Source organism: Glutamicibacter sp. BSL13 (genome assembly GCF_052928425.1).
Genome location: NZ_JAVGCZ010000024.1, coordinates 1 through 41,559, shown reverse-complemented (window position 1 = coordinate 41,559; position 41,559 = coordinate 1). Strand labels below are relative to the sequence as shown.

The window sequence follows — 41,559 nt, the reverse complement described above, 5'->3', positions numbered from 1 at the left end:
GACCAAACCGGCGGCTGGCTGGGTGCCTGCCGGGCGCTCGTGGGCCAGCCGGAATCCCGGGCGGCGGCCTACCAGCTGATCAACGCCGCCCTGCTGCGCTGGCTGCGCCACCACCCGTACGCGGTCGGTCTGCGCCAGGCCGCGTTCCTTCCCGAAATCGAGGAATCGGTGCTGGAGGTCTTTTTCACCAATATTGCCCAGGGTGACGTCGGCCTGGAGGACCTGGTGGACAGCGGGCTGGTGCAGGGCGAGGGCCAGGGCGGCTGGATGATGCCCTCCCTGATTCGCCGGGCCCTGATGGAGCAGCAGCGGCTGATGTCCCCCGCCGCGGCAACGAGCCTGGAGCGGGCCGGGCTGGAGGCGGTGGCGGTGGCCCAGTCCGTGCAGAAGGCCGCCGAAACCGCCCTGCGCAACCGGCGCTGGGGCGCCCTGTCCGCCCTGTTGATGGACCGCTGGGTGGATTTGTTCGTCAGCAACCCCGCAGCGCTGCGCTCCATGCTGTCCAAGATGCCCGGGGTGCTCACCGACCAGGCCCACTACCTGTGGGTGGGGGCGCGGATCGTAGCGGCGGTGGGCACCGATCGGATGGTGCTGCCCTTCCCCACCGTGGCTCCGGACCCCGAACGCGACCAGAGCGCCCAGCGCCTGCAGATGCAAACCGCCCGACTCTACCAGCGGCCCACCGCCAGGGCGTTGTCCGTTGGCACCCTGCAGATCACCTACCTGCGTCTGACCGGCATGTACCAGCATTCGGCCGAGGCCGCACTGCGGCTGCGCAGCGCGATCCGGGCCGCCTTCAACGCCCGGCGCACCAGCCGCAAACTCATTTCCATCAGCGAACTGCATGCCGGCATTTCCCTGCAGCTCCAGGGCCTGGACGTGGAGGCCAAGTGGGCCTACCAGGCCGCGTTGAACGCCGGCCTGGAATCCGGCAAGGCCTTCCACATCTGTGACGCCAGCGGACGGCTGGCCCTGCTGTGTGCGATGCAGGGCGATTTCGCGGCCGCCGGGCACTGGGCGTCCTTGCACGCGGAGCAGCTGCAGCAGGTGGGTTGGGGCAAACCGATGGTGGCCCGCGGTGTCATCCTGGCTCGGGCCTGGCAGGCCATGCTGGAAGTGGATCTTCCGGAGCTTCGGTCCCAGTTGCGCCAGCTGCCCGATGAGCCGGACAGCGACGAGTTTTGGGCGGTGCACGCGCTGCTGCTAAGTTTCCACCTGGTGTTCACCCAGCAATCTGGCGGCGCAGCAAGCCTGCTGGAGCGGTTGAACGCCGAACGGGTCCACGCCCGCGCCCTGCTGAGCCGGGAACTGTTGGCGGTGGCGTCCCAGCTGGTTGCCCTGGCCCGCTCCTCCGGCTGCGGCGCCGGTTCGCCCCGTGCGAAGGCGGCCGCCGAATTCCGGGCGCTGGGCTGCCTGCGTGCCAACCGGCCCGATGAGGCGCTGGCACTTTTGGAGCTGGCGGCGGACAAGCCCCCGTCCCAGCAGTGGCCTCAGCTGGCCGGCCTGCTGGAACTGGCGGCCCGCAACCCGGAAGAACCGGGTGCCGAGGACCTGGAACGGGTCAGGCAGCTGAGCGCCGAGGGTGCTGCGCTGCCGTTGGCGCTGCTGGCCACCGCCCCGGGGTGGGGCGCAATCCCCCGGCTGTTGTCCCTGGACGAGGCCCAAGCACGCCGGCTGGAGCTCATTGGCCGCACCCTGCCCGCGCTCCAGCCCCGCCCGGTGCTGACCGAACGCGAACTGGAGCTGCTGCAGCTGCTACGCACGGGGTTGTCCCGGCGGCAGATGGCCGAGGTGACGTTCCGTTCCCCCAACACCATCAAGACCCAGTTGCGCGGCCTGTACAAAAAGCTGGGGGCCACCGATGCCGCCGCAGCCTTGGACCGGGCGCGCAAGGCCGGGCTGTAGCCGGGATCACGGGGCGTCCCCTCGCCGACAAGTTATCCACAGAACTGTGGACAACGTGGGCTTTTTTGACTCCGGCCGTTGTTAAACCCACGGCGATCGATGCCCGTGATCCCGGGCTTCCCGGGCCCGCCTGGTTCGCTGATTTCTGCGGGATCTCGCGCTTTTGCGCCAAGCGCACCAAAGTTCTGCACATCTCCTCCCGGCGTTGCGCACAGAGTTATACCCATTTTCCACAGGAGCTGTGGATAATGACATGTTTTTCACAGGGCAGACCGTCTGCCGCTAGGATTCCCTTGGCGTCGCCACGCCTTTCCCGCCTTCGGACCCGATCGGAGACCCCATGTCAACGCTGGCCGAGCTCACCCCGCTGCAACGCCAATCGGTGTGGCGAACCCTGCGCTCCCCACGCCTGCTGAAGACCGAGCTGCTGGCCGGGCTGGTGGTCTCCCTGGCGCTGATTCCGGAGGTAATCGCCTTCTCGATCATTGCCGGGGTGGATCCGCGCATCGGGATCTTTGCCTCATTCACCATGTCCGTGGTCATTGCGTTCACCGGTGGACGCCCGGCCATGATTTCGGCGGCCGCCGGAGCCGTCGCCCTGGTGGTCGCACCGCTGGTGCGCAGCCATGGGGTGGAGTATCTGTTTGCCACGGTGATCCTGGCCGGGGTGATCCAGGTGCTGTTGGCCGTGGCAGGGGTGGCGAAACTGATGCGTTTCATTCCCCGTCAGGTGATGGTCGGCTTCGTCAACGCGCTGGCCATACTGATCTTCCTCTCCCAGATGCCGGAACTGCAGGCCGTCCCGTGGGCCGTCTACCCGCTGGTGGCCTTGGGACTGGCGGTGGTCTACTTCTTGCCCAAGCTCACTTCCGCCATCCCGGCCCCGCTGGTGGCAATCGTGCTGCTGACCGCGATCACCGTCCTCGCCAGGATCACCGTGCCCACGGTGGGTGACAAGGGCGAGCTGCCCGAGTCACTTCCGTTTTTCCTCATCCCGGACGTGCCGCTGAATCTGCAGACGCTCAAGATCATCTTCCCCTACGCGCTGGCGGTGGCGTTTGTGGGGCTACTTGAATCCCTGCTGACCGCAAAGCTGGTGGATGACATCACCGACACCCCCTCGGACAAGACCCGCGAGTCCTGGGGGCAGGGCGTCGCGAACATCGTGACCGGGTTCTTCGGCGGGATCTGCGGCTGCGCGATGATCGGGCAGACCATGATCGGGGTGAAGGCCTCTGGGGGCCGCACCCGGATCTCGACCATGTTCGCCGGGGTGTTCATGCTGCTGCTCACCGTCCTGTTCGGGGACGTGGTGGCCCAGATCCCGATGGCGGCACTGGTGGCGGTGATGATCTTCGTGTCCCTGACCACGTTCAACTGGCACAGCATCCGTCCGGCCACGCTCAAGGCCATGCCCAAGAGCGAGACCGCGGTGATGCTGGTGACCGTGGCGTTCACGGTGGCGACCAACAACCTGGCCATTGGCGTGGGGCTGGGAGTGCTCACCGCGATGGTGCTTTTCGCCAACCGGGTCGCCCACTTCGTCACCGTCAAGCGCAGCGTTACCGGGGACACCGAGGGACAGGTGGCGATCTACACGGTGGACGGCGAACTGTTCTTCGCCTCCTCCAATGACCTGTACACCCAGTTCAACTACGCTCAGGATCCCGGACGCATCATCATCGACATGTCAGGATCCCACCTGTGGGACGCCTCGACCATCGCGGCCCTGGACTCGGTGACGGACAAGTATGAAAGCTACGGAAAGCAGGTTCAGGTGCACGGCCTCAACGAGGCCAGCCGAGCCATGCGCGAGCGGCTGCGCGGCAAGCTGCGGGACTAGGAGCAAACCGCATTGGCTACGCTCTACTACCGATCGCGCTATCGTTAACTATCCATCCTCCGGTCCGAGACCTGAGGCTCCCGCGGGGAGAAAACTCGGCTCCCGCCTTGATCCCGAACAGAAGACCTTGCGGAACCACGCTGCAAACATGCTGCGCGGCATGGGGTTTGATGATCACAAGTGGTCGAAGATCACTCCCGTGCCATCTGGGGAGGCCGCCAACTGTCCACACCGTCGATAGGATTAAGTAATGTCCATCGCACAATCCGCACTCGTCGCGCGCCGGCTACTGAGTGAGAGTCCGGCGTGGTCAATGCTGCGCGCCGACAACGCGGCGGTGGCCTTTGCTGTGTTGAACACCAGGTTCTCCAGACAGCGTCGGCAAATCCCGGCAGCAGAATTCATCGAAGCCGTCGATGCCGACCTGGATGAACTGCGTGATCGCGGAATCGAACTTCCACAGACTGCACTGGCTTACTGCCGTTCCTGGTTGGCAGAAGGCTTCCTGGTGCGCCGCCCAGGTGAAACGCGGGAAGAACTCTATGAACTGAGTGAAGGGGCCCTTACTGCCCTGCGTTTTATCGAGAACTTGGCCGCTCCGCGTACTTCGGTGACGGAGTCACGCCTTGCAACCATTGTGCAGCGAGTGCGGACGTTGAGAGTGGAGACCGATCCGGATGTCTCACGCAGAATCGCTGCCCTGCAAGCCGAACGGGACCGAATTGATGCCAGGATCGCCGCACTCACCAATGGGCAGGAAACCGAGCTTGACGAACAGCGCTCGTTGGATGCTGCCGTTGACATCCTCTCGCTGGCCAGCCAGCTGCCCGAGGACTTCGCCCGGGTGCGCGCCGAGCTGGAATCAATCAACCGCTCACTGCGCGCCCAGCTGATCGAGGAGCCTGCATCACGCGGCAGTGTCCTAGATGAGATCTTCCGCGGAGTCGACCTGCTGGCTGCTTCTGACGCAGGCCGGTCCTTCGCGGCCTTTCACTCGTTACTGCTGGATCCGGAGCGGACGGTATCGGTGGACGACGATATTGATGAATTGCTCGCCCGTCCCTTTGCCTCCAAGCTCAGCGAAACCCAGCGTGTTGGGCTGCGGGATCTATTGCCGGGGATGCAGGACTCGGGTGCCGAAATCAGCGCGGTAATGACCGCCTTGGGACGCAGCCTGCGCCGGTTCGTCCAATCCGAGGAACTGGCCGAGGATCGTGCCGTACACCAGCAGCTGCGCAGCGCCATGGCGCAGGCGATGTCGGTCTCGGACGTGATCAAGCCATTCACCAAGCTGGACCTTCAGCTGCCGTTGACAGGCCTACCTGTTGCCTCTCCCAGCGCCATGAGGCTGCACAATCCTGCTGACTCACAAACTGCTGAACCACTGCAGATTCACGAGTCAGGCCTGGCAGACCTGCATGCGTTGCGTGAAACTGTGCGCGCCTCCGAGATCGACTTTGCCGAATTAACCGGCAACATCAACGATGTGCTGGCGACTCGAGGAGCAGCAACCATTGGTGAGGTGCTTGCTCACCATCCCGCGACCCAGGGCATCGCCAGTGTCATCGGCCTGCTGGTATTGGCCGAGGCCCACGCCCATCCCGCAGGGGCAGACCCCGAAGCCGTGCAATGGATCAGCGCTGAAGTCACCCGGCACGCCACTGTTCCCCGTTTTCTGTTCCAGGAGAGCATCAAATGAGCCAAGCAACCACCCCCACCTTGACGCCCGGTTTCGAGGACAGCCGAAACCGCGACGCTCGCCTGTGGAGTGAAGATACCGGCGAACTGGCGGCAGCCTCGCGCAAAGTATTGGTCCAGCTGGTCAAGGGGCCCTACGTATCGGCCGAACGCCACGCCGAAGCCTGGAAAGTGCTGCTAACTGACACCGCCGCGATTCGTTCCCGGTTAGCGGACCTGTTCTTAGATCTGATTTTGGACGAGACCCAGGGGGTAGCTTTCGTCCGTAACGCCCCGACGGAGAACAACGACGTCCCACAAGTGGTGCGCACCATGGCACTGACCTTCATGGATACTGCCATGTTGCTGTTCTTGCGTCGTGAACTATTGCGCGGTTCGGGCGCGCAACGCGTGTTTGTTGGACGGGATGAGGTCTTTGAACATCTGACCAGCTACCGCCCCTCCGATTCCACCGACGAGGCTGGTTTCCAAAAACGGATCAACGCCGCATGGACGAAAATGGTCAAACACAATCTTCTGCTACCGGTTGGCTTGGACGAACGGTTCGAAGTCTCCCCAATCTTGCGCCTGGTCTTTTCCCCAGAGCAGATACGAACAGTGGAGAACGAGTACATGCGCCTGGCCGGCAATCAGGTGTCCCTGGCGACTGCCGATGGTTACCCCGAAAACAGTGACGGCGAGGAGGAGCGGTGAGCAGCAACATGCACCCTGGACAGTGGCGCCTGGAACGCATCGAAGTAGTGAATTGGGGAACTTTTTCCGGGCTGCACACCGTGGATGTGCCACGCAAGGGTTTCCTGCTCACCGGTGAATCCGGTTCCGGGAAATCCTCACTTGTCGATGCGGTTAGCGCGGTGCTCACCCCACGGGGTAAGACGCGGTTCAACGCCGCCGCCGCTGACAGCAGCGTGCGCAGCTCAGACCGTTCGGTACTCACCTACGTGCGCGGCGCCTGGCGACGTAGTGCCGATGCAGACACCGGGGAAATCACAAGCCAATACCTGCGGCCCAAGGCTACGTGGTCCGGTATCCTGCTGCGCTACGGCAACGGCGAAGGGCGCATCCAAAGCCTGGTGAAGCTGTTCCACATCAAGGCCGGGGAGAATAGCTCTGCCGAGGTCAAAGACGTTTCGATTCTTTCTCCCGACGAGCTCGGCCTCGCCGAATTGGAGCCCTATGCTTCCAATGGATTGAAGACGCGCGAACTGAAAGCCGCGCTACCCAAGGCCAGCGTGGATAATGAGCACTCGCGGTTTGCTCGGCGCATCGCACGCAGTCTGGGGCTGTCGGGCGAGCGCGCCGCACTGTTGCTGCATAAGACCCAGTCTGCCAAGAATCTGGGGTCTCTCGATGAGCTATTCCGCAAGTTCATGCTGGACGAGCCGGAGACGTTCGCCCGGGCCGATGCAGCGGTAGACCAGTTCACCGAGCTGAATGCGGCGCACGAGACGGTGCTGCGGGCCCGGCGACAGGTGGAACACTTGGCCCCGCTGCGCGACCAGAACCGTGATTTCGAGGACACCTCCACCCAAGCCGAACGGGTAGGCTCCCTGCTAGAGCACTTGGAGGGCTTCACTCACCATCGGCGGAGGGAACTGATGGTTTCCGCCATCGCAGAAACCCAAGCATCCCATGACACCCGGCGCCGGGAATTGCAAGTGGCCACCGAAGCTTTGGAGGCCTGCGCCGCACAGACCCAGGGCCGCCGGGCCATGGTAGAGAAGCGCGGCGGACAGCAACTTGCCCTGCTTGAGGAACGCATGGAAACGGCGGAAGCCAATGGGCAACGCGTTCTGGCTGAGCGCGCCGAAGTCGAGCGCAAGCTGGGCAGTGTTCAGTTAGCCCTACCCGCCGATGCCGAACAATACGCGGAGCTGGCCCGCGAATGCGAACGGATGCTGGCTGACGGAGGCAGGGAAACTCAGCAACTCGAGCAGGAACTCACCCAGATCAGTTCCCAACGCATCACGGCCGACGCAGCACTGGCCGACATTGACCGGGACCTGGATGCGTTGCGCAAGAACCGCTCCAACCTGCCGCGTGAGCTACTCGAAGCCCGGCGGTTGATCTGCCAGGACACAGGACTGGCATCCGCCACCCTGCGTTTTGCCGGTGAGCTGATGCAGGTCCGTTCGGATTTTACGGACTGGTCCGGCGCCGTTGAACGGGTGCTGCGTCCGCTGGCCCTGGTGATGCTGGTACCGGCGGTGCACGCGGCTGTCGTGGCCCGAGCAGTGAATGCCCGCCACCTGGGTGCTTCGCTGCGCTATGAGACGATTGGCCGCAATATTCCTGCGCCCAAGCGCACCACTGCGGCCAATTCCCTGGTCCATCGCGTCGAAGTCGCTGATTCCCCGATGCGGGGCTGGCTCCTGTCACGTTTGGCCGACCGCTTCGACTACAGTTGCGTGTCTGATGTGGACAGTCTTCAGGAGGTTCCCCGCGGCGTGACCCTCGCGGGGCAGGTTAAGCGTGGACCGAATTCCTTCGAGAAGAACGACCGCCACCGTGTCGATGACCGCCGACACTGGGTGCTCGGCTTTGACATAGACTCAAAACTCGAGCAACTCCAAGTGGACCGCCGACAGGCCGTTCGCTTTCAACAAGAGTCCGCTAAATTGGAACAGCGAGCCCGGGAAGCGGTGAACCTGCGACTAGCGCGCAGCTATGTTGCCGAGGATGTTGTTCGCTGCACCTGGGACTCCATCGATGTCGTCCGGGCGCAGCGACAAATCGCCGATATAGAATCCGCACGCGCCACGCTGCTAGCCAATGACGGCGATTTGCGTGCTGCCCAGCTTGAACTGAAAAAGGCGCAGGAGCAGGAGGCTGCGGCCCACGCAACCTACGCCGCCGCACAACGTGCAGAAATGAGGGCTCAAACCCATCATGAGGCACTGCTGGCAAGCCTGGCGCGGCTTGACGGGCAACCCGCCCCAGCGGTCCCCTCCGAGATTGCAGCGCAGTTGGCCAGCGAATTCGACAAGGTGAGAACACAGCGTACTACCACGCACGAATCGATCGAGGCTGATGCCCGACGTGCACAGTCCACCCTGTCTATGCGGAAAGAGGAACTTCGTTCCCGGATGGTCGACCTTCACCAGCGGATGGGGAAGATCATCTCCGCCTTCAAACTCTCTTGGCCAGAATCGGCGCAGGACCTAGGTGACTCAGTAGAGGACCGCACCGGGTATCTGCAGGTGCTTTCTGGGCTGGAGGCCGATCGCCTGCCGGAATTCGAAGACCGTTTCTTTGAAATGCTGCGCACCCAAACCCAGCAGAATATTGCCCAGCTGCGCGAGCTGATCCAGCGCGCGACCCGCGAAATTCGCCGCCGGATTGAACCGATCAACTCCTCGCTGCTGCGCAGCTGCTATTCATCCGGGCGTTACCTGCAAATCAGGGTGGAGGACGCCCGCCCTGCCATGGCCGCTGACTTCCTCCGTGATCTAAATACGGTCACCACTGGCGCTTTGGCCCCGGAAGAAGATCGGGCCCATGCCGAGGAACGATTCATGGTGCTGGCCCGCCTCATGACCCAGCTAGGTTCATCGGAAGCCGCACACCGTTCCTGGAGACTGCAGGTGCTGGACGTGCGAAACCACGTACGTTTTACCGCGATTGAAGTCGATTCCGAGCGCAATGTCGTGGACGTCTACGACTCGGGTGCCGGACGTTCAGGTGGACAAAAGCAGAAACTAGTGGTGTTCTGCCTAGCCGCTGCGTTGCGCTACCAACTAGCGGGGGAAGCCACGCTGCCCTCCTATGCTTCGATTGTCATGGATGAGGCCTTCGACAAGGCGGACACGAATTTCACCAAGACCGCCATGGACATCTTCACTGAATTCGGTTTCCACATGATCCTGGCGACACCGATGAAGCTGCTGCGTACCTTGGAGGACTACGTCGGCGGCGTCGCATTGGTCAGTTGCGAGGAATCAAGGTCCTCACACATTGCCCAGGTGCCGTTCGAGCCTACGTCCCAAGAGATGGACGAACTGCGCGTTGCCGAAAGCTCTCACGACAACCAGGCCAAAGATCGCCCGGCCACAGAGGTCCTCTTCTAGACCGTGGAGGTTAAACGGTGATTAGCGTAGCGAACGCCAAGGAACGCCTGGGCAAGGTCTATGCCCGTAAGAGCGCAGCATGGGCGATTCACCCCTTCGATTCAAGTACACCGGTCACTCTTGGGCTCAAGTCCCCTACCGACCGCCAAGCGGTAGCGCAGATGTCAGCCGTGGCGGACTGGCTGGTCGAATGGTCCCAGATTGAAGTGCAGGGCGTAGAAATAGTGTGGGAAAGCCGGCGCTGGCCCAACTCCGGAACGCAGCAAGTACCGGTGAAGCTGACGGCCGGCACCCCTGCGGCAGTGGCAGCGTTTGTGGGTCGCGGCACGCACTGGCGCCTACGCCATAAGCGGGCGCAAAAGCTACTGGAGTTGGGTCAGCGAACCAAAGCCGACCCCCCTGAGCTGCGCGATGCCGTGGTCAAGGTTCTGGCTAAGGTCGATTCCTTGTCTGGTTCCGACTTCGAGCGCATTTTCGACGTGCTCGACTGGCTCAACAATCATCCGGCGTCCGGGCTCTACCCGCGGCAGCTTCCGGTGGCAGGCATCGATTCAAAATGGCTGGAACGCCACGCCACCATCGTTCGTCCCCTTCACCTCGCCCTGGGCGGCGCTGCCGGAATGGGGCTGGCGACCCCACCAAAAATGTATCGTGTGAAGTTTCTGGACGCCGCACTTGCCCCTGGTGGTCTCGGGGATTTGGCAGCTCCCCTCACCTCACTCGCCCAGCTGCAGCTGGCCCCCTTGTGCGTGTTAATCGTCGAGAATCTTCAGACGTTGCTCTCCCTGCCGCCGCTGCGCGGGGTGGTTGCCCTGCACGGCGGCGGCTATGACGTGCAGTGGTGTGCGCAGCTGCCTTGGGTGCGTACCACCGACGTCCTGTATTGGGGCGATCTGGACGCCGATGGGTTAAGCATCCTTAGCGCCTTGCGAGGTGTCCTGCCAGGGACGCGCTCGGTCATGATGGAACGGAATACGCTGGAGCAGTTCAGCGACTTCGCGGTGCCTGATCCCAATGGCCAGCCCAAGAGCAAGCCGGGGTGGTTGGAGCCAGCCGAAGCCGAGGCTTATGAGCAGCTACGCAAGTTAGGTGGGATGCGCCTGGAGCAGGAGCGCATCCTGTGGGCCTATGCATTGGCCGAACTATTGCGCTCGTTGCCCTCCGACACCCCTTTGTAGTGACGTTTAGGCCGAAAGCCGCCTCCGAAGTGTGACGTCGACTTCCTTCGCGTCAAATTCATTGGGATCGAGCGTTTCACCTGGTTCCAACGCCAACATGTGGCAAACGTGTTCATAGTCGGGGTGTGAAGGATTGTTCATGACGTCCAACGCGTGGTACCAACCCGGAAGGCCACCAATGTCATCGACCGGTGCACGCATGCGCCCTGCCGTGCACTGAACCGCCTGGCCCTCGGAGGAGTCCAGGATTTTTTCCAGTACGATTTCGTGACGCCAACAATCACCGAAGTCGTACTCGTAGAAGAACCGATCTTTGGGCTGGCACAGCAGCTGTCCTACACTATACTCATACTCGTCGTGTGCCCGTTCAAGTCCCATCGCGGGGTCGGAGAACTGCGTCCGGCCCAACCGTTTCGAAGGTTCTTCCGGCATTTCGAAGGCGTGCAAGTGCGAACCTTCCCACCCGAAGACGAGCTGCAGCGCGATGTGCAGATCGGCCAAGGAGGCCGAGGATGGCAGCAAGAGGCGGCGCCAGATCGGCGGTTGCGCGTACTGAAGGTCGACACGCAGCTGAAGCACCTTATCCCCTGGGATGCCATCACCCAGTTCGAGTTTGTCTGGACGTGCTGTATGAGAGGCGCCTTCGCCGGATTGTCTCGAGCCACCGCTAGGAGACAAGAAGCTCCCAAAGATTTCCCGCAGCTCGGCATCTCCCATGCCAGGAAGAATGCGAGTTCCCCTATTGGCCTTTTTCTGCGTGGAAGGCTTCTTACGTCGTCTACTCTTCGGCATTTACGCTCCTCCGCTATGTCGCCCTGCCAAAAACAAATTGATGAGAAGTGGCTACCGGTTTAAGTCGTGCACGATCACCATAATTGGAATACGTGCCCAATGGATGAAACCGGGACCTACAGGTCTAGAGTACCGGCCGCGTCTTGGCGCAGCTGGTTCTTGCGGATCTTGCCGGTGACGGTGGTGGGGAACTCCTTCAGCACCATCAGGTGCTCGGGCACCTTGTAGTGGGCGAGCTTCCCGCGGGCGAACTCGCGTACGTCGGCCAGATCCAGCGGGGCGCGGCCGGCCTTCATCCGCACGCAGGCGCACACCACCTCCCCGTATTTTTCATCGGGCACCCCAATCACCGAGACGTCCTCGATGTCCGGGTGGCGGAAGTAGAAGTCCTCGATTTCCCGCGGGTAGATGTTCTCCCCGCCGCGAATGATCATGTCCTTGATGCGCCCAACGATGGTGCAGTAGCCGTCCTCGCGCATCACCGCCAGGTCCCCGGTGTGCATCCAGCCGTCCTCGTCGATGGCCTCACGGGTCTTTTCCTCATCGTTCCAGTACCCGAGCATGACCGAGTAGCCGCGGGTGCAGTACTCCCCGGGCTCACCGCGCTGCACGGTCTGCCCGGTGGCCGGGTCGATGATCTTGATTTCCAGGTGCGGGTGCACGCGGCCGATGGTGGCGGTGCGCCGCTCCACATCGTCATCGTCGCGCGTTTGGCAGGAGACCGGGCTGGTTTCGGTCATCCCATAGGCGATGGAGATCCCCTCCATGTGCATGTCCTGGATGCTGCGGCGCATGACCTCCACCGGGCAGACCGAACCGGCCATGATCCCGGTGCGCAGGGTGCCCAGGTCGTAGTCGCCAAAGCTGGGGTGGTTCTGCATGGCGATGAACATGGTGGGCACCCCGTAGACTCCGGTGCACCGCTCCTGCGCGATGGCGCGCAGGGTGGCTTCGGGTTCGAAGCTGGGGGCGGGGATGACCATGGTGGTGCCATGCGTGGTGCACCCCAGGTTGCCCATCACCATTCCGAAGCAGTGGTAGAAGGGAACCGGGATGCATAGCCGGTCCTCGGGGCCGAGGCGGATCATCTCGGTGACGAAGTACCCGTTGTTCAGGATGTTGCGGTGGCTGAGGGTCGCGCCCTTGGGGTAGCCGGTGGTGCCCGAGGTGTACTGGATGTTGATCGGCTCCTCCGGGGTGGTGCCGGCCAGATGGCGGTCCACCTCGGCCTGCGGGATCTGTCCACCCGCCTCCAGCAGTTGCGCCCAGTCATCGGTATCCAGGTAGATCACCCGCTCCAGGTCGGGCGTGTCCACCATGGATCGCTCGATCATCTCCCGGTAGTTGCTGCTCTTGAACTCGGAGACCGCCACGAGCATGCGCATCCCGCTGTGGTTCACCGCGTAGGCGTACTCGTGGGTGCGGTAAGCGGGATTCACGTTGACCAGGATGACCCCGAGCTTGGCGGTGGCGTACTGCACCAGTGTCCATTCGGCGCAATTCGGCGCCCAGATGCCCAGGCGGTCCCCCTTGTTGATGCCGGCGGCCAGCAGTCCGCGGGCCAGCAGGTTTACATCCCGGTCCAGTTCCGACCAGGTCCAGCGCCGGCCCGAAGCCACCTCCACCAGCGCCTCGCGCTGGGAGTAGCGGGCCACCGTGTCCTGCAGTGATCCGCCGATGGTGTCCTGCAGCAGCGCTGGCTCTGTCTCACCCTTCGCATAGGATTTCATGCCCCGACTCCCCCGACTCGAAGCTCCTGCACCATGGCGGTGGAATTCGCTGTTTGCGGCGTGCGCGCCCGTGCCTGCTGGTTCATGTTTTCTCCATGCTTCTCAGGTGGCGTGATGACTGGGTTCCGCGCCGAGAGCACCGGGGTTCGGATTATCCCGGACGTGTCGCGGGTCACAATCTTTACAATAGCCGCACACCCGGTTCAAGCCAACTAACCGAGTTTCCTCGTCGGGTCGGGCATCAGCCGGGACGCTTGGCCTCGTACATGGACCGGTCCGCCCGCAGCACGAGGGTTCCCAGGTTGTCCTCCGGCCCGGCCTGCGCCACCCCGAAGGACCAAGATGCCCGGGAGGTCTCCTGCATCCGACGCATCAGCCCCTGCGCCTGTGGTGCGGTGGTGTCCGGGAAGAGCAGCACGAATTCATCGCCGCCAAGCCGGAAGATCAGATCCGTTCTGCGCGCCGCATCCTGCCAGTGCCGGACCAGCTCCTGCAGGATCCTGTCCCCCGCCCCGTGGCCCTGGGTGTCATTGATGGTCTTGAATCCACCCAGGTCGACCACCGCCACGCTCAAGGGCTCTCCGCGCTTGCGCGGACGCAGCATCACCTGCTCCCCATAAACGGTCAGTGCCCGCCGATTGAGTGCCCCGGTGAGCTCATCAACCTCGGTCTGCTCGCGGAACCGGTCCCGCACAAACGAGCCCACGCCGGTGCCCAGAACGGTGAAGAACATCAGGGCAGCGCTGTTCAAGATCCCCTGGCTGTGTTCGGTGCCAGCAGCCGGGCCGATGAGCACACCGTGGGAATGGTGAATAGCAGCGCCGGGTAGATCGTGCACCGCGCCAGCCAGGGCGGGAAAATCCACGAAAGGTAGAGCGCCAGCAGCGGGAACTGCTGCAGGCGGAAGACCACTTGTTCGTGGTTTCGGGTGAACGCCACAAAGTAGATGAACGCGGCGACCTCGGCCAGCGCACCCACGTACATGATCCAGGACGCCAGCTTGTCCCCGGCGCGGTAAATCGCGCCCAGGATGGCGGCGCAGCCCAGACAATACAGGATGTTGAAACCCTGCAGCACCGGGCTGCGCACCGGAAGAAAAAGCGCAATGAGATAAAAGACCAGCATGAACAGGGCCACCAGCGCGGTGACCATGACGTGCATCTGGGTCAAGGTGCGAAACGGCGCGGGCACAACGTTCTGCCACCACGCCATGGGGGTGTGCTCCCGCCGGTCAGCCGGCATGCGCCCCGCCCCGGGGGCAGAAACTGGGAAAACGCCGCAGAGCGACCCACGTCGTGGTTTCGCCTTCTGGGGCACTGTAAAATCTGCTTCGGGCCCCGGCCCCGCGCCCTGCAGCCACCGTCATCACTTCCCGCCGACCAACCCTTCGCCTATCGTCATTCCGCGCTCAAAGGTATCCCTTGAAATTCGTTTTCCAACCGCTCATCGACGTAGGCTCCTCTTCCCTGCTGGGTTTCGAAGCCCTGACCCGCTTCGCCGACGCGCTTGGCCCCGCACAGCACTTCCAGGCCGCCCGGGATGAGGGTCGGCTGGTCGAGTTGGAGCTGCGCGCCATCCAGGGCATCCTGGAGGCCAGCGCCCTGCTGCCCACCGGCGTGCTGGTGACCCTGAACGCCTCGGGGTTGACGATCGAATCCTTCGCCGGCTCCAGTCTACGGCTCGACCCCCGGCTGGTGTGGGGTCTGGAACTCAATGAGCAAAGCGATCCGGCAGTATGCGCCCGGGCCCGGCAGCTGGCCGACGCCATGGGCTGCCTACTGCTCATTGATGACGCTGGGGTCGCCCACGCCACCCGTGAGCGGATTGTGCAGCTGCACCCGGACATCGTGAAGCTGGACCGCACCATGATCACCGGCTATGAGCAGGACCCGCGGATCCGAACGCTGGTTGATTCGCTGTTGCAGGCTGCCAATTCGATCGGGGCCAAGACGCTGGCCGAGGGCGTGGAAACCATCGGGCAGCTGCAGCTGGTGGAGCGACTGGGGTTCGACTATGCCCAGGGGTTCCACTTCAGCCCCGGGCGGCCGGGCGAGGAGATCGGGGCAATGCTGCAGGATCTGGACCGGCGCCTCGGGATTGGTATTCCGGCCCCCTGACCGGCGTTCGCACTCTTGGAGCGCGAGAACCGGATCACCGACAGTATCCTTAGCAGTCCCAGCACCGGGTAGATCGCCGCGAGGCTGCCCACGAACGCGGCCGGCACCGAACGCCAGCGCGAATGCAAGGTGCTTTCGGGCAGCAACAGTCCCCGCGTCCCGGGGACGGCGAGCGCGGCAATAGTACTGCATTCCCATTACTGCCCGGCCGGCGCTCCACGTGCGTGCCGGTGGCCACGTTCTTCTGGGAGGCCCAACCCACCAGCACGACACCCGGGGGCCAGCAAACGGATTATCGGTAGTGCGGCCAGGGGAAAAATTTGGCAAATCCCCACCGCCAAAAACGGTGACAACCGGGGGTTGAGTCCGTATTGTTTTCAGTACGCTTTTTCGCGCCGCCCCAGTAGCCGAAGGTCGGAAATGTCCGAGCCATCCCCACCCACCAGTACCCCACCACCGGATCCCCAGGTGCTCCGGGAACCGGAACGCGCGATGCGTTCCTTTGGGCACCTCCTGGTGAACACGGCGGTGGCGAACCTGACGACCAGCTACCTGTGGTTTGCGCTGGTGTTCTGGGTCTACCTGAAAACCCGCAATGTCATGGCCACCGGGTTCATTGGCGGCGCATTCATGCTGCTGATTGCCGTGTTCTCCATGGTCTTTGGCACGATCGTTGACAACCACCGCAAGAAGACGGTGTTCGTCTTCTCCGCCGTCTTCACGGCGGTGGCGTTCTGCCTGGCCGGCCTGCTCTACCTGTGGCTTCCCACCGAGCGGATCCTGTACATCGGCGGATGGGAGTTCTGGCTCTTTTGCGGGGTGATCCTGCTCGGTTCCATTGTCGAGCAGATGCGCTCCATCGCATTGTCCACCACGGTTACGCTGCTGGTCCCGGTCGAACGCCACGCGAACGCAAACGGTCTGGTCGGTACCGTGCAGGGCATCGCCTTCATCATCACCAGCGTCTTTTCCGGGCTGTCCATCGGGCTGCTGGGGATGGGCTGGACGCTCTCGCTGTCGATTGCGCTGGTGGCGGTGAGCATGGTGCACCTGGTGCTGATCCCCATCCCGGAACAGGCCCCCGAGCGGGAGCCGGGACGGAACCGGGCGATTGACCTGAAGATGGGGTTCACCACCGTGCTGGCGATCCCCGGACTGTTGTCGCTGATCATCTTCTCGATGTTCAACAACTTCGTCGGCGGAGTCTACATGGCGTTGATGGACCCCTACGGGCTGACCATCATGTCCGTTGAAATGTGGGGGATCGTGTTCGGGCTGGCCTCCACCGGCTTCATCGTTGGCGGGCTGTTGGTGGCGAAGTTCGGGCTGGGCCGAAACCCCATTCGCACGCTGCTGCTGGCCGTGGCAATGATGGGGCTGCTGGGCGCCGTGTTCACGATCCGGGAATGGACCTGGCTCTACGTGCTGGGCATCTGGCTGTACATGATGCTGATCCCGGCCGCGGAAGCCTCCGAGCAAACGGTAATCCAGAAAGTCGTCCCATTCCGCCGGCAGGGCCGGGTGTTCGGCTTCGCCCAGATGCTCGAGGCGGCAGCGGCCCCCATCACGGCTTTCCTGATTGCCCCGCTGGCCGAATACCTGATCATCCCGTTCATGAAATCGGAGCAGGGTGAAGCGGCCCTGGGCTGGCTGCTGGGGGCCGGGCAGGCCCGCGGCATCGCCCTGGTGTTCCTGGTGGCCGGGTTGGTGATGGTGCTCGTCGCCTTGCTGGCTCTGGGCAGCGGCCAGTACCGGAAGCTGTCCAGGATCTTTGCCGCCCAGAAGCAGAATGAGCCGGAGACCAACCAAGCGGTGGCCGACTAGTGTCCTGGGCTGTTGCCAGGGCGACGCGGGCGACGAAGATCGAGGCAAGGGCACCCAGAAAATACTTCCCTCCGACTCGAATATCGCACAGTTCCTCGCCGGACTTACCCCAATGTAACTCAGGCACGATGGCCCTTCTGTATGCGATTTTCCGACATGTCCCCAGCGAGACACAGACGAAGCGGCTGCGGGCGGTACAACGCCGATTCCCCGGTCAGCCCGCGCACCCAGAGCTTCTAGCCGAAGACCAGGTTCGCCCTAATGTAGGTCCTTAATTCGATCGATACGGACTGAAGGACTTTACACGCGCGGCTGCTTTGCAGCCCTCATTGGGCGGATACACCGTGGGCGCTGACAGCGCCCACGTGAAGTACCTGCAGGTTATTGACTTAGAACTGTTGCGTGCGCTGAACGCCCCGGTCGCTGCCCACCAACACGACTGGCAGCTGGCTTTATCACCGGCCGGGGCACTCCCCTAGACCGCTAGGGCCAGCTTATTGACGATAACCGTCGGGAGGTCATTGCCAATTTGAGTTTTTCTATTGGGCCCTCACGAACCTCTCTGCTCCTGCAACTGCCGAGGAACCCAGATCGCCTTTGGCCAGCATTTGGCCGGTGTCCACTGCCTCTAGCCATTGGTCCGTAGTGGCTACCGCGGCAAAATTCGAATTCAGCACGGTCATGAGGGTTTCGTGCACCAGCTGGGCATCCGCAATGCCAGCGGTATTGGCTAGATGGATCGCTCCACTGGCGTCGGAGAGGATTTCCACATTGATGCCCAGCGGCTCTGCCGCAGCAGCCGTTGCGAAGTCGCAGTTATTGGTCATGTATCCCACCAGGGTCACAGTGTCCGCGCCGTTCTCGCGCAACCACTGTTCAATATCAGTATCAGCGAAGACACTGGCATATTTCTTTTCCACCTGCTTCCAGTCTGGCTGGACGCGAGAGGCGATCTCGGCACGCAATTCGGCTCCAGCTGATCCCCGCGCAAAAACAGGGCTCTCCTCTGGCAGGACGTGTCGGACCACTGCGATCGGCAACCCAGCGAGCTGCGCCTTTTCGGCCACACGAATTATATTGCCCAGGGATTCATCCCGGTCCGGATACTGAATCTCAAGTGGACCGCCGAAGTATTCGTTCTGGATGTCGATCAGGATTACAGCACGGCGTGTGGTGCTCATTCTTTTTCCCTTCTTCGAGGCGACTCGTTGTCCTTAAATGCTTTCAGCAACTACAGTTCGAAGTGAGTGTCATTCACGCATACCTTCGATGGGAATGAGACAAGATGCGTATAGCGCTCCACGCTTTCGACGGCATCAGCATGTTTCATCTGGCTGCTCCTCTCCTGGTCTTTTCGGAGGTCAGCCGATTGGGACTTGCCGAGGACTGGTCTACACAAATCTTTACCGAGGCAGCCGGGGAGGTACGTTCGGCCGAAGGATACTTAATCGGTGGACTGGCTGGCTTGGAGATTCTCAACAGTATTGACCTCCTCGTGCTGGCGTCCTGGAAGCCGGACCTGCCCGAGCCTTCAGAGGAACTCACGCGGGCAATTGGCCAGGTCCACAACGGGGGTAAGCGAGTTGCGGGGCTTTGTCTGGGAGCCTTCCCCGTAGCACGCAGCGGGATTCTCGATGGACGCACCGCGGTAACCCATTGGGAGGCAGTGAACGAGGCCGCTGCACGGCATACGGAGGTTAGCTTCGGAGCCTCGGCCCTCTACATCGACCACGGAGATATCCTGACTTCTGCAGGAACAGCCTCATCCTTGGACGCCTGCCTTCACATTGTGCGCCGTGAACTTGGAGCGACGGCGGCCGCTACCGTGGCACGACACATCGTGGTTGCGCCGCACAGGGAAGGCGACCAAACTCAGTACATTCAGCGCCCAGTATTGGAACCTGCAACTGACAGTCCTCTTGGCCCCGTCATTGAATGGGCCCTGGCCAACCTTGACAAGAAACTAGGTGTGGAGGAGCTAGCTGCTCGAGCACATATGAGCAGTCGCAATTTCACTCGACGTTTCAAGCAGGCTACAGGAACGACTCCTGCCCGCTGGGTGCTTTCTCGTCGGCTCGACGAGGCCCGCATGTTGTTGGAAACTACGCGATGGAGCGTCGCACGGATCGCCGATACGTGCGGATTTGGTAGCGCCGTCACGCTGCGACAGAACTTTATTTCTGCATTTGCGACAACGCCCACTTCTTACCGACGTCGTTTCTCCAATATCTCCTGAGGTGCATGATCTAACCGGGTTACGGGAAGACCGACTGGCCAAGCTTTCGTCGCCCGGAAACAGAATCAGGATCGGCGCCGGCAAAGAACTGGCCGTGGCGAGTTACTAACTTGCATCGAGCGTGGAAGGATCTCCCAACCCATAACCTTTTCGGGGTTACTCGGCGGATATCCATGCCTGTGATCTTCGGGCAATGGCCGCTAGGAAGAACGTGACGATTTTGCCGCTGCCGCAAAACCGGTCACGGTCGGCAGCAGAATTGCCTAATGTTGAGGGGCAACCGGGTAACAGCCCGGCTCTGGCAAGCAGGTTCAGTAGAGGAAAAGATGACGCAGCATTCCGGGGAAGAACTCGTTGGCAAGGACTTTTGGGAAAGCCACTATGGACGATCCGAGCGGATCTGGTCCGGCAACGTGAACTCCACCCTGGCCGCCGCGCTGAAGGACCTGGCGCCGGGCAGCGCGTTGGACCTGGGCTGCGGTGAGGGCGGGGACGCGCTCTGGCTGGCAGCGCGGGGCTGGCAGGTCACCGGAGTTGATATCTCCGAAACCGCCGTCGCCCGCGCGCGTGAGGCAGCCGCCGAACACGGGATGTCCGAATCCACCGAATTCATCGCCGTGGATCTGGCCGAATGGGATGATCAGCGGGAGTTTGACCTGGTAACCCTCAGTTTCTTCCAGGCACCCTTTGACTTCCAGCGCGCTGAAATCCAGCGCAGGGCCACCGAACGCGTCGCCGTTGGCGGACGCATCGTGGTGCTCTCCCACGGTAGCCACCCCTCCTGGGCCGGACCTGGCGCCAAGGGGCAGGGGCATGCCCATCATCCGGCCATGCCCACGGTCGATGACGAGCTGCGCGCGCTGGGCATGCCAACCGCTGGCTGGGAGGTGCTGCGTGCGGAGCTGGTGCAGCGCGAGGTCACGGGACCCGAAGGGCAGCACGCCACCATTGATGACGTGCTGGTGGTGGCCCGCCGAAGCTAGCCGCCATGCCCTCCTTGCCGGCCTAGGAAACCGGCTGGTGCCTAACGCAGCCGGGAGAGGCGCTGGTTGACCTCGTCCTTGTCGAAGTGCGCGACATCCAGCGCCTCGCCCTCGCCCAGGCCCAGCCACTGGCGGTACTCGTCATGCTCCGGATGCTTCCGGTCCTCGACGGCCGCCTGGATGTTCTCCCAGCCCCATACCCCGCCGGAGTCCTCGGCCGGGGCCATCCGCCGCCCACCGGTGCAGCGCGGCACGGTGCCGCCGTCATCAGCCAGAACCTTTTCCAGTTCGATGACGTGTTCCCAGTTGTCCCCGAAATCGTAGATGTAGTCCAGCTTGTCCTTCGGCTCGCTCAGCAGTCCGCCGACCGTCACCGTGGTCTCGTCGATGTCCTCGTCCATGCCCCCGGGTTTGGGCGCATAGGACGCACCGTTGCGGCCCCCGTGGGAGAAGCTGTGCAGGTGGCTGTCATCCCATGCGAAACTGCGCTGGATGATCGCATGCAGCCCGTCCAACCGGGTTTCGGGCCGCACCAGAACACGGCGCCAGATCGGCGGCTTGGCAGAGCGCAGGGTGACCTTCAGCTGCAGCACGGTGCCGTCGGCAGGCTGCTGCGGCTGATCTGTGTGGGGCTTGCGGGCCCCTGGCAGGGCAATGACCTCGGCCAGCTCGGTGCCGGGTGTCTCGTTCCCGGCCGTTTCCGCGCCCGTGCCAGGTATGACCTCCAGGTCGGTGACGTTCTCCTGCCCTCCACCGTCCTGTTGGCCTGCGGGCACCGGGCTGGCCTCGGGCGAGTCGTCAAAGGGATCCTCCTCCACGCTGGAGTCAATGAAGCTTTCAACCATCAGCGACAGGCTCACCGTGCTGTGGTAGCCCTCGTCCTTTGTGATCAGACCCAGCCATGCCAGTTCCTCCAGCATCCCCACGGCCAGGTCCCGTTGCTCCTGGCGGACCATCGGGTCCGTGTCCTGCCCAACCGGCAACGCTGCACCATCCAGTCCCTCAAAGATCCACCCCGTGCACAATTCCCACGCGCCGGTCACCTCCGAATCCGCCGCGGGTGCCAGTTCCAGCAGATCTTCCACGTAGGCCTGGACAAAGTTGAACACCGCAGCGAAGCCGGCTTCCGAGTCCATCTCCTGCGCGAAATCCTCGGCGGCTTCCCCGGCAAGCACATCATGCCGGCGCAGGTCGCACACGCCCGAAACCAGCAGTGAGCGGTAGATCCGCAGAAGCTGGGCCGGGACGTCAAAAGTCCGGGAATCGGGCATCAGGTCCGCCGTCTGCCGCTGCGCCTCCGCGAACGCCTCGGGGGTCAGCTCCCCGTTCTCCTGAACCGGCCGACCAGCCCCCAGCCAGCTGGAGAGGCGACGGCCAATGGCGAGCAGGGGCGCCTGACGCAATTCGCCGGTGATGACCGAGCGCATGTGCTCGAACAGGCCCTCGTCCTCCATGTCCGCGAAGTGTGAATCGTCCTCACCTTCAGCGAACTCGAGCAGCCGCTGCAGCTGCTGCTCGGTACCGGCCCAGCGCCCGGTCTCGTCCAGGAAGAGCGCGTAGTCCTGCCAGGAACGCAACAGCATCTGCCCCTGCTGCATCGAAAGATCGCCCTGGGCCTGGTCCTCGGCGAAGGCGATGATCGCCGCCAGCACCTCGATCAGCTGCTCAACCCGCAGCTCGGTGGCCGACAGTGCCCCGGTCGCCTCGGCGTAGATGCCCAGGGAGTATCTGACGAGTTCGAAGCTGGGCAACGCCAGTTCACCCATCTCCGGATCGTCGTAGGCGCTTTCAAACCAGGCGACGTAATCGGCGGCAAGGCTATCAACCTGACGCTCCATAATGGCGCTATTCGCCGGCTTGCCCCGGTGTTCCTGGCGTGCCGGGTGGCCCTGCTTGCGGACTTTCTTCTTCTTTTTCTGTGCCACCGCGCGCTTCCCCTGCTTCCGCTTCGAAATTGTCTTGTATTCAGGCTACTTCCTACCCACCCTTGGACCCGGAAAGCCGTGCCACCATTGCCTGCCCCTGCTGCGATTGAGCGCTCTGCGCCCGCACTTCCCCTTACTGGGAATTACCTGAGAGTCCTCGCGTTTGCATGCGTGTGAAAGCTAGAGTCCGATGCAAGCATTGCTGTTGCCACTGGGCTTGCCTGATTTGCGTCGCATCACTCGCATCTGGGTCCGCCCAACCAGACACGGCCAACCGCAGCGCGACTACCGGGGAAATCAATGCCGGTATTTGTCGTGCCCTTTTGGAGGTTGAAGCATGGCGGAGCGATTCGTGAAATCGCACATTGCAGAACGCGTGGCTGAATTTATCGGAGCGCGCGAAACCCGCGCATACTTGGAGTCCCACGGCTGGGTCCAGGGCATGCCCATCATCATGGCCAAGCCGCATGAGCCGCTGGACGACGTGATGGGTCTGGTTGCCATCCAGCAGGGCCCTGCACTGGTTGCCACTGTGGATCCCAGCACCGAGGAGCTTCGCTTCCTCTACGTCTCAACCCCCTCCGCCGCGTTGAAGGACGTGCCTCCGTGCCGCCCGGAAACCGATGTCTGCAAGCTCTTCGAGGCCGCGGCCAGAAGCGAAAGCATCACCTTCCGCAGCCGCTACACCCCGCACAGCGCGGTGGCGCACCTGGTTCCGGTCTTTGATGCCGCAGCAACACAGGCCATCCCCGCCGACGAGGGGGAAAGCTCACTCAAGCCCTGACGCATTGTGCGCGATCCCCAGCACCACCGAAAACGCTGCCGCGGCGGACCACACAAAGCGGGTCTGCCGCGGCAGCGGTGAGAAGTTGATTGGTGCGCTGCCGGTCGGGCCAGCCGAGAAAAATTGAAGAACGGCAGCAAAAAACCGCGGGGCGATCGTACGGCTCCGCGGCCAGAAGTGCAGGGTTTCCCGGTAGGAAGGAACTTAGTGGGAATGATAACCCCAGATCCATCTGGACGGTGTTACCACTCCACCGGATCACCGCACACCTACCGGGGGGTGAATGCACGAGACCCTTATCCGGTCGCCTTGGACGACCAGACGTTATGACTGTAGCACCCGGCGGACCACCCAGACGGCGTTGCGCCGCACGAGGGCGCATGACCTTTCACACCTTGACTCAGCGGCTTTTTCCTGTCCATTTTCAGCCGCGTGAGCGAACCGCCTGCAGGTGTTGAACCTCGCAGCAGGTCAAACACGCGTCGCGTTAAAAGGAGAACCGGAACCACACCCGGTCACGACGTTCCCGCCCGGCCTGTCCCTGCGAAACATCACTGGAACAAAGAGGTTGGACAAGCTGGGAGGTACGACGTGAACCAGGGCGCGGCTCCGGCCCGGTCTAGGAGTACTGCAGGCAGCGCCTACAGCATGATCTGGCGGTTCTGGTCCTTGTAGAGCAGGTAGCGGAAGTTCGACGGTCCGCCGGCGTAGCAGGCCTGCGGGCAGAAGGCGCGCAGTGCCATGTAGTCCCCGGCCTCGACCTCCACCCAGTCGTCGTTCAGGCGGTAGACGGCCTTGCCCTCCAGGACGTACAGGCCGTGTTCCATCACGTGGGTTTCGGCGAACGGGATCGAGGCGCCCGGTTCGAAGGTCACGATGTTCACCCCGAAGTCGAAGGCCACGTCGTTCGGGTCCAGCATCCGGGTGGTGCGCCACTTGCCGTCGGTGTCGGGCATGGCGCCGGCCTCGATGTCCTGCTCGTTGCCGACCACCGGACCCGGGGCGGCCACCCCGGCCAGCGGCTCGTAGCGCTTGCGGATCCAGTGGAAGGTGGCGACCTCGGCGGCGTTGTTCTTCGCCGACCACTGAGCACCGGCCGGCAGGTAGGCGAAGCCGCCCTCGGCCAGCACGTGGTTCTCGCCCTCGATGCTCAGGCTCAGTTCCCCGGCCACCACGAACACAAACCCGGAAACCTCGGCCTGCGGCTCGGGCTTCTCGGCGCCGCCACCCGGACCGACCTCAACGATCGACTGGGCGAAGGTGGTCGGCCCGCCGGCCACCGGACGGTTCAGCACCCAGGCGCGGGTGTTGGTCCACTCGGGGAAGACGCTGGTGACGATGTCGCGCAGTACCCCGCGCGGGATCACGGTGTACGCCTCGGTGACCACGGCGCGGTCAGTGAGCAGATCGGTCTGCGGCGGGTGGCCGCCGTAGGTGGTGTAGTAGGGGGTCTTCGCGCCGGCTTGGGCTGTCATGGTCTTCTCCTCAGGCATGGGAACGGTTCAGGGCTAGGGCTTCAAGTTCGGCAACGGAAATCTGGGCCAGTGCGGCCACTTCCTCTTCCTCCACCGCACCGCAGGCCAGGCCGCGGTGGATGTAGCGGGCCAGCGCACGGGCGGTCGCCGGCTCATCCATGATCGCCGATTCGATCTTGTGGACGTAGTTGCGCAGCCGGGTGGCTGCCGCTTCAAGGTTCTCCCGGAAGAAGGAGAAGGTTGCCAGGTAGCGGGTGACCAGCTGGTTCTCGTGCAGGTCCCAGCCCTGGTAGATGCCGCGTTCCAGGTGGCGGCGCACCAGGCGGGCGTGCAGCGCCCAGGCGGCGGCCACGTTCTCCGGGTCCCCGGCGGGCAGGATGTTGGTCGAGCCGTCGGAGAGCTCCACCCCGGTGCCGGCCACCACAACCTGCAGCACGTCCTTGGCGAAGTCCGCCACCGGGTGCTCCATGGACTGGTAGGCGGCGGCGACCCCGAGCGAGGCCGAGTAGTCATAGGTGCCGTAGTGCAGCGAGGAGACCCGCCCCTTGCCGGCGTGGATCAGCTGGGCCACCGGGTGGGTGCCGTCCGCGGCGATGATCACCTGCGGGGTCTCCACCTGCACCTCGAAGCGCAGCGAACCGGCCTCCAGGCGGTGGGCGGCCTCCAGCTTCTCGGCCAGGAACACCATGGCCTCGACCTGGGCCACGGTGGTGACCTTCGGCAGGGTCAGGCGCAGCCCCTGCGGCAGCGGGCCGTGGCTGGCCAGCTGGGAGATGAACACGTCCAGGGTGCGCACCGCCCGGGCCCGGGTCTCGGCCTCAAAGCACTTGAAGCGGATCCCGATGAACGCCGGTGCGGTGCCGGCGGCCACCGCACCGGCCACCGCGTCGGCGGCGGCCGCTGCGGCCGCGTCCTCCTCGGCGTCGGTGCGATGGCCGAAGCCGTCCTCAAAATCCAGACGCAGGTCTTCGATCGGCTCCCCACGCAGCTTCGCGGCCACCAGGGCACCGAGCTTCTGCCCTTCGCGCAGCCCCAGGTTCCCGGCCAGCTCGGCCAGGCCCTCGGCACCGCCGACGGCGGCCAGGGCGTTCGCGCCCCAGCGGGCCGGCAGTTCGGCGGTGTAGCGGTCGGCCGGGACGTACACGGTGTGCACCGGCTGGCGGGCGCCGGTGTCCCCGGCATAGCTGGTGGCCAGCAGCTGGTCGGTGGCGGCCAGCTGGCCCTCCACGGCGGCGAGGGTCGCCTGATCGAAGACTGTGTTCATTACTTGCTCACGTATTCCTTTTCCAGTAGTTCGTAGGCCGGCAGGGTCAGGAAGTCAACGAAGTCCTCGTCCCGGCCGCTGACCAGCTTGCCGATCAGCTCCGCTGCCGGCTGGTAGTAGGCGGCGAAACGCTCTTCGTCGTTCACTTCACCACGCAGCCGCTCAACTTCCTCGGCCAGCAGGGTGGAGACCATTTCGGCGGTAATGGTGTTGCCGGTGTCCTCGGCGACCACCTCGTTGTGGATCTGCTGCCAGATCTGCGAACGGGAGATCTCCGCGGTGGCCGCGTCCTCCATCAGGTTGTGGATCGCCACCGCGCCGTTGCCCGAGAGCCACACGGCGGTGTAGGCCACGGCCACGTACAGGTTGGCGCGCACGCCCGCCTCGGTGACCTTGCCCGGGGCGCTGGCCACGTCCAGCAGCTGCTCGGCGGTGACTTCCACCTCCGGACGCTGTTTGTCGATCTGGTTCGGCTTCTCGCCCAGCACCGAGTCGAACACCTCGCGGCAGATCGGCACCAGGTCCGGGTGGGCCACCCAGGAGCCGTCGAAGCCGTCGGTGGCCTCACGGGTCTTGTCGTCGCGCACCTTGGCGAAGGCGGCCTCGGTGACCTCCGGTTCGCGGCGGTTCGGGATGAAGGCGGCCATGCCGCCCATGGCGAAGGCCCCGCGCTTGTGGCAGGTCTTGACCAGCAGCTCGGTGTAGGCGCGCATCATCGGGGCGGTCATCGCCACGTCCGCGCGGTCGGGCATGATGAAGTCGGCGCCGGCCTCGCGGAAGGTCTTGATGATGGAGAACAGGTAGTCCCAGCGTCCGGCGTTCAGGCCCGAGACGTGGTCGCGCAGCTCATAGAGGAACTCGTCCATCTGGAAGGCGGCCGGGATGGTCTCGATCAGCATGGTCGCACGCACGGTGCCGTGCTCGATGCCCAGCTCCTGCTGCGCGAAGGTGAAGATCTCATTCCACAGGCGCACCTCCAGGTAGTGCTCCATCTTGGGCAGGTAGTAGAACGGACCCTGCCCGGATTCGGCCAGCACCTTGGCGTTGTGGAAGAAGTGCAGCCCGAAGTCGACCAGCGCGCCCACGGCCGGCTTGCCGTTGACCTGCACGTTGTTCTCATTCAGGTGCCAGCCGCGGGGGCGGACCACCACGACGGCCAGCGGCGCGTCGGTGCGCAGCGAGTAGGTCTTGCCGTCCGGCTGGGAGAAGCTGAGCTCACCGCGGGCGGCGGCGCTCAGGTTCGCGATCGCGTCGATGACATTGTCCCAGCTGGGGGTGGAGGCGTCCTCCAGGTCGGCCAGCCACACCTTGGCGCCGGAGTTCAGCGCGTTGATGGCCATCTTCGCCGGGGAGGCCGGGCCGGTGATTTCCACGCGGCGGTCGCGCAGCGCCTCGGGGGCCTCGGCGACCTTCCAGTCGCCGTTGCGCACGTGCTCGGTTTCCGGGTCAAAGTCGATGCGCTTGGCGGCCGAGTACTCGGCGCGGCGCTCGTCGCGGGCGGCGACCAGCTCGTCGCGGGTGCCGGCGAAACGCTCGTGCAGCTTCTCGATGAAGGCCAGCGCCTCATCGGACAGGATGTCCTGGGCCGCGGGCACGTTCGGGATGCGTGAAATGGAGATGGTCATGGTGCTCCTCATACCTCTGTGTTCTTTGTGATTGCTCTCAATGTCAGTTCGCTGCCCGAGCCACGGCGGCGGCCACCTCGGAGGCCACCTGCGGGTCGAACACCGACGGGATGATGAACCCCGGATTGAGTTCCGCTTCGCCCACCCGTGCCGCAATCGCGTCTGCGGCGGCCAGCAGCATGGCGTCGGTGATGTCCGAGACGCCTGCGTCCAGCAGCCCGCGGAAGAAGCCCGGGAAGGCCAAGACGTTGTTGATCTGGTTGGGGAAGTCGCTGCGACCGGTGGCAACCACGGCGGCGTGCTTCCCGGCAACCAGCGGATCCACCTCGGGATCCGGGTTTGCCATGGCGAAGACGATTGCGTCCTTGTTCATGGCCGCAATGTCGTCCTCGTCCAGGACGTTCGGGGCCGAGACGCCGATGAACACATCGGATCCGGCGACGGCTTCCTTCAGGGAGCCGGTGAAATTCTCTGGGTTGGTGTTCGCCGCCAACCAGCTGCGGTGCTCGTCCGTGTAGTTCTCGTTGCGGCTGATCGCACCGTTGCGCCCGCAGGCGATGATGTTGGTGGCGCCGCGCGCGGCCAGCAGCTGGATGATCGCGTTGCCCGCGGCCCCCACCCCGGAGACCACGATGCGCACCTCGGAGAGGGACTTGCCGACCACCAGCAGGGCGTTTTGCAGGGCCGCGAGGGTCACGATGGCGGTGCCGTGCTGGTCGTCATGGAACACCGGGATGTCCAGCTCCTCGCGCAGGCGCGCCTCGATCTCGAAGCAGCGCGGCGCGGCGATGTCCTCCAGGTTTACACCCCCGTAGACCGGGGCCAGGGCCTTGACGATCTTGACGATCTCGTCGCTGTCCTGCGTATCCAGGCAGACCGGCCAGGCGTCCACGTCGGCGAACTGCTTGAACAGGGCGGCCTTGCCCTCCATGACCGGCAGCGCGGCGGCCGGGCCGATGTTGCCCAGGCCCAGGACGGCCGAGCCATCGGTGACCACGGCGATGGTGTTGCGCTTGACCGTCAGGTTGCGGGCGTCGGCCGGATTTTCGGCGATGGCCTTGCAGACGCGGGCCACCCCCGGGGTGTAGGCACGGGAGAGGTCATCGCGGTTGCGCAGGGCCACCTTCGGCACCACTTCGAGCTTGCCGCCCAGGTGCATCAGGAAGGTGCGGTCCGAGACGTTGCGGACGTTCACCCCGTCCAGCTCGTCCAGGGCGTCACGCACGCGCTGGCCGTGTTCGACGTCGGCGGTGTTGCAGCTGACGTCCACCACCATGTACGCGTGATGCGATTCGGTGACGTCCAACGCTGTGATGTCTCCGCCAGCCCGTCCTACCGCCGCAGCCAGTTCGCTGGTGGCGGTGATTGATGCGGGGGTCTGGACCCGCAGGGTGAGGGAATACCCCGGGCTTGGTGCTGCCATGATCACTCCTCGTGATGAAAAAGTTTCCGTATAGTGGATACTAGTATCTGTAAAATGAAAACACAACCCATTTTTGTGGACTGCGACACAAGTTTCAAGCAGATGACTTTTCGGATCGTGGAATTTTTGGCCCAATGTCCGGTATTCTCTTAGTTAACAACCCATGAAAAACAGCCTCCCCAGGGAGTCCTCACCCTTTGGACGCTGTGGCGAGACTGCGTAGAGCAGTCAGGCAAGGAGCGAATTATGACCGAGGTCAAGGCCCGGGCCACCGGCGGAGTGCAATCGGTCGAGCGTGCCTTTGAGCTGCTGGAAGTCATCGCCCGGGCAGGCGGGGAGGCCGCGCTGAGCGAACTGGCCGCCGATACCCCGTTGCCGCTGCCCACCATCCACCGACTGCTGCGCACCCTGGTCGGCGTGGGCTACGTCCGCCAGCTGCCCAACCGCCGATACTCCCTGGGCCCACGGCTGATCCGACTGGGCGAGGTCGCCAACCGCCAACTCGGCGCCCTGGCCACCCCGCGGCTGAAGGAACTGGTCGATCACCTGGGCGAGAGCGCGAACATCGCGGTGCTCGACGGTGACATGGTCACCTACATCGCCCAGGTGCAGTCCACGCACTCGATGCGCATGATCACCGAAGTGGGCCGCCGCGCCATGCTGCACCACTCGGGGGTGGGCAAGGCGATCCTCTCGGTGCTGGATGATGAACGCATCCAGCGACTGGTCGCCCAGGCCGGCATGCCGGCCAAGACGCCGAAGACCATCACCACCCTGGGCAAGCTGTTCACCGAAATCGAGGCCGTGCGCGAACGCGGCTACGCGGTGGACGAGGAAGAGCAGGAATTGGGCGTGCGCTGTTTTGCGGTGCCGGTCCCCGGGGCCCCGACCCCGATGGCGATCTCCGTCTCCGGTCCGGTCTCCCGGGTGGACGCGGACTTCGCCAAAAAGGCGGTCCCGGAGCTGCAGGCCGCAGCGGCCGAACTCGGGCGCCAGCTGGTGGCCGTCACCGAATAGCCGCGCGGTTCTCGCAGGCGGGCTCCAGGCGTGGGAGGGAACCGATACCGGTGCCTCCCACGCCTCTGCCATGCCCCGGCCCCGCCACCCCGCGGCCGAAGGACAGACCGCCGGGCATCCCGGCGTCGCCTGCCGGGGAGGGGATTTCCTCCCGGCCACTGGCGTAGAGTCAAAGCAAGGGGCGCACAGCCGCCAACACCGCACCCAGGAGGGCCTACGCATGAAGATCGCCATGGCGCAGGTGCTAAGCACCGCCAACCCACAGCAGAACCTGCAGATCATCCGGGAGACCGCTTCCCGCGCCGCCCAGGAAGGGGCGCGCATCGTGGTGTTCCCCGAGGCCATGCACATCGCCATGGGCAATGACCTGCTCGAAGCGGCCGAACCGCTGGATGGCCCCTGGGCCAACGGTGTGCGGCAGATCGCCGAGGAGCGGGGGGTGCTCATTTTGGCGGGCATGTTCACCCCGGGCGTCGGGAACCGGGTGCGCAACACGTTGCTGATCACCGGCGCGGGGGTCGACACCGCCTATGACAAGCTGCACCTCTTTGACGCGTTCGGCTTCCTGGAATCGGATTCGGTGACCCCCGGGGAGCAGCCAGTGCAGTTCGAGCTGGACGGCCTGACCTTCGGCGTCGCCACCTGCTATGACCTGCGTTTCCCCCGGCTGTTCACCCACCACGCCCAGCAGGGAGCCGTGGCCACCCTGGTCTCGGCGTCCTGGGGTGCAGGACCGGGGAAGGCCGAACAATGGTCCACGCTGGCCCGCGCCCGCGCCCTGGACACCACGACCTTCATCCTCGCCGTGGACCAGGCGGATCCGCAGAGCGCCGGAATCGCGGTCAGCGGCGCCGCGCCGCGCGGGGTGGGACGCTCGGTGGCCGTTGACCCCCTGGGCCGGGTGCTGGCCGAGGCCGCAGAGGCCATCGAACTGCTCCTGGTGGAGGTGGACCCGGCGCTCATCGACCAGGCCCGGACGGCGTTGCCGGTGCTGGAGAACGCGCGGCAGATCTAGCCTCCACCCCCAGCGCACGGCGGTTGCCGGCGGGGAGGGCCCGTTGGCGGGCGAACTTCACAGTGGGCGGACTGGACAGCCCTAGTAGAATTAAGGCTGGAGGTGTTCATGACTCGTCGACCTACTCGCGTGCGCGGCGAACTCGAGCGCGAACTGATGCAGATCCTGTGGGACAGCACTGAACCGTTGGGGATCCGCGAAATTCAGGATGTCTTCACCGGGCATATCCCGGCCTACACCACGTTGATGACTTCCCTGGACCGGCTGGAAAAGAAGGGCCAGGTCATCCGCATCGAGGAAGGCCCGCGCAAGATCCGCTTCCGGCCCACCCATTCCGGCGGGGAGCACACCAGCCTGGCCATGACCGCCGCACTCAATGCCTCGTCGGACAGTGAGGCGGCCCTGCTGCGCTTCGCCGGCAACCTTTCCGATGAGCACCTTGACCTGCTGCGCCAGGCCATCGGCCCCAAGAGCGCGAAGCAGAAAACCCGGTAACCACCATGTTGGTTGCACTCTGCTTCGGCGTCACGGCCATCGCCCTGCTGCTGTTGGCCCCGGTCGCCCTGACCACCGGCCAATGGCAGGTACGCCGGCCCAAATTGGCGTTGGCCGGCTGGTTCGGCTCATTCTTCATCGGCGCGCTGTGCGCCGGCGCCATGGTGGTCAGCCTCGTGGTCGCCGCCGTCACCACAACCGCCTCGACCAGCCTGACCAAGGCCGTGGCCACCGCGGTATTCTCCTGGCTCGCCTTGGCCGTAGCCGGTGCGATCATTGCCCTGGTCTTCGCGTTCACCGAACCGTTGAACGCCTCCCAGCGTGCCACCCTGCGAAAGATGGCGCCCACTGCCGTGTCCCGCGAGAAGCGGGATGAGTTCACCTTCGTGCGCTTCGAGGTCGCCGAACCGGTCGCGTGCGCCGTGCCCGGACGGCTGCCCCAGATCTTGGTGTCCACCGGGCTTGAGGACCTGCTCAGCGCCCCGCAGCTGCAGGCGGTGCTGGCCCATGAATACGCCCACCTGCGTCACCGCCACGGTTGGGTGGTGCGCATCGCCGAGCTGAACGCCCTGTGCCTGCCGCGCTTTTTCTCCGCCGGACGCCGTCTCAAGCAGGCGACCTTGCTGCTGGTGGAATTGGCCGCCGACGATACCGCGGCCAAGCAGGCCGGGGCCGTCAATCTGGCCAACGCCCTCTGGCACATGTCCCAGGAGACCGGGGATGCGGGAATGCTCTTGCGGGCTCAACGGCTGACACTGCGGCGCTGGCCCCTGGCAGCACGCTGCCAGGTGCCCGACGCGATCCGGATTTAGGCCGAGGCGGCCGCCGGGGACTCCAGCTCGGTGGCGCGGTCTTGCTCCTGCAGCCAGTTGAGAACCTGGGCCCACACCTGCTCCCCCACTCCGCGGCGCAGCAGCCCATGGTGGCCAATCTTCTTTAGCCCCAGCTCGCTGGGCTTTACCGTGCGGCGCTCAACCTGCGCATTGCCCAGGTGTGCAGTGAGCCGGTCCATCTGTTTGGGCGAGGCCCACAAATCATCGCTGGCCCCCACCGCCAGCACCGGAATCCTGACCCGATCGGAGCGGGCTTCGGCTTCCATGCTCGGGTCGTCAAAGAAGTATTCGCGCTTCTGCGTCCACCTGGACCACTCAAACAGCGCGGCGGCCGGGATATCCTCACCCAGCGTCAGTTTCTTGCCCGGCATGTATCCCAGCAGCCTGGTCAGCAGCGGCCCAAAGACGGTCAGGACCAGGCGCACCCGCAAACGCTCCTGCCATGGGCTGATGGTGCGTATGGCGGCAATATGGCTGGAGACCACGACCGCTGCGCTGAGTTTATCGGTACCGTAGTCGAGCACCAGGGCGTGTCCCCCCACGCTGTGCCCGATGGCGTAGTGCGGCAGGTTGGGATAGCGGCCGGCCGCCCAGTCCGCGACGGCCGCCACGTCCTGCTGGATCCAATCCCGCATGCGGATTTGCGGATGGGCCTTGGCCTCACCCGATAACCCGGTCCCGCGGAAGTCATAGGTGATGGTCAGCAGGCCCGCTGCGGCCGCATATTCGGCAAAGGCCCGGTAGAAGCCCTGCGGCGTCGCGGTCGCCGAGTGAACGAGCATCACGCCCACGGGCTGCTGACTGGGCTTGTAAATGGTGGCGGCCACCCCGTCACGAACGGTTACGGGTATCCGCACATGCTCACGAATGACTGCTTGTGTGTCCATGATCACCATGGTAGCCGCAAGTTACTGACTAGTAAACAAGGTGACCCAGACGCCCCGGATGCCGGCTGTCCCCCACAGCGGTTCTACCCCTCCCGGGAGACCGGCGAAGGACTTGGCACACCGGACGCCTCCCCACGCTCGCCAGGGATCGGGTCCTCCTGGGAGAACTGGGTCCGGTAGAGCTCGGCATAGCGGCCGGCACGCCGCAGGAGCTCGCCATGCGTTCCGCGCTCAACGATGCGGCCACCTTCCACGACCAGGATCTGATCGGCGGAGCGGATGGTGGAGAGCCGGTGGGCAATGACCAGGGCGGTGCGATTCTCCAGCGCCTCACCGAGCGCCGCCTGCACGGCGGCCTCGTTAGCGGAGTCCAGTGCGGCGGTCGCCTCGTCGAGAATGACCACCTGCGGGGCCGCCAACAGCAGGCGCGCAATGGTCATCCGCTGACGCTCCCCTCCCGAAAGTCGGTAGCCGCGTTCGCCGACCACGGTTTCCAGCCCATCCGGCAATGCCTGGATCGTGGGCTTCAAGCGGGCCCGCTCCAGCGCCTCCCAGATCTCCTCCTCCGTGGCGTCGGGCTTGGCCAAACGCAGGTTGGCGCCGATGGTCTCGTGGAACAGGTGTCCATCCTGGGTCACCATCGACACGGTGGCGCGCAGCGATTCAAGCGTCACCTTCCGCACATCCACTCCGGCAAGTTCGACACTGCCGCTATCCACGTCGTAGAGCCTCGCCAGCAGGGAGGCGATGGTGGATTTCCCGGCGCCGGAGGAGCCAACCAGCGCCACCGTGGATCCGGCAGGAATTTCAAAGTCGATGTCATGCAGCACCGTCTGCCCACCGCGCGTATCCAGCACCGCGACGTCCTCCAGGGACGCCAATGAGACCTTCTCGGCGCTGGGGTAGGCGAAGGAGACGTGGGAGAACTTCACCGGAACCGGACCGGAGTCCAGGGCCCGCGCGCCAGGGGCGTCGGTGATCAGCGGCTTGAGGTCCAGCACCTCGAAGACCCGGTCGAAGCTGACCAGGGCACTGGTGATTTCCACCCGCGCATTGGCCAGGGCGGTGAGCGGGGTGTAGAGGCGGGTCAGCAACATGCCCAAAACCACCACGTCACCGGGGGCCAATGCCCCACGCACCGCGTACATGCCTCCCAGGCCATATACCAGGGCCAGCGCGAGCGCAGCCACCAGGGTCAGCATCGCCACGAAAAAGAACTGTCGCATCGCGGTCTTCACCCCGATGTCCCGCACCCGGCCGGCGCGCAGGGCAAAGTGTGCCGATTCATCCGCCGGGCGGCCGAACAGCTTGATCAGCGTGGCACCCGGCGCGGAGAAGCGCTCGGTCATCTGGTTGCCCATGGCGGCGTTCAGTTCGGCGGATTCCCTGCGCAGCACGGCCACGGATTTTCCATAGCGGCGGGCCGGCAGCAGGAAGACCGGCAGCAGCACCAGGGCCACCAGGGTGACCTGCCAGGAGGTGGAGAGCATCACGCCGGCGGTGAGCACCAGCGCCACGCTATTGGACACCAGACCGGACAAGGTCCCTGCGAAGGCAGCCTGCGCGCCAATGACGTCATTGTTCAGGCGGCTGACCAGCGCGCCGGTTCGGGTCCGGGCGAAGAACGCGACCGGCATCTTTTGCACGTGGTCGAAGACGGCGGTACGCAGGTCATAGATGATTCCCTCACCCAGCCGGGAGGAGAACCAGCGCACCACCACGGAGACCACGGCATCGAGGACCGCCACCACCGCGATGATCAGGGCAATGGTCAGAATTGTCCTGATGCTGCTCTGGGCGACGATCTCATCGACGATGCGTCCGGCCAGGACCGGGGTAATGACCGCCAGCACCGCCGAGAGCACCGAGAAGAACACGAATACCAGCAGCCGGCTCTTGTAGCGGGCCGCGAAGGCCAGGACCCGCCGTGGGGTGGTGGGCGCGTAGGCCTTGCCCTTGTCCCCTGACATTCGCCACAGCGAATGCCAGGCAGCGTTTTCCATGCTCATAATCTGTTGCGCTCCAGCTCACGGTCTTGCCGGGACTCTCCGTCTGCTCATGACGGGATGTCCCCAGGAAATTCTTGGCCCGCCGGCGCGGGCCTGTCGATGGCATAACGCCTTTGCGTGCCGAACACTTCCCGAACGCCCCACAATCGGCTTCGAGCATACTCGTTAACGGAACGAAGCCCCGGCCACATTGCTGTGGTCGGGGCTTCGGTCAAGGCCCGGGTATCGGGCTAGTGCCTTGGATGGGGGCCACTGTCCGCGTCACCGGCCTCGGAGGATGAGTCCTCCTCGACCGGTGTTTCAGCGTCCGTCGCGTCAGTGGCCTGAACTTTTGGATTGGCTTAGCTGTTGCAGCTCAATCTGTCCCGTCATCACTTGCTCGAACTCTTCGCTCGTGACGACCGGGATCTCCTGCCCGTCCTTGTCGATCAGCCTGCCGTCCTCGAAGCTGTCGCCTTCCAGCAGTCCGCAGATTTCCTCCTGCTTGACCATGCGGGGCGGAGCGGCGGCAAAGACCGAACCGTCCTTGCCCATCGAGCCGCGCTTGAACTCGTTGAACAGCAGGTTCAGCAGGACGGCCATGATGGCGGCCGAGGAGATGCCCGAGTGGAAGATGGTTTCGAACCAGGTCGGAAAGTTCTCGTAGAAGTCGCCCTTCACGATCGGCAGGCAGCCGAAGGCGATCGAGGCGGCCACGATGACCAGGTTCGCGCTGTCGTACTTGACCTTCGACAGGGTGCGGATGCCCGAGGCGGCCACGGTGCCGAACAGGACGATGCCTGCGCCACCCAGGACCGGCATCGGAATCGCGGCGACCACACGGCCCAGGATGGGCAGCAGGCCAAGGACCACCAGGATGCCGCCGCCGGCGGCCACCACGAAGCGGCTGGTGATGCCGGTGATGGCCACCAGGCCCACGTTCTGCGCGAAGGCGGACTGGGTGAAGGTGTTGAAGATCGGGGCCACCACGGAGGAGGCCATGTCGGCGCGCAGGCCGTCGGCGATGCGCTTGGAATCGACCTTGGTCTTGGCGATCTCGCCCACGGCCAGGATGTCCGCGGTGGTTTCGGTCAGGATCACCAGGACCACGATGGTCATGGAGATGATGCCGCCGATTTCAAAGACCGGCCAGCCGAAGGCCAGCGGCTGCGGGAAGGCGAAGAACGCGCCCTCGCCGACCTTGGAGAAGTCGGCCATGCCCAGCATCGCCGCGGCAACGGTGCCGATGACAATGGCCAGCAGGATCGAGAGGCGGGACAGTGCCGCGCTGCCGACCTTGGAAAGCAGCAGCACGATCAGCAGGGTGCCGGCGGCCAGGCCAATGTTGGCCAGGGAGCCGTAGTCCTCAGACTTGGCATCCCCGCCCATGGCCCAGTTCGCGGCCACCGGGGTCAGTGAGACACCGATCATCGTGATCACCACGCCGGTGACCACCGGCGGGAAGAACCTGATGATGCGGGCAAAGAATGGGGCGATTAGGAAGCCAATGAGCGATGCGACCAGCACTGCGCCAAACACGGCCTGTAGACCACCGCCGCCATTGACGATGGCGACCATGGTGGCCACCGAGGCGAAGGAGGTGCCCTGCACCAGCGGCAGCTGGGCCCCGAAGAACGGGACGCCCACGGTCTGCAGGATGGTGGCCAGGCCGCCAACGAACAGACAGCTGGCAACCAGCACACCGATTTCGGTGCTGCTCAGGCCAGCGGCGCCGCCGATGATCAAGGGTGGGGCGATGATGCCGCCGTACATGGTCAGCACATGCTGCAGACCGTAGGCAAAAGTCTTGCCCAGAGGTAATTTCTCGTCCTCGGGACGCTGCCTTTTGATAGATTCTGAGTGCGCAGCGCTCATGGCTGACCTCCTTGTAGTCAGTCGCTGCCGGGATGTGCCCGTGTTGCACCACGGGCACATCCCAAGCACGGAGTTGGGTTAGATAAACGCCGGGACGTTGGCCCAGATGGCGTGGTTGGCCGGCACACCTTCACGGGTGACGGTAGCTTCGATCAGACCGTACGGGCGGTCAGCGGCGAAGAACACTTCGTTCGGGTTGTCCTGGCCAAACGGCTCCAGGTCAACCAGGAAGTGGTGCTTGTTCGGCAGGGACATCTTGACCTCTGCGATCTCCGGGTGCGCTTCCAGCACGGCCTTGCCCATTTCGAACATGGTCTGCTGCAGTGCGTAGGAGTGGGTGTCGGCGAACGCGGTCAGCAGAAGCTTGCGGACCGAGTTGTACACCGCGTCGTAGTCGATGCCGGCCTTGATGGCCTCGGCATCGTAGCGCCAGCGGGCGCTGACGTCGGTGGCCAGGATGCGATCGCTGGTTTCCTTCAAGGTGGTGTACTTGTCCACCGGGAAGCCGTGGAACTCGCTGCCGGTCGACTTCAGGACGGTCAGGTCCTCGATGCCGGCGACGATGTTCTTCTCACCGTTTTCGCTGATTTCCAGCACGGCGGTGCGGAACTCGGACTTGTTGCGCGAGAAGGCGTGGTCGTGATCGTTGATGCGATCCCAGAAGTACTCTTCAGCTGCCCAGCGGCCGCCGGTGATCCACTCGAACTCACCGGTGAAGTGCTCACCGAGGTTGATCAGGAATTCCTCTACGGAGCGCACGCCATTGCGCGCCAGGCCGTAAACGGTGTTCTTCTGGGTGTCGGTGGGGACAACGCGGCCGTTGTCGCCATCGATGTGCGCGGCGGTGAAATCGCCGTGCAGCTGGCTGGTGACGTTCAGATCCTGGATCTGGTGACGGTCGGTGTCGCGGGTGATCTTCACCAAACGGACTTCGGCCTTGCCGTACTGGTTCTGGCCCAGGACGATCTTGGTGTCGGTGGCTGCCGGTGCGGTTGCTTCGGTAGTCATTGTTCTAACTCCCTCGGTACGTGGAATATGCAAACGGGCTGATAAGAAGAGGTACGTGGTAATGCTCATCGACATTGTTTACGTAGAAGTCGATGCTTACCGCGGGGAAGAAGCTTTCCGTTCCCTGCTTCCCGAAGTAGGCGCCGGTCTCGAAGGAGACCCGGTAGTGCCCGGCTTCAACCTGTATCGGTCCCAGGTTCTTGATGCGGCCATCCGCATCGGTTGAACCGGATCCGATTTCTTGCCAGCCGGATGCCGTCTTGGCTTCCAGCGTGGCCTTGACACCGGAGGCAGGCCTCCCGGTCCCGGTGTCGAGTACATGGGTGGTGATGTGACTGCGTTCAGTCGAAACATCTGCCATTGATAACTAACTCCTTGGTTAAGGCGTCTTCTGGTGAGGTCGGTGGCGGTCTAGTTCTGGACCGCGCTGGAAAGGCGCAGCACTGCGATGGCCCGCAGCTGCTCGGCGACTTCCCGAAGTTCGGTGTCGTCATCGTTACCCAGGCGGCGTTGGCACTCTGCGAGGATCTCCTCGGTGGTGCGTCCGGCGGCGCGGATCAGGAAAACGCGGGAAAAGCGTTCCTCGTAGGCCCGGTTCGCCTCGATGAGGCGGGCGTTGACGTCTTCGTCCAGGTTCAGGGCGGCCTGTTCGTTGCGCGATAGCTTGGCTTCGGCGCTTTCGCCGGCCGCACGCTCCCCGATGCGGGGGTGGTGGGCCAGGGCTGCTTCGATCTCCTGGGCGGTAAAGGGATTGGCACTGCGTTCTGCGGCCTGCGTGAGGTCGCTGACGTCAGTGAAGGGACGTGCAGCAATCAGCTCGTTAACCCAGCGGTCGATGTCAATGCAGGGGCGCAGGACGTCGGCGGCCTCAGAGTTATCCAGCGAATTGAACACTGCAAGTTCCATGGGTGATCAGCTACTTTCAGAAAAAGTCGAACCTCCACGTTCCGGTCGCTGACACCCTTACCACCGGCTGGCAGTGCCGGCTTCGACTCGATGTTTCTGGATCGTGGAATCTTTGTTCCACTACTGTAAGCCACCTCACAGGTGTTCCGTCAAGTGGTTCAGGTCACGAAGTTTAACAAGTATGACTTAATCGGGATTCTGCGCGCGTTAACTAACAATTTTGGGTTTACCCCTTGTAATGCCCTCGGAAGCCCGGCATACTGTTTTCACACAATAAAACTTAAGTTCCACATCTTGGAATTTACGGACACCCCAAGGAGGGTCGCATGACCGCTATTTCATCGGCAAATACGAATTGTTCCAAGGAAGAGCCAATGGTCCTCGCGGCCACCGAGGCACTGCGCACCGGCTTGTTCCAGCCTGTTCCGTGCGTGGACCCGGACCTCTCCCCTCGGCTGAAGATCACCGAGGTGACCCCCGGATTCTGGGATCGGCTGTTGCGCCGGTAGGAGTGCGGGCCGCGAGGCATCAAGACCACGTAGAGATCATGTCCCTGAGGCGTCGGGCATGGTCTTTACGTCTTTAACGGGTCATTGCGCACATTCCGCCGACCTGCCACGGACCGAAGCTAAATCCAGCTCGATACTAGAAATCGGCGGTACCGGATCCCAGTTTTCTTCATGGCTGCCGTTGAATGGTATCGACCTATTTCAGGAAGAGCTGCGAGAGCACGGGTAGAACAACGACGGAGAGCACGCACGTAATCACAATGGCCAGGGCCGTGGGTTCCCCGTCCCCCGTATCGGCCTGGGCCATGATGTACGCGGTGGCCGAGGTCGGCATCGCCGCCATTAAGATGGCGGTATTGAACCACAAGGGATCCAGCTCCGGGGCCAGCAGCAGGAGCAGTGCGACCGTCAGCAGCGGAAGCGCCACCAGCTTGCCCAAAACCATCAAGGGCATCATCGCCCGTGATCCTGGTTCGCCGGCGCCGGTCGGTACCCCGCGTTGCCGCAACCGCTGCACGGTGCGACGCAGCGACAACCCAATGGTGAACAATGCGCCGGGAGCGGCCGCGGCGGCCAGCAGGTCGACGGTCTCATCCAATGGCCCCGGAACGGGCAACTGCCAGATGGCAACGGCGCCGCCAAGCAACATGGCCCACGTCACCGGGTTGTAAACCAGCGCCTGGCGGATGGTGCGCAGGATCCGTCCGCCACTGGGCTTGTGCGGGTGCGCCGTACCAGCTGGCAGCATGAGCTGCGCGAGCACGGGGAACCCCACCATGAAGATGACGTTGTGCACCAGCTGGCCCATTCCGGCGGCAAATCCCGCCGACGGGCCAAGCACCCCAAGGATCACCGGTATCCCCAGGTAGGAGACGTTGCCGAAGCTGGTGGTCAGCATCCCGGCCATGGCGCGGGGCGCTGAACAACGCACGAGGTATCGGTAGGTCACCCAACACAGGAGCGCGATTCCCAGGGCAGCGCCGGCACTGATGCCCAAAAAGGCTCCCGGAACGCCTTCGCTGACATTCGCGTGGGCCACCACACGATAGAGCAGCGCGGGCAAGGCAACGTAGAAGACAAAGACGTTCAGGGCTGGCTCGACGCTGGCGGGGAACTTCGGTGAGTAGCTGGCGCCATAACCGACGAGCATCACGAAGAACAGCGGCAATACGCCATAGAGTACGTCGAGGAACACGCCTCTCCTTATTTTTCCTTCTGTGGGCTCTTCAAGGGTAGTAGTCCACGGCCGGGCAATGGGAAACGGTGGCCACACGCGCCTTCACGAAGGAAGGGGTGTGGCCACCGTTTGCCGGGAGTCCCGCCGGTTGAACCGGTGGGTGGGTGGTTAGGCGTCGCCGCCAGCGTTGCCCGAACGTCCCGCGTTGGGGTTGTTCAGGTCATACTTCTGATGCGCCTTGATCGGGGTATCAGCCGGGATCTCGCCCCGCTCCGCCAGGGCCTGCAGGGTCTTGACGACCAGGGAATGCGCGTCGATCTTGAAGAACCGGCGCGCCGCGGCCCGGGTATCACTAAACCCAAACCCGTCCGCTCCCAGGGTGTGGTACTCACCGGGCACGTAGGGGCGCACCTGTTCAAGCACCGCCCGCTGGTAATCACTGGTCGCGATCACCGGGCCGGTCGCCGATTCCAGCTGACCGGTCAGGTACGGGGTCGGACGCTTAGCACCCGGGTCTTCCATGATGACCTGGTCGCAGTGCTGACCTTCCCGGGCCAACTCGTTCCACGAGGTCACCGACCACACATCGGCAGACACTCCCCACTCGGTGGCCAGGATGTCCTGGGCTTCCAACGCCCACGGCACCGCGACCCCCGAGCCCAGCAGCTGGGCGCGCGGCCCGTCAATCGAGGCTTCCTTGAGCAGGTAAATGCCCTTGATGATCCCCTCAACATCCACGTTCTCCGGCTCGGCCGGCTGAATGATCGGCTCGTTGTACACCGTCAGGTAGTACATCACGTTCGGATCCGGGTGCTCCCCGCCATACATGCGCTCCAGGCCTGAACGCATGATGTGCCCGATCTCGTACCCGTAGGCCGGGTCGTAGGCCACCACCGCCGGGTTGGTCAACGCCAGCAGCGGGGAATGCCCATCAGCGTGCTGCAGCCCCTCACCGGTCAGGGTGGTGCGTCCAGCGGTCG

34 protein-coding genes are annotated in these 41,559 nt (G+C 63.9%); 16 read left to right on the top strand and 18 right to left on the bottom strand.

Annotation, left to right across the window (positions count from 1 at the left end):
- The 6 genes from RCJ92_RS06700 to RCJ92_RS06675 all read left to right on the top strand — a co-directional run.
- Positions 1–1,905 (top strand): LuxR C-terminal-related transcriptional regulator (locus RCJ92_RS06700; protein WP_446754114.1); only part of this gene is annotated, 1,905 nt, incomplete at its 5' end.
- Between the two features lie 340 nt (positions 1,906–2,245).
- Positions 2,246–3,748, top strand: coding sequence for a SulP family inorganic anion transporter (locus RCJ92_RS06695; protein ID WP_446754113.1), 1,503 nt, complete (start codon positions 2,246–2,248; stop codon positions 3,746–3,748).
- Between the two features lie 250 nt (positions 3,749–3,998).
- Entirely contained in the window at positions 3,999–5,447 is a 1,449-nt protein-coding gene (locus RCJ92_RS06690; protein ID WP_446754112.1) for a DUF3375 domain-containing protein, read from the top strand.
- Positions 5,444–6,139: a DUF4194 domain-containing protein gene (locus RCJ92_RS06685; protein ID WP_446754111.1), complete on the top strand. Its 696-nt coding sequence runs from the start codon at positions 5,444–5,446 to the stop codon at positions 6,137–6,139. Before RCJ92_RS06690 ends, RCJ92_RS06685 begins: the two co-directional genes overlap by 4 nt.
- Positions 6,136–9,513, top strand: a complete 3,378-nt coding sequence (locus RCJ92_RS06680; protein WP_446754110.1) for an ATP-binding protein — start codon at positions 6,136–6,138, stop codon at positions 9,511–9,513. The genes RCJ92_RS06685 and RCJ92_RS06680 overlap by 4 nt, the downstream gene beginning before the upstream one ends.
- A gap of 17 nt (positions 9,514–9,530) precedes the next feature.
- Positions 9,531–10,691 carry a DUF3322 domain-containing protein gene (locus RCJ92_RS06675; RefSeq protein ID WP_446754109.1) on the top strand — a complete coding sequence of 387 codons (1,161 nt, stop codon included), beginning with the start codon at positions 9,531–9,533 and terminating at the stop codon, positions 10,689–10,691.
- Between the two features lie 6 nt (positions 10,692–10,697).
- On the opposite strand, the gene RCJ92_RS06670 is transcribed toward RCJ92_RS06675, so the two are convergent.
- From RCJ92_RS06670 to RCJ92_RS06655, 4 genes are all read right to left on the bottom strand, one after another.
- Entirely contained in the window at positions 10,698–11,408 is a 711-nt protein-coding gene (locus RCJ92_RS06670; protein ID WP_446754108.1) for a plasmid pRiA4b ORF-3 family protein, read from the bottom strand.
- Between the two features lie 191 nt (positions 11,409–11,599).
- Positions 11,600–13,213, bottom strand: coding sequence for an AMP-binding protein (locus RCJ92_RS06665; protein WP_446754107.1), 1,614 nt, complete (start codon positions 13,211–13,213; stop codon positions 11,600–11,602).
- 241 nt (positions 13,214–13,454) lie between these two features.
- Positions 13,455–13,964 carry a GGDEF domain-containing protein gene (locus RCJ92_RS06660; RefSeq protein ID WP_446754106.1) on the bottom strand — a complete coding sequence of 170 codons (510 nt, stop codon included), beginning with the start codon at positions 13,962–13,964 and terminating at the stop codon, positions 13,455–13,457.
- On the bottom strand, positions 13,961–14,383 hold the full coding sequence (locus tag RCJ92_RS06655) for a hypothetical protein (protein ID WP_446754105.1): 423 nt from the start codon (positions 14,381–14,383) through the stop codon (positions 13,961–13,963). The genes RCJ92_RS06660 and RCJ92_RS06655 overlap by 4 nt, the downstream gene beginning before the upstream one ends.
- 251 nt (positions 14,384–14,634) lie before the next feature.
- Here RCJ92_RS06655 and RCJ92_RS06650 point away from each other — a divergent pair, with 251 nt between their 5' ends.
- Together RCJ92_RS06650 and RCJ92_RS06645 are read left to right on the top strand one after the other, a co-directional pair.
- Positions 14,635–15,330, top strand: a complete 696-nt coding sequence (locus tag RCJ92_RS06650; protein ID WP_446754104.1) for an EAL domain-containing protein — start codon at positions 14,635–14,637, stop codon at positions 15,328–15,330.
- A 420-nt stretch (positions 15,331–15,750) separates the two neighbouring features.
- Positions 15,751–17,154, top strand: a complete 1,404-nt coding sequence (locus RCJ92_RS06645; RefSeq protein WP_446754103.1) for an MFS transporter — start codon at positions 15,751–15,753, stop codon at positions 17,152–17,154.
- Between the two features lie 539 nt (positions 17,155–17,693).
- Here the strand turns inward: RCJ92_RS06645 and RCJ92_RS06640 are convergent.
- Positions 17,694–18,335, bottom strand: coding sequence for an isochorismatase family protein (locus RCJ92_RS06640; protein ID WP_446754102.1), 642 nt, complete (start codon positions 18,333–18,335; stop codon positions 17,694–17,696).
- A gap of 104 nt (positions 18,336–18,439) precedes the next feature.
- Between RCJ92_RS06640 and RCJ92_RS06635 the strand changes: the two genes are divergently transcribed.
- A complete protein-coding gene (locus RCJ92_RS06635; RefSeq protein ID WP_446754101.1) occupies positions 18,440–19,390 on the top strand; it encodes a GlxA family transcriptional regulator in 951 nt (316 codons plus the stop codon).
- A 326-nt stretch (positions 19,391–19,716) separates the two neighbouring features.
- Complete coding sequence (locus tag RCJ92_RS06630; RefSeq protein ID WP_138927026.1) at positions 19,717–20,373, top strand: class I SAM-dependent methyltransferase; 657 nt, start codon at positions 19,717–19,719, stop codon at positions 20,371–20,373.
- 41 nt (positions 20,374–20,414) lie between these two features.
- On the opposite strand, the gene RCJ92_RS06625 is transcribed toward RCJ92_RS06630, so the two are convergent.
- A complete protein-coding gene (locus RCJ92_RS06625; protein WP_446754100.1) occupies positions 20,415–22,298 on the bottom strand; it encodes a plasmid pRiA4b ORF-3 family protein in 1,884 nt (627 codons plus the stop codon).
- A 376-nt stretch (positions 22,299–22,674) separates the two neighbouring features.
- On the opposite strand from RCJ92_RS06625, the gene RCJ92_RS06620 reads away from it, so the two are divergent.
- Positions 22,675–23,082, top strand: coding sequence for a hypothetical protein (locus tag RCJ92_RS06620; protein WP_175419459.1), 408 nt, complete (start codon positions 22,675–22,677; stop codon positions 23,080–23,082).
- A 641-nt stretch (positions 23,083–23,723) separates the two neighbouring features.
- Here the strand turns inward: RCJ92_RS06620 and RCJ92_RS06615 are convergent.
- Genes RCJ92_RS06615 through RCJ92_RS06600 form a run of 4 tightly spaced genes read right to left on the bottom strand, consistent with a single transcriptional unit; the run spans position 23,724 to position 28,869 of the window.
- Positions 23,724–24,557, bottom strand: coding sequence for a bifunctional allantoicase/(S)-ureidoglycine aminohydrolase (locus RCJ92_RS06615; RefSeq protein WP_138176212.1), 834 nt, complete (start codon positions 24,555–24,557; stop codon positions 23,724–23,726).
- A 10-nt stretch (positions 24,558–24,567) separates the two neighbouring features.
- Positions 24,568–25,821: a DUF6986 family protein gene (locus RCJ92_RS06610; protein WP_138927024.1), complete on the bottom strand. Its 1,254-nt coding sequence runs from the start codon at positions 25,819–25,821 to the stop codon at positions 24,568–24,570.
- Complete coding sequence (gene aceB / locus RCJ92_RS06605; RefSeq protein WP_446754099.1) at positions 25,821–27,446, bottom strand: malate synthase A; 1,626 nt, start codon at positions 27,444–27,446, stop codon at positions 25,821–25,823. Before aceB ends, RCJ92_RS06610 begins: the two co-directional genes overlap by 1 nt.
- 43 nt (positions 27,447–27,489) lie before the next feature.
- Positions 27,490–28,869, bottom strand: a complete 1,380-nt coding sequence (locus RCJ92_RS06600) for a malic enzyme-like NAD(P)-binding protein (RefSeq protein ID WP_446754098.1) — start codon at positions 28,867–28,869, stop codon at positions 27,490–27,492.
- Between the two features lie 246 nt (positions 28,870–29,115).
- On the opposite strand from RCJ92_RS06600, the gene RCJ92_RS06595 reads away from it, so the two are divergent.
- From RCJ92_RS06595 to RCJ92_RS06580, 4 genes are all read left to right on the top strand, one after another.
- Positions 29,116–29,886 carry an IclR family transcriptional regulator gene (locus RCJ92_RS06595; protein ID WP_054821505.1) on the top strand — a complete coding sequence of 257 codons (771 nt, stop codon included), beginning with the start codon at positions 29,116–29,118 and terminating at the stop codon, positions 29,884–29,886.
- 220 nt (positions 29,887–30,106) lie between these two features.
- Positions 30,107–30,901, top strand: coding sequence for a carbon-nitrogen hydrolase family protein (locus tag RCJ92_RS06590; protein ID WP_446754097.1), 795 nt, complete (start codon positions 30,107–30,109; stop codon positions 30,899–30,901).
- A gap of 108 nt (positions 30,902–31,009) precedes the next feature.
- A complete protein-coding gene (locus tag RCJ92_RS06585) occupies positions 31,010–31,396 on the top strand; it encodes a BlaI/MecI/CopY family transcriptional regulator (protein WP_054820938.1) in 387 nt (128 codons plus the stop codon).
- Positions 31,397–31,401: 5 nt separating this feature from the next.
- Positions 31,402–32,208 (top strand): M56 family metallopeptidase, encoded by an 807-nt coding sequence (locus RCJ92_RS06580; protein WP_446754096.1) that lies wholly within the window; start codon positions 31,402–31,404, stop codon positions 32,206–32,208.
- On the opposite strand, the gene RCJ92_RS06575 is transcribed toward RCJ92_RS06580, so the two are convergent.
- From RCJ92_RS06575 to uraD, 6 genes are all read right to left on the bottom strand, one after another.
- Positions 32,205–33,116 (bottom strand): alpha/beta hydrolase family protein, encoded by a 912-nt coding sequence (locus RCJ92_RS06575; protein WP_446754095.1) that lies wholly within the window; start codon positions 33,114–33,116, stop codon positions 32,205–32,207. The genes RCJ92_RS06580 and RCJ92_RS06575 overlap by 4 nt on opposite strands.
- 83 nt (positions 33,117–33,199) lie before the next feature.
- Positions 33,200–35,125: an ABC transporter ATP-binding protein gene (locus RCJ92_RS06570; RefSeq protein WP_446754094.1), complete on the bottom strand. Its 1,926-nt coding sequence runs from the start codon at positions 35,123–35,125 to the stop codon at positions 33,200–33,202.
- A 315-nt stretch (positions 35,126–35,440) separates the two neighbouring features.
- Entirely contained in the window at positions 35,441–36,979 is a 1,539-nt protein-coding gene (locus RCJ92_RS06565) for a nucleobase:cation symporter-2 family protein (RefSeq protein ID WP_446754093.1), read from the bottom strand.
- A 78-nt stretch (positions 36,980–37,057) separates the two neighbouring features.
- Positions 37,058–37,987 carry a factor-independent urate hydroxylase gene (gene pucL, locus RCJ92_RS06560; protein WP_054820934.1) on the bottom strand — a complete coding sequence of 310 codons (930 nt, stop codon included), beginning with the start codon at positions 37,985–37,987 and terminating at the stop codon, positions 37,058–37,060.
- 4 nt (positions 37,988–37,991) lie between these two features.
- Entirely contained in the window at positions 37,992–38,348 is a 357-nt protein-coding gene (uraH, locus tag RCJ92_RS06555; protein WP_054820935.1) for a hydroxyisourate hydrolase, read from the bottom strand.
- Between the two features lie 50 nt (positions 38,349–38,398).
- Positions 38,399–38,893: a 2-oxo-4-hydroxy-4-carboxy-5-ureidoimidazoline decarboxylase gene (gene uraD / locus RCJ92_RS06550; RefSeq protein WP_446754092.1), complete on the bottom strand. Its 495-nt coding sequence runs from the start codon at positions 38,891–38,893 to the stop codon at positions 38,399–38,401.
- Positions 38,894–39,219: 326 nt separating this feature from the next.
- On the opposite strand from uraD, the gene RCJ92_RS06545 reads away from it, so the two are divergent.
- Positions 39,220–39,402 (top strand): hypothetical protein, encoded by a 183-nt coding sequence (locus tag RCJ92_RS06545; protein WP_138176192.1) that lies wholly within the window; start codon positions 39,220–39,222, stop codon positions 39,400–39,402.
- Positions 39,403–39,598: 196 nt separating this feature from the next.
- Here the strand turns inward: RCJ92_RS06545 and RCJ92_RS06540 are convergent, their stop codons facing one another.
- Positions 39,599–40,597 carry an AEC family transporter gene (locus RCJ92_RS06540; RefSeq protein ID WP_446754091.1) on the bottom strand — a complete coding sequence of 333 codons (999 nt, stop codon included), beginning with the start codon at positions 40,595–40,597 and terminating at the stop codon, positions 39,599–39,601.
- Positions 40,598–40,747: 150 nt separating this feature from the next.
- The coding region (locus tag RCJ92_RS06535; RefSeq protein ID WP_446754090.1) for a transketolase-like TK C-terminal-containing protein at positions 40,748–41,559 on the bottom strand (812 nt) is incomplete at its 5' end.

Coding starts and splice junctions, on each gene's coding strand:
- RCJ92_RS06695 (WP_446754113.1), top strand. CDS start 2,246: ATGTCAACGCTGGCCGAGCTCACCCCGCTGCAACGCCAATCGGTGTGG.
- RCJ92_RS06690 (WP_446754112.1), top strand. CDS start 3,999: ATGTCCATCGCACAATCCGCACTCGTCGCGCGCCGGCTACTGAGTGAG.
- RCJ92_RS06685 (WP_446754111.1), top strand. CDS start 5,444: ATGAGCCAAGCAACCACCCCCACCTTGACGCCCGGTTTCGAGGACAGC.
- RCJ92_RS06670 (WP_446754108.1), bottom strand. CDS start 11,408: ATGGGAGATGCCGAGCTGCGGGAAATCTTTGGGAGCTTCTTGTCTCCT.
- RCJ92_RS06665 (WP_446754107.1), bottom strand. CDS start 13,213: ATGAAATCCTATGCGAAGGGTGAGACAGAGCCAGCGCTGCTGCAGGAC.
- RCJ92_RS06645 (WP_446754103.1), top strand. CDS start 15,751: ATGTCCGAGCCATCCCCACCCACCAGTACCCCACCACCGGATCCCCAG.
- RCJ92_RS06640 (WP_446754102.1), bottom strand. CDS start 18,335: ATGAGCACCACACGCCGTGCTGTAATCCTGATCGACATCCAGAACGAA.
- RCJ92_RS06635 (WP_446754101.1), top strand. CDS start 18,440: ATGCGTATAGCGCTCCACGCTTTCGACGGCATCAGCATGTTTCATCTG.
- RCJ92_RS06630 (WP_138927026.1), top strand. CDS start 19,717: ATGACGCAGCATTCCGGGGAAGAACTCGTTGGCAAGGACTTTTGGGAA.
- RCJ92_RS06615 (WP_138176212.1), bottom strand. CDS start 24,557: ATGACAGCCCAAGCCGGCGCGAAGACCCCCTACTACACCACCTACGGC.
- RCJ92_RS06610 (WP_138927024.1), bottom strand. CDS start 25,821: ATGAACACAGTCTTCGATCAGGCGACCCTCGCCGCCGTGGAGGGCCAG.
- aceB (WP_446754099.1), bottom strand. CDS start 27,446: ATGACCATCTCCATTTCACGCATCCCGAACGTGCCCGCGGCCCAGGAC.
- RCJ92_RS06600 (WP_446754098.1), bottom strand. CDS start 28,869: ATGGCAGCACCAAGCCCGGGGTATTCCCTCACCCTGCGGGTCCAGACC.
- RCJ92_RS06595 (WP_054821505.1), top strand. CDS start 29,116: ATGACCGAGGTCAAGGCCCGGGCCACCGGCGGAGTGCAATCGGTCGAG.
- RCJ92_RS06590 (WP_446754097.1), top strand. CDS start 30,107: ATGAAGATCGCCATGGCGCAGGTGCTAAGCACCGCCAACCCACAGCAG.
- RCJ92_RS06585 (WP_054820938.1), top strand. CDS start 31,010: ATGACTCGTCGACCTACTCGCGTGCGCGGCGAACTCGAGCGCGAACTG.
- RCJ92_RS06580 (WP_446754096.1), top strand. CDS start 31,402: ATGTTGGTTGCACTCTGCTTCGGCGTCACGGCCATCGCCCTGCTGCTG.
- RCJ92_RS06575 (WP_446754095.1), bottom strand. CDS start 33,116: ATGGACACACAAGCAGTCATTCGTGAGCATGTGCGGATACCCGTAACC.
- RCJ92_RS06570 (WP_446754094.1), bottom strand. CDS start 35,125: ATGAGCATGGAAAACGCTGCCTGGCATTCGCTGTGGCGAATGTCAGGG.
- RCJ92_RS06565 (WP_446754093.1), bottom strand. CDS start 36,979: ATGAGCGCTGCGCACTCAGAATCTATCAAAAGGCAGCGTCCCGAGGAC.
- pucL (WP_054820934.1), bottom strand. CDS start 37,987: ATGACTACCGAAGCAACCGCACCGGCAGCCACCGACACCAAGATCGTC.
- uraH (WP_054820935.1), bottom strand. CDS start 38,348: ATGGCAGATGTTTCGACTGAACGCAGTCACATCACCACCCATGTACTC.
- uraD (WP_446754092.1), bottom strand. CDS start 38,893: ATGGAACTTGCAGTGTTCAATTCGCTGGATAACTCTGAGGCCGCCGAC.
- RCJ92_RS06545 (WP_138176192.1), top strand. CDS start 39,220: ATGACCGCTATTTCATCGGCAAATACGAATTGTTCCAAGGAAGAGCCA.